The following is a 57671-nucleotide window of genomic DNA, read 5'->3' on the forward strand; positions in this document are numbered from 1 at the left end:
TGCGGCGGCTACGGAAGGTTTGTATTTGGATGCTGTGCTCGAAGCTAGTGAAAAATGGCTAGATCAACCGTCAGCAGTAGACTTACAAGATCCTGATAAAGAAGAAATTCGTAAAGGTATTCAGCTAGCCTTATTAAAAGGATTGAAGCAGTCCACACAAGCTCATCACCAAATGACTCCGGATACGATTGGCTTTTTGATGGGTTATCTAGTCAATAAATTATTGGATTCCAGACAACCTGTAACGTTACTCGATCCTGCGGCAGGAACGGGGAATCTATTGTTTACAGTATTAAATCAATACAAAGGTTCCGCTTCTGCCAATGCAGTTGAAATCGATGATGTGTTGATTCAAATCGCTGCAGCGACAGCCAATTTATTGGAGCTACCGGTATCATTTTATCTACAAGATGCGCTACGTCCGTTACCTATTGACGTAGTGGATGCGGTAGTAAGTGATTTACCTGTAGGCTATTACCCTGACGATGAAGTGGCTATGGATTATGAACTAATGGCACCGGAAGGTCATGCGTTCTCTCATTATTTGTATATTGAGCAATCTATGCGCTATGTGAAGCCGGGCGGTTACGGATTATTCATCGTTCCTTCCAAGTTGTTAACTGCTGAAGGGGCAGAACCTATTTTGAAATTTGTCAAAGAACATAAATTATTGAGGGGCTTGCTTGAACTACCTTCTTCATTATTTGCAGATCAACGCTTTGCTAAAAGTATTTTATTGTTACAACAGCCACCAAATGAGAACTTTGTCTTACCGGATGTGTTGTTAGCGAAAATACCTGAACTTGGGAACGCTACTGCTATGCAACAGTTCTTCAATAAACTAAGTGCGTGGATGCAAGAAGAGGTAAAGTGACGAATAGTCACTTTACCTCTTTTTTTAAAATAATCCATTGGCAGAAAGATAGCGCACAACTCATGAATTCAATTGCTTTTAGAATAGGTAGATACTATAATAAATTAAAACGTTCTACGACGTAATTATTATAAGGGGTGGATATTTGTGCCGAAGATCTTGTCGATCAATGCTGGAAGTTCTTCATTGAAGTTTCAATTGATTGAAATGACGAACGAAGAAGAAATTACTAAGGGGTTATTCGAACGAATTGGGATGGAGAATTCTGTATTTACAATGGCGACTGCCGAAAAAAAAATCGAGAAAGTAGTAGATATTACTAATCACTCGATGGCCGTTGAAATGCTTTTGGAACATTTACTCAGTGAGGGAGTCGTTTCGTCATATGATGAAATTGACGGAATCGGTCACCGTGTAGTTCACGGGGGAGAGCTATACAGTGATTCGGTATTAATTACTGACGAAGTAGTTGAGAAGCTTCAAGAGATTTCAAGTTTCGCGCCTTTGCATAATCCAGCAAATATTGTAGGAATTAAAGCGTTTGAGAAAGCTTTGCCAAATACACCATCTGTTGCAATCTTTGATACAGCATTCCATCAGACAATGCCCGAGAAAGCGTTTTTGTATGCGTTACCATATGAATACTATGAAAAGTATGGAATTCGTAAATACGGTTTCCATGGGACGAGCCATAAATACGTAACGGAGCGTGCTGCCAAGATCTTGAATAGACCTCTTGAAGACACACGTCTCATCTCTTGTCACTTAGGTAACGGTGCGAGTATTGCAGCTGTTAAAGGTGGTAAGTCAGTGGACACATCCATGGGCTTCACTCCGTTAGCAGGAGTAATTATGGGTACGCGTTCAGGTAATATTGACCCGGCTCTTATTCCGTATATGATGGAACATACGAACGAGTCAGCTGAAGAAGTAGTCAACACATTAAATAAAAAATCAGGACTACTTGGAATCAGTGGATTTTCAAGCGACTTGCGCGATATTACGGAAGCTGCAGAACAAGGCAATCACCGTGCGCAATTGGCACTCGATGTCTTCACAGACCGGATCCACCAGCACATCGGGCAATACGCGGCTGGAATGGGTGGAGTGGATGCAATCATCTTCACAGCAGGAATTGGAGAGAACAGTGCAATCGTTCGTGAAAAAGTAATGAACGGATTAGAATTTATGGGTGTCTACTTTGATCCAAGCCTAAACAATATTCGCGGCGAAGAAGCGTACATTAGCTTCCCACACTCACCAGTCAAAGTACTCATCATCCCGACAAACGAAGAAATCATGCTAGCTCGCGATACAGTGCGAATCGCCGGAATTTCAGTATCAGAAGAAGCAGAGAAAGTAGCAGTTGAATAAATGAAACAAAGTCCCGACCGTCAGAACGCTGATAGTCGGGACTTTTATTATTCAAGCAGCACTTCAATTCATTCTCTACGGCTTTTGCGGGGTAAAGCGTTGCGTTAGGAGTATGTGCTTCGACATAAGTGTATTCAAAAGTCTACATGGGAAAGAGTCCGCCTAGAATGTCGGTCACCGGTGCCCGCTATACTTTATCTCTAGCAATATACGCAAGAAAAAACTGCCACAAGAAATCGAATGAACGACTTCTTGGACAGCTTTTAGTTACGCATTAGCCTTGTAGATGTTCCGGAGTACGTACAACCAGTACGTCACACTTTGCAGAACGAACGATATTTTCAGAAACACTTCCGATTAAGAAACGTTCGACACGGTTTAAACCTGTAGCCCCACAGATAATTAAATCTGCATTAAGCTTCTTAGCAATATCACGTGGGATCAACGTCTTAGGAGAACCATATTCTACGTGGATTTCCACATTTGCTACGCCGGCTGCAACCGCTTCTGTACGATAGTCAGTTAACAACTCTTCAGCATATTTCTGTGCACGCTCTGCGATGGAACGATCGTACGCTTCAACTGCCGCGTAAGAACGCGTATCAATAATATTGATCAAGTGAAGAGTCGCATCGTTACGATCTGCAATTGCGATCGCTTTCTTAAAAGCCCATTTCGCCTCATCTGAACCATCCACGGCTACGATGATGTCTTTGTAAGTAAGTGCCATTTTACCACTCCATCCTTAAAATTAAAATCTATCTACAGTATTCTTATTCTCCATAGATTATGAGAGTCCTTCTTTTTTTGTCGAAATGTTTTATCAAAGTTTAGAAAATGAAGATTATATGGAAAAACGTTGAAAAAAAGAGGAAAAACCATCTATTTTCTGATAAGATTAAATAGTTATTAATCGACAAAGAGAAAATAAAAAAAGTAATTAAAAGAAATTACAATTCTAGGAGGATTTTGCATGCGTATAGGTGTTCCAAAAGAGATTAAAAATAATGAAAACCGAGTGGCAATAGCCCCTGCAAGTGTTCTAACTTTAAAAACAGCTGGTCATGAAGTATTAATTGAAAAAGGTGCTGGAATCGGTTCGAGTTTTCAGGATGAAGAATATAAAGATGCAGGTGCGATCATCGTAGACTCAGCCGCTGAAGTATGGGAAGCGGACATGGTACTGAAAGTTAAAGAACCTGCAGAATCTGAATATCAGTATTTCCGTGAAGGGTTAATTCTATTTACGTATCTTCATTTAGCGCCAGAGTTAAAATTAACACAAGCATTGCTCGACAAAAAAGTAACAGCAATTGCTTATGAAACTGTTCAATTACCTAGCGGCGGATTACCTCTACTAGCGCCTATGAGTGAAGTAGCAGGCCGTATGGCAACGCAAATCGGTGCACAGTATTTAGAAAAGACAAAAGGCGGAAAAGGGATTTTGCTTGCTGGAGTGCCAGGCGTATCGCGTGGAAAAATCACGATCATCGGCGGCGGACAAGCAGGTACAAATGCTGCGCGTGTTGCAATCGGAATCGGTGCACACGTAACCATCTTGGATTTATCGGTTGAGCGTGTACGTCAGCTGGACGAGATCTTCGGAGAGCATATTCAAACATTAGTATCCAATCCATATAACATTGCAAAAGCAGTAAAAGATGCAGACTTGGTAATCGGGTGCGTTCTGATTCCAGGTGCAAAAGCGCCAACTCTCGTAACAGAAGAAATGGTGAAATCTATGAGCCCTGGCTCTGTAGTGATTGACATTGCCATTGACCAAGGTGGAATTTTTGAAACATCTGACCGTGTCACAACACACGATGACCCGACATACACAAAACATGGTGTCATTCATTATGCGGTAGCGAACATGCCGGGAGCAGTTCCACAAACATCCACCATGGCGCTAACGAATGTAACGATTCCTTATGCTCTTCAAATTGCTAACAAAGGTGTCAAAAAAGCATGTGCAGACAACGAAGCGCTGCGCAAAGGAATCAACACACTAGCAGGGCACATTACGTACCAGGCAGTAGCAGAAGCACAAGAACTGGAATACGCATATGTTGGAGATGTACTAGAAACGATCTAAACGAAAGAAAAGACCACTACATAAAGTAGCGGTCCGAGACTGGAGACAAACTTCTAAACTAGAGTCTGTCTTCAGTTTTTCACTCTCATTTTACGCTCCGACAACAATCAAATCCTTAGAGAATTTCGTTAACACCTCGACGCCATCCTCCGTCACATACACATCATCTTCAATCCGTACGCCCGTGATAGTTGGGTCATAAATGCCCGGTTCAATTGTAAATACCATACCTTCTTGAAGTGGCATATCATTCGTAGCTGTCAAGGAGGGGAATTCATGAACAGAAATACCAAGGCCATGGCCAATCCGATGCGGGAATAACTCACCATAACCCGCTTCTTCAATAATGGAGCGAGCGGCAAGGTCCACTTCTCTAGCCAATGTACCAGGACGTACTACGTCAATTGCTGCTTGCTGTGCCTTCTTGACTGTCTCATAAATCTTACGCTTTTCCTCTGTAGGCTCACCGAATGCTACCGTACGCGTGATGTCAGAACAGTATCCTTTATACACGACTCCAAGATCAAATAAGATGAAATCCCCATTTTCAATGCGTTTTACACCCGGAATACCATGGGGAGAAGCGGTCTTCGTACCGGAAACGATAATGGTATCAAATGACATCTTCTCTGCGCCTTTTTGTTTCACCGCTTGTTCTACAGCTTGGACTATTTCTAGCTCGGTTTTACCTTCCGCGATTTCATTACAACCTACTTCTATCGCATAGTCTGCTAATTCGGCTGCTTTACGCAAGTGCTCAAGTTCCACATCATCTTTGATCAGACGATGGTTGGCTAGTTCATCATCTAACTTCGCAAACTGTAATGTCGGAAAACGCTCTTGCAAGATTTCGTAACGATCAACCGTTACATGTTCTTTTTCGATTGCGAGTAATGAGAAGGTAGAAGTCCGTTCAGTGATTGCTTGATCTAAAAATTCGAACGCATTATCTGTATCCTTATATCCGATAGCGTCATACTTCCAACCGATTGCTTTTACATCTGGAACTTCCATAGCAGGGCAAATGACAAATGGATCCGCTTCTTTGAAAACGATTACACCTAGTAACCGCTCATGGGGATCACTACGGAAATTAGTCAGATAAAATATATTGTCTGGATTGGTTATGAGTGCTGCATCAATATCATGTTTCGCTAAGAAATTTTGTACTTTTTGAATGTTCGTCAACATATTACCTCCTCTGTTATGGTTAGTATAACAAAAAAAGAGGGTTTTAAGCTATTTTGCAGAAGGTATAGAATAGAGTAGGTAATTAAAAGAGGAGTGTGATCGTAGTGAAAATCTCATACCATGGTCATTCGATCGTAAAAATTGAGACGAAAGGCAAGACGATTTTAATCGATCCTTTCATTACAGGTAATAAATTAACAGATCTACAGGCGGACGATGAAAAGCCTGATGTGATTTTACTAACACACGGACATAATGACCATGTGGGCGACACGATGGATATTGCTAAAAGAGAAAATATCTTAGTCGTCGCTCCGAATGAATTGGCCGTATACCTTGGATTCCAGGGGTTGACTACACATGGAATGAACATTGGTGGAGCAAACGAGTTTGATTTCGGTACCGTGAAATATACACAGGCATTCCATAGTTCATCCTATACAACGGCAGATAATGAAATAATTTATACAGGTATGCCTGCTGGTTTACTCTTGACGATAGAAGATAAAGTTATTTATCATGCAGGAGATACTTCGCTATTTAGTGATATGAAACTGTATGGTGAAGAGGGAATTGATGTGGCGTTCTTACCGATTGGCGATAATTTCACCATGGGTCCTAAAGATGCCGCAAAAGCAGTCGAATTGTTGAAACCCACGTTAACCGTTCCAATCCACTTCAATACATTCCCACCAATTGAAATGGATCCTGAAGACTTCAAATCACTCGTACAGAATCATGAAGTGAAAATAATGGAGCCAGGAGAAATCATCGAACTGTAAAATGTAAAATAAATAATTACGGTCTACGGCGCATTGTTCGTGTCGTAGACCGTTTTTTTGTTGAATTTATGGTATGATTATCAAAAAGCCGAAACCTTAAACTGGGTCGAAGAAAAAGGTGAAATCATGTCAACTAAACACGAGCAGATTTTGCGTTATATCGAAAGTTTGGCAGTGGGGGAAAAGATCTCCGTCCGCCAAGTCGCGAAAGCATTGGAAGTCAGTGATGGAACCGCTTACCGTGCGATAAAAGAAGCGGAAAACCAAAAATTAGTAAATACAATTGAACGTGTCGGTACAATCCGAATTGAAAAAAAGAAAAAAGAAAATATTGAACGTCTAACATTTGCAGAAGTCATCAACATTGTAGACGGCGTCGTGCTGGGTGGTCGTGATGGATTACATAAAACATTAACGAAATTTGTAGTAGGCGCCATGCAGCTCGAGGATATGATCCGATATATCGATGCGGGCAGTTTGCTGATCGTAGGAAATCGTTTGAAAGCGCATGAAATTGCGATTAAAGCGGGGGCAGCCGTCCTCGTGACGGGTGGCTTCGATGCGACTGATGAAGTGAAGCAGCTGGCAGACGAAATGAATTTGCCGGTTATTTCAACAAGTTATGACACCTTCACAGTAGCGACTATGCTGAACCGAGCGATTTATGATCAGTTGATTGAAAAAGAGATTTTATTGGTAGAGGACATTTTGACACCACTTGCCAGTACCGTGACATTATCTCCTGAAGATTCCGTCGATCAATTTTACGAAGTGAATCATCAAACATCGCACTCAGCCTACCCTGTTGTAAAATCTGACGGTACATTGGTAGGGATTATTACGTCCCGAGATGTCGTCAGCAATCCCGATGTAGAAACCGTTGGAAAAGTCATGACGCCAGGTCCCATCACGGTAAACGGTAAAGTGAGTGTTGCATCAGCGGGACACAGTATGATCTGGGAAGGCATTGATCTAATGCCTGTCGTGAATGATGCGGGCATTCTAGAAGGAATCATCAGTCGTCAAGATGTTCTAAAAGCACTGCAAATGACTCAACGTCAACCGCAACAAGGGGAAACAATTGACGACATTGTCAAGAATCAAATGAAAGCTATAGCCAATTCGCCTGAAAAAATCGAGTTTTCCGTTGTGCCACAGATGACCAATCAATTTGGTTCATTATCTTACGGAGCGATGCTAACGATCCTGACAGAAGCGGGTAGTCGTACGATTAAGCTTCAAAAACGTGGCGAAAGTGTGCCCGAGAATGTAACGATTTATTTCATCAAACAAGTTCAGCTTGGCGCCTCGGTAACAGTGGAACCAAAGATTATTCACTCGAGTCGCCGATTCATCAAACTGGAAATCGAATTGACATCGAACGATGGAATAGTTGCTAAAGCTATGGGGACTTTCCAGCTTTTTGAGAAATAAAAAAAGCTGACGTCAATTGACATCAGCTTGGTTTATTTTACTTTCTTCCGCAACAAACTGCTTATAATGTTTCTGAGCGTTAAAGTTAAATATAGCAACATATCCACCGAATAGAATGAATATAGCTGACACGATATAGGTGAGTGTGCCATCGAAAATCAGCAATTGATTGATGCCGAAGAAGATCAATAGGGCGCCAAGTGCTGTGCCTGCCAAACTCGCATACATCTTTTTACGGATGGGAAACATATGGCTCGTGCGGAATTGTCGTGTTTTAAAAACAAAATAGAATACGCCGCAAGCGACGATACCAAAAACAAAAATAAAGTTAACCATTTCCATCAAAAAAGCCCCCATTACATACAAAATAACCTGCTACCTTAGCGTTGAGGTTCATTATATATTGTAGCGGCTTTTAATAGGAAATGCGAATACTTGTACAGAAACCTGGGGGAATATAGATGAAACGACAAATCATTGACACAATTGAGAAATACGAAAAAATTATCATTCATCGTCACGTCCGACCTGATCCAGATGCATACGGGTCACAAATGGGGTTAAAAGCACTTATTGAAAAGAACTATCCGAGAAAGCAAGTACTCGCAGTTGGAACGCATGATGAACTGTTAAGTTATTTGGGTGAACCGAACACCGTGACTGAATCAGATTACGAAGGTGCCCTGGTCATCGTTACCGATACAGCGAACACGGATCGTATTGATGGATCATTTTACGACAAAGGTGCATTTTTATGGAAAATCGATCATCACCCGAACGAAGATCCATATGGTGATGAGCGATGGGTAAATACAGACGCGAGTTCTTGCTCGGAAATGATCTATACCATATATGAAGAAGGTCAAGCTTCATACAATTGGGAAATGTCCCCAGAAGCGGCACGTTTCTTATTTGCAGGAATTGTCGGGGATACGGGTCGTTTTATGTTCCCGAGCACGACTGAAAAGACATTTGAAGTAGCTAGCTCGTTAATCAAGCAACCTTTTGATCGAACGAAATTATTCGCAGGTATGTATGAGATGGATCGTAAAATCTTGCATTTGCAAGGCTACATCTACCAAAACTTTACGATCGATGAAAATGGTGCGGCTTATATTAAATTAACAAAAGAAATTTTGGAGCAGTTCGATGTAACCGTATCGGAGACGTCTCAACTCGTAGGGTCACTTGGAGAGGTTAAAGGGATTTGTGCGTGGATCATCTTTATTGAAGAGCAGAACCAAATCCGTGTCCGCCTACGTTCAAAAGGTCCTATCATCAATACATTGGCGATGCAGCACAATGGCGGTGGTCATCCACTAGCGTCAGGTGCTTCCGCGTATTCATGGACAGAAGTAGATGAAATCATCGGTAAACTGCAAGAACTTTGCAGAAACTATTAAGCAGAGCTGAGGGATTGAAATGAACCTGATGTATCCGCAAATTGTCACAGGCGCAGATTTATTGCGTGGAATCGTAAAGTTAGATGAACTGGCTCCTCTTTTGCAAAAAAGAGGGGCTTCTTCTGCTGCAATCGTCAATAGTACATTATATGGCGTGCGATCATTTAGTAAAATGCTGAGTAAATACGGCATCCGACCCATAATTGGATTGTCCGTTATGTTAGAAGTTGAAGATCATGAAGTGCTTGTATACATATATGCGCAAAACGAAACAGGCTTCTCCAATTTACTGAAAATGAGCAGTGCTATTTCGACACGTCAAGAAGAAAACTTACCGCTGAATTGGCTCCACGCCTATAGAGAAGGGTGCATCATGATATGTGCGATGACCGATTCATCCTGGGCGAATGCGCGTACTCTACATGTACTGCAGTTACTAACGGAGAATGTTTCCAGCGCTTCAACATTTATTGGAATCAGCCGGCCGGGTGGGGGGGCCCATACTGACGAAGCTGCCATTATGCAGTTGAGTGAGGAAAGTCAATTATCCATAGCGGCTTGTCACGAAACACGCTTTCTTCATAAAGAAGACTTTCAAGCTTATGAAGTCGCAACAGCCATTCGGAAAGGCTATAAATTAAATGATTCAAAAAAACCGCCTAATCGTTATAGACAAGCGTTTTTGCCTGAACTACAAGAACTTACAAATTGGTTCAGAGAGTATCCGGAATGGTTACAGACAACGGAAAACATTATGAATTCCTGTAATGTGACGATCCAGAAAGAAGATTTTTTACTTCCCAAGTTTCCTGTAGTAGAGGGCAAAAAGTCCATTGATTTGCTGGAAGAACAGTGTCGGACCGGATTGCAACAACGCTTTCCAACACTATCGCCAGAGTATGAAGAGCGATTACGCTATGAATTATCGAGTATTAAACAAATGGGCTTCACAGATTATTTCTTAATAGTAGAAGACTATGTACGTTACGCAAAAACAGAAGGAATTTTGGTAGGTCCAGGACGTGGCTCTTCGGCAGGCTCTTTAGTAGCATTTGCACTTGGCATCACAGAAGTGGATCCCATTATATACGGATTGTTATTTGAGCGCTTCTTGAATCCCGAACGTGTGACCATGCCTGATATAGATATCGATTTCGCGGATCATCGCAGAACGGAAGTTGTCAATTATGTGGCGGAAACATACGGCAAACAATATGTCGCACAGATTATCACATTCGGTACACTTTCAACGAAAGCCGTTGCCCGAAATGTTGCCAGAGTGGTGGATTTCACACCGGAAGAAGTGCGTTTCATGTCCAATGAATTGAATAGTAGACAGTCGTTTAAAGAAACGATCATGCAGTCCAAGAAATTACGTGACTGGATTCAAGTGGAGCCCCGAAGGAAAATATGGCAACAAGCTGCAGAACGTTTAGAAGATTTACCGAGAAATGCATCAACCCATGCTGCAGGTGTCGTGCTTGCCGCGAAGCCGCTCGTTCATTATGTCCCACTGCAGATTGGATCCGATGAAGTCTTCCTGACTCAATGGGCGATGAAAGATGTAGAAGAAGTCGGTTTGTTGAAAATGGACTTTCTTGGGTTGCGAAACCTCACACTACTCGATAGAATCCGTGCCATGATTCAATACAATAAAAAGCAGATCATCGACTTTGAGCAGATACCACTCACTGATCAAGCAACATACGCACTATTTAAAGCAGGAGATACAACAGGGATCTTCCAATTTGAATCGCCTGGTATGCGTCGCGCCCTTCGAACGATACAGCCCGATAACTTTAAAGATATTTACTCAGTCAACGCCTTGTACCGTCCGGGTCCTATGGAGTTTATCCCTCTTTATAGTCGTCGAAAAAATGGACAAGAACCGACCGTATATGACATACCCGAGCTCGAACCTATTCTAGCCGAAACGTACGGCATTATTATTTATCAAGAACAGATCATGAAAATCGCGGTGAATATTGCGGGCTTCACTATGGCGGAAGCCGATCTTCTAAGACGAGCGATTAGTAAGAAGAATCAGCAAGTATTGGAAGAAGAACGCCAGCACTTTACTGCCGGTGCACGTAAAAAAGGATTCGATCAAGTAAAGGCAAACGACGTGTATAATCTGATTGTTAAATTTGCGGATTACGGATTTCCGAAAAGTCATGCTGTAGCCTATTCACTAATTTCCTATCGACTGGCATTCTTTAAAGCAAATGAACCGACCTATTTTTACGCAGCATTTTTATCTTCTTTAACAGGAAGTAAAGAGAAGATGACGGAAGTAATTCGTGAAATGAAGGCAAAAGGTATTCCAATCCTACCTCCGTCAGTTACGAAAAGCCGCTATTCACATACAGTCGAAGGACATGCGGTTCGTCTAGGCCTAGGCGCTATAAAAGGGGTTACTATCGCCTTCTATCAGCAATTGGCTGCAGCGCGTGAGAAGGGGAACTGGTCTTCTATGTTTGACATGGCGATTGCACTCGGGGCTGATTACTTCACAGAAAAAACTGTCATTCCGTTAATTAAAGCAGGCGCGCTTGACGAGTTTAATCAGAAGCGTTCCGTACTCCTTGCTTCAATTGATGCCGCTCATTCCCATGCGCTGTTCATAGGCGACGATGCATTAAGCGAACAGTTCCAATTTAATTCGCAACCTAAATATACACCGGGCGGCACAATGGATCAGATGACAAAGCTTGGTTTTGAACATGATACATTAGGGTTTTATTTGTCCGAGCATCCTGTTGAACAATTGAAGCGAAATGCATCCAATCAACTAGCGACCATTACATCACTAGTTTCTTTACGTCAAGGAACTAAAGTGCACTGTATGGGAATTATTCTGTCGATTAGACGGATTCGTACCAAAAAAGGCGAAGCGATGGCATTTCTTACGTTACAAGATGAGACTGGAGAAATTTCCTGTACTTTGTTTCCGAAACAATACGCACAGATCAGCGTCCACTTAAAAGAGGGAGCGTTTGTTCAAATTTCAGGAAGCATAGATTTTCGAAATCAATCTGTTCAACTGATAGTAGAACAGTTGTTGCCGCTCCATCAATCGGGAGAATAAAACATACGAGTATAGACTCTATGGTCAATCATGACGCAATCCACGTCACGATTGACCATACTTCGACTTTTTAGTAAGTGAGCGTTCAGTCGGCAAGAAAAATGACGAAATAAAAACACTTGTAATTTCACGATATTGCTTTACGTGGTGCCGACTTTTTTGTATGCTTGTATGCAGGGTGGTCAGACCACTCTGCTGAAGGTATGAAAAAGGAGTTCTCCTCATGCAAAATTCACAATCATCATCCAAGCGTTTTTTGGATATTATCGGAGAACTACAATCACTGATTAGCGAACAAAAAATCGAATACGGCGATAGGTTACCATCTGAACGTCACCTAGCAGAAAAGCTACAAGTGAGTAGAACCGCAGTACGCGAAGCGTTGCGAAGTATGGAATTGCTAGGCCTCATTGAGACGAGGCGAGGCGAAGGAACGTTCCTATCCGATTTCAAAAAACATCAATTAGTGGAAGTTCTCTCGACGTTTATTATGCAGCAAGCACGGTCAATCCAAGATGTAGTAGATACAAGGATGATCCATGAGCGGGCAGCAATTACAACAGTCACAGAAAATGAAGAATTGCGCATGCTTCCTGTTTGGGAAGGCATGCAAAGTAGGTTGAGAGAAGGAGAGTCAGTGTTTTCACGTGAAGATATGGTACGCGAAACCATTGTCGCTACTGAAAATCGACTCTCCTTGAAAATTTGGTTTTTACTAAAACAGTATAGCGGTGTTTCTTTTGATATAGCCATTGAGGCTGATGAGGAAATAGCTATAGTGCATGAACTGCTGGATGAAATGATGGCAGGTAATAAGGAAAAAGCCTTAATTTGTTATGAAAAATGGATGGATCAAGTTGAGGGAGAAAGAAGGGAAACGGAATGAGTATCAAAGAATTATTTAAAAAGAAATCAAAAGTAGACCAACATACAATACCTTCTGCCAAAAGTAAAGCAGATGTGCCAGAAGGAATTATGACGAAATGTCCGGAGTGCAAGCATGTGATTTTGACGAAGGACTTGTTGAAGAATGGTAAGGTTTGCCCTTCTTGCCAGCATCATTATAAGATGACGGCACAAGAGCGGATCGATCACTTATTTGATGAGGGTAGCTTTGAATCAATGGATGATCATTTGAAAACAGAGAATCCGCTAGATTTCCCTTCTTATACAGAAAAAGTAGAAGCTGATGCAAAAGCAACAGGTTTGAATGAGGCCGTACTGACTGGCGTCGGAAGGATTCAAGATACACTAGTAGCCGTTGCAGTCATGGATGCACATTTCCGAATGGGGTCTATGGGATCAGTAGTTGGCGAAAAAATTACAAGAGCTGTAGAGAAAGCTACGGAATTAGGTATTCCTATGTTGATTTTTTCCGCAAGTGGTGGTGCCCGTATGCAAGAAGGTGTAATTAGTCTGATGCAGATGGCTAAAGTGAGTGTTGCTCTTGAAAGACATGCCAATAAAGGGTTATTGTACATTTCCATCATGACCTACCCAACTACAGGTGGTGTATCCGCGAGTTTTGCCTCGGTTGGTGATATTAATCTTGCAGAGCCAAAAGCTTTGATCGGGTTTGCAGGGCGTCGAGTAATTGAACAAACCGTACGTGAAAAACTGCCTGAAGATTTCCAGACATCGGAGTTCTTATTGAATCACGGGCAATTGGACGCTGTAGTCCATCGCAACGATATGCCAGAAGAAATGAATAAAATCTTGAAGCTTCACGCACGAAAGGGGGCTGTACTCGTATGAGTAAAACACTTGCATTTGAAGAACCTATCGTAAAACTGCGTGAAAAAATTAATGAACTAGAAGAGTATACCGCAGTCAATGACGTAGATCTTTCATCTGAAATCGTCAATTTGAAAAATCGTCTAGTTAAGTTGGAAACAGATATCTATGAAAGTATGGAGCCTTGGGATCGTGTACAAGTTGCCCGACACCCTGAAAGACCGACGACAATGGATTATATTACTCGTTTGTTCGAAGACTTTATCGAATTTCATGGAGATCGCAACTTTGGAGATGATGAAGCGATAATCGGTGGAATCGCCTCATTTGAGGAAATGCCCATTACAATCATTGGCCATCAGCGTGGAAAAGACACCAAAGAAAATGTTAGAAGAAACTTTGGTATGCCGCATCCCGAAGGATATCGTAAAGCGCTTCGCCTAATGAAGCAAGCGGAAAAGTTCCATCGTCCTATTATTTGTTTCATCGATACAAAAGGTGCATATCCCGGTAAAGCGGCAGAGGAACGAGGACAAAGTGAAGCAATTGCACGTAATCTAGTTGAAATGGCTGGTTTAAAAGTCCCTGTTATTTCCATCGTTATTGGAGAAGGGGGTAGTGGAGGTGCACTGGCTCTCGGTGTAGCAAACCATATCCATATGCTCGAAAACTCTACGTACTCTGTTATTTCCTCGGAAGGTGCAGCGTCTATTTTGTGGAAAGATCCATCACTGGCTAAACAAGCAGCGGAAGCGATGAAAATTACTGCACCCGATTTGAAAGAAATGAATATTATTGATGAAATCATTCCCGAAGTACTTGGCGGAGCACATCGCGATGCAAACAAACAGTCGGTAGAAATCCGTAGCACGCTACGAAGATCACTGAAAACATTATGCGAATTGACATCAGATGAATTGATTGATAATCGATATAATAAATTCCGGAGTATTGGCGTCTTTTCGGAATAAAAGATGCGGGCAACCGCGTCTTTTGCTCGTACATACAAGATATGATTAAAGGATGGGATCGACATGAAAAAAATTGCGGTCTTAACAAGTGGTGGCGACGCACCGGGAATGAATGCGGCCATTCGTTCCGTAGTCAGGAAAGCTCTCTTCGAAGGGGTGGAAGTTTCCGGTGTGTTCAATGGGTATCAAGGATTGATTGACGGTAAAATTGAGCAATTCCAGCTTGGTTCAGTCGGAGATATCATTCAGCGTGGCGGAACGATATTGCGATCTGCAAGATGTCCGGCGTTCATGACGGAAGAAGGTCGTGCCAAAGCAATGGAGCAAATCAAGCTTCATGCGATTGAAGGATTGGTCGTCATTGGTGGAGATGGGTCGTTTAAAGGAGCCAATGAACTTGTGAAATTGGGTGTTCCTTGTGCTTGTGTACCTGCTACAATTGATAACGATATTACCGGAACAGAATTTACGATCGGTTTTGATACTGCATTGAATACCGTAGTCCAAGTAATTGATAAAATCCGAGATACTGCAACATCTCATGAACGTTCTTTCATTATTGAAGTAATGGGTCGTGACGCAGGTGATCTCGCGTTATGGGCAGGGCTTGGTGGCGGTGCTGAATCGATTATACTGCCTGAGAAGCCATTTAACATACACGCTATTGTTGAACGCCTAAGGAGCAGTACGAGTCGTGGTAAAAAGCACAGTATTATCGTATTAGCTGAAGGTATGATGTCTGCCACGCAACTGGCAGAACTACTAAAAAAAGAAGCGGGTATTGAAACCCGTGTATCCATTTTAGGACATATGCAGCGAGGCGGCTCGCCATCTGCACGTGATCGGGTAATTGCTAGTCAATACGGTGCAAGAGCTGTTGAAGCATTGTTATCCGGAAAGAAAAGTTCTGCTGTTGGTATGAGAAATCATAAAGTGGTAGACTATAACTTAGAGGAAGTCTTTATCAAACGAGAAAAGTTGGATTTGTCATTAGTAGATTTAGCAGAAACATTATCTATTTAATTAGTCAGAGCCGACATGACGCAGAGGAGCGATAAGTAGTGAGAAAGACAAAAATTGTGTGTACAATCGGCCCAGCAAGTGAATCATATGAAGGACTACTAAAGCTGATTGACGCAGGGATGAACGTTGCACGTCTAAACTTCTCCCATGGCACCCAAGAAGAGCATAGAGTACGTATTGAAAGAATCCGCAAAGCAGCAGCAGAAAAAGAAAAAATGGTAGGAATTCTACTTGACACGAAAGGTCCTGAAATTCGGACGCATAAAATGAAAGATGGTCAAATTGAATTGGTGCGTGGACAAGCAGTAGATATTTCGATGCAAGAAGTACTCGGCACTGCAGAAACATTTTCCGTTACCTACGAAAAGTTAATTCATGATGTGGAACGTGGTTCATTTGTCTTACTAGATGATGGATTAATCGAACTTGAAGTAACAGGTAAGGATACGGAAAAAGGTTTGATCCACACCAAAGTGATCAACGCAGGTCCTTTAAAAGATAATAAAGGTGTTAACGTTCCGAATGTTTCCGTTCAATTGCCGGGAATTACGGATAAAGACAAAGAAGATATCTTGTTCGGTATTGAACAAGGCGTCGATTTTATCGCGGCTTCTTTTGTCCGTCGTGCATCTGACGTCATTCAAATCCGTGAACTACTGGAAAATAATAATGGTGGACATATCCATATCGTACCGAAGATTGAAAATCAGGAAGGTGTCGACAATCTTGATGCAATCCTCCAGTTATCTGATGGTCTGATGGTTGCTCGTGGAGATCTAGGAGTAGAAATTCCAGCTGAGGAAGTTCCTTTGGTACAAAAAATGATGATTCGTAAATGTAACCAATACGGTAAACCGGTTATTACAGCCACTCAAATGTTGGATTCTATGCAAAGAAACCCACGTCCTACACGCGCAGAAGCAAGCGATGTAGCCAATGCGATTTTGGATGGTTCAGATGCTGTCATGCTTTCGGGTGAGACGGCTGCTGGATTATATCCGGTCGAATCTGTAAAAGTCATGTGCAAGATCGCACTTTCTACTGAAGAATCTATGGACTTCCATTCTGTCGTTTCCACAAGAACGAGAGAAAAAGAAGGAAATCTTACAGAGGCAATTGGACAAGCAGCGTCTTATACAGCACTAAACTTGAATGTAAAAGCGATTTTAGCACCAACTGAAAGTGGTCAAACAGCGACGATGATCGCAAAATACCGTCCAGGTGTTCCAATTATAGCGGTTACACGTTCCGAAGTGGTTTCCAATAAGCTGACGCTAGTTTGGGGAGTGTATCCAATCGTTGGAAAGAAAGCACTGGACATCGACGGGATCCTTCAGGAATCAGTCGAAGAGAGTGTAAAACATCAATATGTAACGCATGGAGATGTAGTCATTATCACAGCGGGGGTACCGGTTGGTGAAGCGGGTACAACGAACTTGATGAAATTACATGTGATCGGTGATTTAATCGGTCGAGGACAAGGCATCGGCAAAAACGTTGCTTTCGGTAAAGCGAAAATCATCAAGAATTCACAAGAAGCATTGACACAAATTAAAGAAGGCGACATTATTGTTACGCATTCTACAGACCGTGATATGTTTGCAGCGCTCGAGCGATGTGCAGGTATCATTACTGAAACGGGCGGTTTGACTAGTCACGCCGCGGTAGTTGGTTTGAGTCTTGGTATACCTGTTATCGTAGGGGTGGAAAATATCACATCTGTTATTAAAAATGGCAGTGACATTACAATGGACGCAGCGAGTGGTGTGATCTACAACGGTCACGCAAAAGTATTGTAAAAACATACAGACCGCTTCTCGTTAAGAGAAAGCGGTCTTTTTGGAGGTCACTATATGAAATGGTTAATAGCATTATTTATTATCGTACCGACTACAGAACTGGCTTTATTAATGATCTCAGGCAAAACGCTCGGTATCATGCCTACGATTTTGATTATTATCATAACAGGAATTGGTGGCGCGTATCTTGCGAAGAAACAAGGGCTTCGTGCATGGCGTGATTTACAGGTCCGTATGGCCAATAGAGAAACTCCTGGTAAAGCATTAGTAGATAGCGTGTGTATTTTACTAGGTGGTTTATTATTATTAATACCTGGTTTCATCACAGACATTATGGGATTAGTATTGTTGTTTAGTGGCCCACGTAAAATACTGTACCCATTTATCGTCAAGTGGATTTACAATAAAATACGTAACGGGCAAATCCGAGTTATGTAAACGTAGGATGTTCCTTAACTTTTAACGCAATAAATAGGAAGAATGGTAAAAACATGATGCCGTATAATCCGAATAAATAAACAGCGCAAGCCGTAATAACAAATGAATGTACAGTGCGTAATTTAAAGGTGTGTGCCCATAATATGGATTCAACCATCTGCCTGCATACAAGTAAAACGATGTACAAAACGACTAAGCCAATAGCCGAATGCATGTCGTCAATATAGAAGGAAAAGGCAATCATCGGCAAAAACACGAGACCTATTCCAAGGAACGGAATACTATCGACTAATGAAATCAAAAATGCTTTAGTTACGAATGACTCGAAATCGAGAAGCCAAAAACCGGCAGCCATTAGAATAAACGTCATGATAAATAGTCTAATTTGAACGGAGAAAAAATGCCCCATCAAACGGCTTGACCTCTCAAAAATCCTGCGTGCTACCTGTCTGAAGTTTTTAGGAAAGTACACTAAAAACCAAAAACGATTGGTAGCACTTTCTCGTAAAGCGAAAAAGTACGCAATAATAAATAAAAATGTGCTGAAAATCTGCTGAAAAGTCTTTTGTAGTAAACTAATGACCCCCTCCATCGCTTCATGACTTAGTTGGATAAATTGTTCTGCAGCCGCGTGTAGGTTCCATCCTTGACTATCCATCATTTCAATAATTACGCCTAATTGATCTTCCATTGTCCAAATGACAGAAATCAATCCATTGATTGATAGGAATAGGAAGGTGTATACTAAAGAGGCAAGCATCCCCATTATGAGTAAAGCAGCTAAAAAAGCCGGCAGTTTTGTAAGGGCTATTAAAGAATTCATAAGCGGAGCGGTGAAGAAAGCGAAAACTATCGCAAATCCAACAGGTGGAATCACGATGAGAGAAATTATGATTAATATAGCCGGTAACCATTGACGGGCGTAGGTTTGGAAGCGTTTGGAGTCGATGGATATCATGGGAATTTGTCCATTCCTTTCGGGTAATAATAAATAAAAAACATCTTTACCATTCACAAAACCGTTCAAGTTGCTTATAATGGACTTTGTAAGCGTTTTAGATAAAATATAATTAGCAGATGGTCATCGTTTCTGCACTCCGCTTCAGGGAGATGACCAAACTGGGAAGAAGGAGCGAATATCATGACAGCAACAAAAGGTTTGGAAGGTATCGTGGCAGCACAAACTCAAATCAGTTCCATTATCGATGACACTCTTACATACGTAGGATATGGTATCGATGATTTAGCAGAAAATGCTAGTTTTGAAGAAGTAGTTTATCTACTTTGGCATAAACGTTTGCCAAACGAAAAGGAACTAGCTGAATTGAAACAGCAGTTGGAAGATAACGCAGCAATTCCACAAGGGGTTCTTGACCACTTTAAAACGTATCCGATCGACAAAGTGCATCCAATGGCGGCACTTCGTACAGCAATCTCGCTTCTAGGATTATACGATGAAAAAGCGGAAGATATGTCACCTGAAGAAAACTACAATAAAGCAGTTAAGCTTCAAGCTAAAGTTGCAACTGTAGTTACTGCATTCGCACGTATCAGAAAAGGACAAGAGCCAGTAGCGCCTAAAAAAGGTTTAAGCTATGCGGCAAACTTCCTTTACATGCTTTCTGGGGAAGAGCCTGCTGATATCGCTGAAGAAGCATTCAATAAAGCACTTGTACTACACGCAGACCATGAATTGAACGCATCGACATTCACAGCGCGCGTATGTGTGGCTACTCTATCTGATATGTATTCTGGCGTTACTGCTGCAATTGGCGCTCTTAAAGGCCCATTACATGGCGGTGCAAACGAAGCGGTTATGAATATGCTAATGGAGATCGGCGATGAAGATAAGGTCGAGTCATATATTCGTGAAAAACTGGCTAATAAAGAAAAAATCATGGGCTTCGGACACCGTGTATACCGTCAAGGTGATCCACGTGCGAAGCACTTACGTGAAATGTCTAAGCGATTGACTGCTCTTCGTGGTGAAGAAAAGTGGTACAATATGTCTGAAAAGATCGAAGCAATTGTCACTGGAGAAAAGAAATTGCCTCCAAATGTTGATTTCTACTCCGCTTCGGTATATCATTCATTAGACATCGATCATGATATTTTCACACCTATTTTTGCTGTTTCACGTTTTTCAGGATGGATTGCACATATCCTGGAGCAATACGAAAACAACCGCTTGATCCGCCCACGTGCAGAGTACGTTGGACCAGGCATGCAAAAGTATGTTCCAATCAATGAACGATAAAAAATAGTAAATTTGTGGGGCGGTATCTCGTATACCGGCCCACTGATTTTGAACTCAGGAGGATATCAATAATGGCTAACGAAGGAAAGATTACAGTAACTAACGGTGTTTTAAACGTCCCAGATCACGCAACGATTCCTTTCATTATAGGTGACGGCACAGGTCCGGATATTTGGCATGCAGCTTCACGTGTTATCGAAGCAGCTGTTGAAAAAGCTTATGACGGAAAAAAGAAGATTAATTGGTTAGAAGTTCTTGCAGGAGAAAAGGCATTCAACGAAACTGGTGACTGGCTTCCACAAGAAACTCTTGACACAATTAAAGAATATCTAATTGCGATTAAAGGACCACTTACTACGCCGATCGGTGGAGGATTCCGTTCATTGAACGTAGCACTACGTCAAGAACTTGATCTATACACGTGCTTGCGTCCGGTTCGTTATTTCCAAGGAGTACCTTCACCCGTGAAACGTCCTGAGGATTGTGACATGGTTATTTTCCGTGAAAACACAGAAGACATCTATGCAGGTATTGAGTACCAAGAAGGTTCTGACGAAGTGAAAAAATTAATTAACTTCCTTCAAACCGAGTTAGGTGTTAAAAATATTCGTTTCCCTGAAACTTCAGGACTTGGTATCAAACCGATTTCTGAAGAAGGCACAAAGCGTCTCGTTCGTTCAGCATTGAACTATACGATTGAAGAAGGTCGTAAATCTTTGACGATTGTACACAAAGGAAACATCATGAAGTTCACAGAAGGCGCATTCGCGAACTGGGCATACGAGTTGGCTGAAGAAGAATTCGGCGACAAAGTATTCACATGGAGAGAATATGACCGTATTAAAGATGCTGAAGGAACAGATGCTGCGAATAAAGCACAATCTGATGCAGAAGCTGCAGGCAAAATCATCGTAAAAGATGCAATTGCGGATATCTTCTTGCAACAAATCCTGACTCGTCCAAAAGAATTTGACGTAGTAGCTACAATGAACTTGAACGGTGACTACGTTTCTGATGCGCTTGCTGCACAAGTAGGCGGAATCGGAATCGCACCGGGAGCGAACATTAACTACGAGTCTGGACATGCGATCTTTGAAGCAACTCACGGAACAGCACCGAAATATGCAGGATTGGATAAAGTTAACCCTTCATCCGTATTGCTATCAGGCGTTATGATGCTTCAACATCTTGGCTGGAACGAGGCGGCTGATCTAATCACGGCTTCTATCGAAAAATCTATCGCATCTAAAGTAGTGACATACGATTTCGCACGTCTAATGGACAATGCGGAAGAAGTAAGCACTTCTGGATTTGCAGACGCACTAATCAAAAACCTATAAGCATGACGAAAGAGGGGGATGAGAATCCCCCTCTTTCTACTATCTTGTTCTGAAAAAGGAGAGTTTTACATGTCATTGAAGCGTAAAAAAGTATCGGTTATCGGATCTGGTTTTACTGGAGCAACAACTGCATTCCTTTTAGCTCAAAAAGAATTATGCGATGTCGTCATCGTGGATATTCCATCAATGGAAAATCCGACGAAAGGCAAAGCATTGGACATGTTGGAAGCTGGTCCGGTTCAGGGGTTTGATGCCAACATCATCGGTACATCCAATTACGAGGATACAAAAGATTCGGATGTAGTGGTTATTACTGCGGGTATTGCGCGTAAACCTGGAATGAGCCGTGACGACTTAGTACAGACAAATCAAAAAGTCATGAAGTCCGTGACAGCTGAAATTGTAAAGTATTCTCCTGATACGAAGATTATCGTTCTGACGAATCCAGTGGATGCCATGACGTATACTGTGTATAAAGAATCTGGATTCCCTAAAGAACGTGTGATTGGTCAGTCGGGTGTACTGGATACAGCTCGTTTCCGAACGTTTGTCGCGCAAGAATTGAATCTATCCGTGAAAGATGTAACAGGATTCGTTTTAGGTGGCCATGGAGACGATATGGTGCCTCTAGTGCGTTATTCGACTGCTGGTGGTGTGCCTCTTGAAAACTTGATCTCTGCTGGTCGTCTGGAAGAGATTGTAGAACGTACACGTAAAGGTGGAGCTGAAATCGTCAATCTGTTAGGTAATGGGTCTGCATATTATGCGCCGGCTGCTGCATTGGTTGAAATGACAGAAGCTATTTTGAAAGACCAAAAACGAGTATTACCATCAATCGCGTTTCTAGAAGGCGAATATGGTATGAACGGTATTTATTTAGGTGTTCCGACTGTATTAGGTGCGAACGGTATTGAAAAGATCATAGAACTTGAATTGACTGACGATGAGAAAATGGGGCTTCAAAAGTCCGCTGATTCTGTACGTACAGTCATGAGTGTTCTATCGTAAAATTATAGGTTGGGGATCGGACAGCTTTGTAGCCGTCCGATCTTTTTTCTCGTTAGCTCGATTTTTCTTGGGTGGATTGTTATAATTTAATTATTGAAGTAATTTTCAGCTTTTTTTCAAAGATGACTTTAGAAATATAGGAGGGGTTTGTTTGTTGAAAAGTAGACGGAAATTGATAGGGAAAGATATCACAGAGTTGGAAATCGGTGAGAGGTTACACTTAACCGAGAAAATAGAAGATAAAGATTTGATGCTATACCTGGGATTAACGAATGATGCCAATCCGCTTTATCTGCAACATGATTATGCAGCGGAGACGATATATGGACAGCCGATCGTTCCACCCATTATGTTGACGGGTATCGTAACAGCCGCCATTTCGAAACATATGCCAGGACCAGGCGCACATATAATCAATCAGCAACTGCATTTTCCTAAACCGGTCTATCATTACTCGATAGTCGAATTCGTTCTGGAAGTCACGAAACTTGAAGTTCAGTCAAACCAAGTAACGATCCAAGTAGATGCAACTGATCAGGAAGGCGAACGAATTATGAGCGGAGAAGTAGTAGTGATCGCGCCACAAAAGCTTCCTGTCAAACTGGCACAAACAAAGGAATCGTCGGATGGGAATTAAACAGCAAAAGATTTTAATTGTGGAAGATGAACAATCTATACAAAAACTACTTGAATTCACATTGCAGCAAGCGGACTATAAAACAGTACTCGCAAATGACGGCGAAGAAGCCGTGGAAAAAGTATTAGATGAACAACCCGATTTGATTATTCTAGATTTAATGTTGCCGAAAATAGACGGAATAGAAGTCTGCCGTATGTTGAGAAAAGAAAATATTGAAACGCCAATCATCATGTTGACTGCTAAAGGGGAAGAGATGGATAAAATCGTTGGGCTAGAAATGGGTGCCGATGATTATATGACCAAGCCTTTTAGTCCCCGTGAAGTGGCGGCAAGAGTACGTGCAGTTCTTAGGCGTACAGGTGAGCGCAACCATATGAAGGAAAAGAAATTGGTTGCGGGACAGCTGACAGTATATCCGGAACGCTTGGAAGTGTACTTGGACGAAAAGCCGTTAGAATTTACACCTAAAGAATTTGAGTTGCTTGTTTATTTCATGAAGCATCCAAATCGCGTGTTCTCTCGTGATCAGTTGCTACAGGCAGTCTGGAATTACGAATTTGCAGGAGATTCTAGAATTGTGGATGTACATGTGAGCCATCTGCGCGATAAAATCGAAGAAAATACGAGGAAACCGCGCTATATTAAAACGATGAGAGGCGTCGGTTACAAGTTCGGGGAGCAAAACTAGATGAAGTACTATTACACACGAATTTTAACTGCATCCGCCATCATTTTATCCATTCTATTAATTGTGCTAGGAATTATCTTAGGACAATTTTTTCATTTATTTGGAGAAAATGTGGATGCAACAATACAACAAACCTATTGGGTCTACTTACTGTTTACACTCGTTTTAGTATTTGTTGTCACGATGTTCGTTATGGCAAAAATCCTTCAGCAGTATGTCCAGCCGATTGATCACTTCACAGGTGTTATTCATCAATTGGCACGAGGCAATTATCAGGCGCGAGCGCATAATGAAGACTCGGAAATCAATCATCAACTGACGAATTCCATCAATGAAGTCGCGCAGAAATTACAAGGAAACTCTGCACTTCGCGCAATGGAACAAGAGCGCTTAAAGACATTGGTCAGTAGCATTGGTAGTAGCCTATTGATGTTTGGCAGGCAAGGTGCAATCAACTTGGTCAATCGCGTGTTTGAAGAAACCTTCCATCGCGATGGAGAAGAGCTAATGGGAAAAACGTTTAAAGATATCGGATTGCCAGCGGATATTGAAAGAGAAATTGAAACCATTTTTTTAACAGAGGAAGTACGTTCATTCCAATCTCAAGTAGTACTCAAGGAAGGCATCCGCCATTTAGAAGTATACGGCGCGCCTGTTATAGGTGAAAACGGCAACTGGCTTGGAATCGTTATTATCATGCATGATATTACAGAGTTGGTCCGCCTGGAACAAATACGTAAAGATTTCGTAGCGAATGTGTCCCATGAATTAAAAACACCTGTTACATCGATTAAAGGTTTTTCGGAAATGTTGCTTGACGGTGTGGTGGAAGATCCTGTGGTAAAGAAAGATTTCCTAGAGATTATGTATAAGGAAAGTAATCGTCTGCAATTATTGATTGAAGATTTATTGCGATTATCTAGCATGGAACGTGGAAGCTTTGAAATTACACGAGAGCCTGTGGATGTTATTGAAGTAGTCGAGCAATCCATCAAGATCGTTCAGGCAAGAGTACAGGAAAAAGATATGCAAATTGATTTGCATATGCCAGAACAATTCATAATTCCTGCAGATCATGATCGTTTAGTGCAAGTCATGGTGAACTTATTGAATAATGCCATTGCCTACTCGCAAGAGAAAACGATTGTGACGGTCTCTGTAGAAGAAATAGAAGGAAACGTGGAAATCACGGTTCGCGATCAAGGGATTGGCATCATGCCTTCAGAGTTACCGCGACTATTTGAACGTTTTTACCGCGTAGATCGTGCGAGAAGCAGGGAATCAGGTGGTACAGGATTGGGTCTAGCGATTGTGAAACACATTGCTGAAGCGCATCAAGGCACTGTCACAGTGGACAGTGAAGTGGGTGTCGGCACTGTTTTTCGTATTCATTTACCCATTGATGAACAAATGTAGTATAGAAAAATGAAACTTACTCGACTACTGTTCCGTACAGTAGTCATACATAGAAAAGGAGGAACAGATATGAGCACAAAGAGGATCCTGGTGACACTTGGCTTGTTTGTCACCGGCTTATTACTTTTATTGATCGTCTTTACTACGTGGTACACAGTAGATGAATCTGAACAAGCTGTCGTCATTTCATTCGGTCAAGCTGGCGCACCCGTGACGGACTCTGGTCTACATTTTAAATTACCTTGGCCGATTCAGAAAACAGAAATCTTATCAAAAGAAACGTACAGCATTCATTTCGGTTACAAACAAGATAAGTCGGGTGAAATCGTTGATAAGGAAACAAAGATGATAACAGGGGACGAATATATCGTGCTGACCGATCTGACAGTGCAGTGGCGTATAGTGGATCCGAAGAAGTATTTATTCAATGCAGAAGACCCCATTGAAATCTTGAGGGATGCGGCATCTGCTTCCATACGTTCTGTCATCGGTAGTTCCACAATTGATGCGGCGCTAACGGATGGGAAAGCAGAAATTGAAGCAAAGACTCGTGAGTTATTGACTAGTTTGGTAGAGAAATATGATATCGGTATAGCGGTACAAGGCGTGAAGTTGCAAGATGTTGAATTACCCAATGCAGAGGTACGTGCAGCATTTACCGCTGTAACCGATGCGCGCGAAACGAAAAACACGAAGATTAATGAAGCGAAAAAGTACGAGAATCAAAGAACGAAAGAAGCAATTGGTGAACGTGACGCAATCAAATCCCAAGCGCTAGGGAAAAAGACGGCACGTATCGAACAAGCGCGTGGTGACGTAGCGGTATTCAGTGATTTATATAATGAATATGCGAAAAGTAAAGATATCACTCGTGAGCGTTTGATCATTGAGACGCTAGAGCAAGTGTTACCTAAAGCAAATCTGTATATTATGAACGACAGCGGAGAAACGATGAAGTATTTACCACTCCAACAGCTGCAAAAAGATCAGCCGCCTGTAACGGGAGAAAAGGATAAGTCGGCTGAAAAAGGAGGGAAAGCTTCATGAGTAACGAACAAAACCCTTTCAAGAAGATAGAAGATGCCCTTAAGAAGATGGGGGAAACCGACCAAAAAAGAAATACTCAGAAACCAGATGCTGATCCCAAAGTTACGCAGATGCGACCGAAAAGAGCGTTTGATATGAAAAAGTACACAAAACTCATTATCTCGTTAACAGTCGTTTTTGCGATTCTGGTGATTCTGTTATCCAACTTATTTATCGTCAAAGAAAATGAATACCGGGTCGTCCGTCAGTTCGGTGAGATTACACGAATTATCGAAAAGTCCGGAATGCATATGAAAATACCATTTATTCAAAGTGTCAGTACGTTGCCGAAAAACCGAATGACTTCTAACGTATCAGAAGCGGAAATTAATACAAAAGACAAGAAACGGATCATCATTGATAATTATGCAATATGGCATATTACAGATCCTGCTAAAATGATTTCCAATGCACGTAATATTGTCAATGCCGAAGCTAGAATGGAAGAATTCATTTATTCTGTAGTCCGTAATGAAATGGGACGTCTAGATTATGTCAATGTTGTCAATGATGAAGACTCTTCACGCGGAAGCTTGAATGACGATGTGACGGCCAAAGTAAATAAGTTTTTGGACGATGGGAATTACGGTATTAAAGTAGTGGATGTTCGTATGAAGCGTATTGATTTACCTGAAGAAAACGAACAGTCTATCTACACACGAATGATTTCAGAGCGTGATTCGACTGCACAATCTTACCTTTCTGAAGGGGATGCAGCGAAGCAGAAGATTGAGGCAGAAACAGATCGTGTAGTTCAGGAAATGTTAGCAAAAGCGAAAAAAGAAGCAGCGATCGTTACTGCGCAAGGTGAAGCGGAAGCGGCAAGAATTTATAACGAGGCGTATGCAAAAGACCCAGAATTCTACAAACTGTATAGAACACTTCAGTCTTATACGAAAGTCGTGGATGACGAAACGATGATCATCCTACCAGCTGATTCTCCATATGCCAAGCTATTAAGCGGCAATATCGAGTAATCATAAGTACGTCATTTTCATTCGAGTTGCCAAACGTGGTAAACTAGATGAAAATGACGTTTTTTTTATAGTGACGAACATAAAGGAGTGGGATGGATTTTGACGAAAAAGAAAGTCGTCTTATTGGATGGAAATAGCTTAGCCTATCGTGCGTTTTTCGCTTTACCGTTATTAACGAATGAAAAAGGGGTTCATACAAACGCGGTATATGGTTTTACTATGATGTTAGAGACCATCTTAGCGAATGAAAAACCGACGCATGTGATCGTAGCGTGGGATGCAGGAAAAACTACATTCCGTCACAGTACGTATACAGAATACAAAGGTGGACGGCAAAAAACACCGCCTGAGCTTTCGGAACAGTTCCCGTATATTCGTAAACTAATTGAAGCATTCGGCATCACGCAGTATGAACTCGATCTATATGAAGCGGACGACATTATCGGGACATTGAGCAGAGAATGCAGTGATGCAGAAGCGGAAGTTGTCATCATTTCTGGAGATAAAGATTTAACGCAACTGGCAAATGATCAGACGACGGTATGCATAACAAGAAAAGGCATTACCGATCTTGAAAAATACACGCCTGCGCATATCGAAGAAAAATATGGTCTTGCGCCATCGCAGATCATCGATATGAAAGGATTGATGGGCGATGCGTCCGACAATATCCCAGGCGTACCTGGGATTGGCGAAAAAACTGCCATCAAATTATTGAAGGAATACGGTTCTGTAGAGGAAGTCTATGAATCGATAGAGCAAATCACTGCAAAGAAAATGAAAGAAAACCTCGTGAATAATAAAGATCAAGCGTTCATGAGTAAAGAACTCGCGACAATTGAAGTACACGCACCGATTACTGTGTCATTGAATGATATGGACTTTGTCGGACGAAACGAAGAAGAAGTAATACAACTATATAAAGAATTACAATTTAAATCATTGCTTGAAAAGATGGATGTATCTACCGAGGTTCAACCACTGGAAGAAATTAACGTTCACACCGTGGAAGAGATTACTTCTGAAATGCTGACGGATACGATGTCTCTGCATGTCGAGATTGACGGTGATAATTATTTATCTCAAGATATTTTGGGTATCGGTCTTTCAGATGACACCGATACGTATTTCATTTCTACTGAATTAGCGACTACATCGGATCTCTTTAAGAACTGGATTGCAGACCAGACAACACGTAAATTAGTTTCCGATTCCAAATCAGCTTATGCAGCGATTGCGCGCCTTGGCATGGAACTAAATGGTGCAGAATTCGATCTCATGCTGGCGGCATACATCGTCAATCCTTCATTCTCGACGAATGAAGTCTCCGAAATCGCACGTTCATTTGGCTACCATGGTGTAGAAAGTGATGAAGTGGTCTACGGTAAAGGGGCAAAACGAACTATACCGGCATCTGAACAACTTGCCAATCATACTGCGAGAAAAGCACATGCGGTGTGGGAGCTGTATCCAGTTGTCACAAAACAGTTGGAAGACAATGAACAGCAAGACTTGTTCCATGACCTCGAATTACCGTTAGCAAAGATACTCGGAAAAATGGAAGTAACCGGTGTGAAAACGGACGTGGATGTGCTAAAGACGATTGGTGAGCAGTTATCGGAACGTCTGGCGGTAATTGAAAAGACGATTTATGAAATGGCTGGCGAGAAATTCAATATTAATTCCCCTAAACAGCTCGGTGTCATTTTATTTGAGAAAATCGGATTGACTCCTATCAAGAAAACGAAGACGGGTTACTCGACAGCTGCGGACGTGCTAGAGAAGCTCGAAAGTGAACATGAAATCATTCAACATATTTTACTATACAGGCAGCTTGGTAAATTAAATTCAACCTATATTGAAGGTCTCACAAAAGAAATTCACGAAGATGGAAAGATTCATACACGATTCCAGCAGGCTTTAACACAGACGGGAAGATTGAGCTCGATCAATCCGAACTTGCAAAATATCCCAATTCGTTTGGAAGAAGGGCGCAAAATTCGTGCAGCTTTCATTCCATCTGAAACAGATTGGATTATGTTTGCGGCTGACTATTCACAAATTGAACTGCGTGTACTTGCACATATTTCGCAAGATGAAAAATTAATTGAAGCATTCCGCGAAGGTGCGGACATTCATACGAAAACTGCAATGGACGTTTTTGGTGTGAAAGAAGAGGATGTCGATAGCAATATGCGTCGCGCAGCAAAAGCTGTCAACTTTGGTATCGTCTATGGCATCAGTGATTATGGATTATCACAAAGTTTAAACATTACCCGTAAAGAAGCAGGGACGTTTATCGATACGTATCTAGCAAGCTTCCCGGGCGTCAAACAGTATATGGATGATAGTATTACCGACGCTAAGCTAAAAGGCTATGTGACGACACTATTGAAACGTAGACGTTATTTACCGGATATCACGAGTTCGAATTTCAACTTGCGAGGTTTTGCGGAGCGTACGGCGATGAATACACCAATTCAAGGAACGGCAGCAGACATCATTAAACAAGCGATGATCGATATGGATGCCAGACTTGAAAAAGAAAATATGCAAGCGCGTATGTTACTGCAAGTGCATGATGAATTGATATTTGAAGCGCCGATGGAAGAGCTAGAGAAATTAAAAGAAATCGTACCGGAAGTGATGGAACAAACCATTCAACTCGACGTTCCGTTGAAGGTCGATTGGAATTATGGCAAGTCTTGGTACGAAACAAAGTGAGTGATATACATGCCAGAACTACCGGAAGTAGAAGGAGTGGTGCGTGATCTCGCACCGCTCGTGGAAGGGCGTACGGTTAAGCAACTTTCTGTATCGGATACCGTGGTCATTTCTAAAACAGCTGGAAAAGAAACGATTATCAAAGGTAAATCTGTAGACGACTTTCTTCACGGCATGGAGCACATGCAAATTGAGAAAATTGTGCGTCGCAGTAAATATATTTATTTTTATTTAGTGAAGGAAAACCAACCATACCTACTCGTCAGCCATCTTGGCATGACGGGTGCATGGTTTGTCGTGAACTCTCTTGATGAAATTACAGAAGACAAGTTTCGGAAACATGCACATGTCTTTTTAGAAATGGAAGATGGCGGATTACTAGTCTACTCGGATATACGAAGATTCGGCGAAATGCGTCTACTGCAGACGGAAGAAGATTTCCCTCCTTTGTTAGAGATGGCACCCGAACCTTTTTCTGAAGAAGCGCTGGACCATTTTTTATCGATGGCAGAAACTCCGAAATATAAAAGAAAACCTATTAAAGAAGTGATCATGGATGGAAAAGTCATTTCGGGATGCGGCAATATTTACGCTACGGAAGCGCTGTTTCATATGAAAATTCATCCGGGTCGTACAGCGGAACGGATTAGCAGGAAGCGTAAAATCTTATTGTTTGAAGAGATTGTACGCGTTTTGCAAGAAAGTATCGACGCGGGGGGCAGTACAATATCCGATTACCGTTCAGTTAACGGCAATGCGGGAACGATGCAAGATCGACTGCATATGTACGGTAAAAAAACATGTGTAACATGCGATACACCGACAAAAAGTAAGCAGATTGCGGGCAGAACCTCTGTCTATTGTCCAGCATGCCAAAAATAAGGAGTGGTGAACGTGATTATCGGATTGACGGGAAGTATTGCAAGCGGGAAAAGTACTGTAGCCAATATGTTGCGTGAAAAAGGTTACCCTATTGTCGATGCGGATGTCATCGCGAGGGAAGTTGTTGAGCCAGGTAGCCCATTGCTTGATAAAATTCAACGGACTTTCGGTAAAGAAGTGTTACGCGAAGATGGCACATTAAATCGCGAACAGCTCGGGGCCATAATTTTTGGTAATCAAAAGAAACGGCAACAGTTAAATGAATTAATGCACCCTGCAATCAGGGGGCGAATGGTCAATCAGAAAGAAGACTATTTAACTCAAGGCTATCAAACCGTCATTATGGACATCCCGTTACTTTTTGAAAGTAGACTGCAGGATTATGTAGAAAAGATTATCGTCGTTTCGGTCACGAAGCAAATTCAAAAGCAAAGACTGATGGCTCGCAACGAATGGACAGAAGCAGAAGCGGATGCCAGAATCGCATCGCAGTTGGATATGGATAGCAAAGAACAAGGTGCTGACGCGGTTATATACAATAACGAGACACTAGATGAAACGGAAAAACAGTTGGATGCAATCCTCGAAAATTGGCAAGCTGTGCCAAGATAATGGCTGTAGGGAATTAATTTGTGAATTTAATGTGTAATAGTGTTGGCATAAGGATAAAATATGTTATACTAATGAACGATTAAAGATATAAAGTATAACATACATGCAGGAGGATCCCTTTAATGACTACAAAAATTGCAATTAACGGACTTGGCCGTATTGGACGGATGGTATTCCGCCAGATTATCAAAGAAGATGATGTTAATCTTGTTGCTGTCAATGCGACATATCCCGCTGAAACAATTGCACATCTCTTGAAATATGACTCAACACACGGAGTTTTCGATGGTGAAATCGTAGCAGAAGAAAAAGCAATAATTGTCGATGGCAAACGTGTACAATTAATTTCTGAGCGTGACCCTTCGAAATTACCTTGGAAAGAACTGGGTGTAGATATTGTTATAGAATCAACAGGCGTATTCAACTCCCGTGAGAAAGCAGCACTTCATTTGGAATCCGGAGCAAAGAAAGTAATTTTAACAGCTCCAGGTAAAAATGAAGACGTAACAGTTGTCATCGGAGTAAATGACGACAAATTAGACGTCACCAAACATAGTGTAATTTCTAATGCTAGTTGTACGACAAATTGTTTAGCGCCCGTTGCAAAAGTATTGAATGATGAATTTGGTATTGTAAACGGCTTGATGACAACAGTACATGCCTATACGAATGATCAGAAGAACCTAGACAACCCACATAAAGATTTGCGTCGCGCGCGTTCTTGCGGAGAGTCCATCATTCCTACTTCAACAGGTGCTGCAAAAGCTTTATCACTTGTACTCCCTGAACTTGAAGGGAAGATTCATGGTCTAGCATTACGTATCCCGACACCGAACGTATCCCTTGTGGACCTGGTGGTGGACGTAGAAAAAGATGTGACGGTTGAAGAAGTGAACAATGCGTTCCGTAAAGCTGCAGAAGGCCCGATGAAAGGCATTCTTCGCTTTACTACAGAACCACTTGTATCGATCGACTTCAATACGACAACAGAATCTGCAACACTTGACGGACTTTCTACTATCGTCATGGGCGATCGTAAAATCAAAGTACTTGCATGGTATGATAATGAATGGGGTTATTCAGCACGTGTTGTGCAATTGGCGAAAAAAGTCGCTTCTGCATTAACTGACAAAGTAACTTCTTAATGAATGAATCGGCACTTCATCTTACAGGATGAAGTGCTTTTCTATGTCCGTTTGTTGTTGTATGGATAGTTTCTGTTATAATGAAAAGTACTAATGAATATGCGGAGGAACTAACTATGTTATGTCCAGCTTGTCACTACAACGGAACACGTGTAATTGATTCACGGCCCGCGGAAGAAAATCGCTCCATTCGACGAAGACGTGAATGCGAAAAATGCAGTTTTCGTTTCACGACATTTGAAAAAGTGGAGCATTCTCCGTTAGTTGTCGTAAAGAAAGATAAGACGCGAGAAGAATTCAGCGGTGAGAAGTTGCTGAGAGGATTAATTCGCGCTTGTGAAAAACGCGCGGTACCGATCGAGCAATTAAAAGATATCGTGGCGTCTATCGAAAAAGAACTAAGAAGCTCAGGAAATGTCGAAATAGATTCCGAACAAGTGGGAGAAATGGTGATGGAACGATTAGTGGATGTGGATGAAGTTGCCTATGTACGATTTGCATCTGTCTACCGCCACTACAAAGACATCACAATCTTCATAGACGAGTTGCAACAATTGCAAAACAGGAAAGATGAAGAACAAGAGTAAGTTGTAATCTAGAAGGGGAGGCGATTGTTAAAATGCTTTATACAGAGTTGCAGCCTGTCGATTCCTTCGTAGTAAAGTTAGCACATCCTTTTTCTGAATATGATCGGCAGATGCTAACGCTTTTTTATCAGCCACTGATCGGTCCCGAAGCGGTCAGTCTGTTTATGACACTGTGGACAGATGCGGAAAGCAGAGAACCGCAAGAACATACCCACTATTATTTGATGAATATGTCTTCTTTCCCACTTCAAACCATTTTTGAAGCGAGGATTTCGTTAGAAGCTATTGGGTTATTACGTACGTATAAGAAAAAACAAGAAATAGATAAGCGGTCTTTCCTCTACGAACTATTACCGCCGCTCGATGCACCTTCTTTCTTCAATGATCCGCTTCTATCAACGTTTTTGTTCAGTAAAATCGGAGAGCAACCTTATCGTCAGTTGCGTGGTCGGTTTTTAGAGGAGCCTATTGCGAAAGAGGAGTATCAGGATATATCACGGACATTTTTAGATGTCTATACACCTGCAAGAGGCGATCAAGCGATGGAATTGACTGCCGGAATGCAATTTCAAGGAAAAAGTGAACCGCCTGGCATACCGTTTTACGTATTAAATTTTAATTTCGATTTATTTTATAACGGACTATCCGATCAAATGATCCCTAAAGCTTCGTTACGCACTATTTCTCAGGAAATGATTGCGATGCTGGCTTTCTTGTATTCACTCAGTCCACTTGATATGCAAAAGGTCGTAATGATTGCAATGGATGAAAACCACCAGCTGACAGAAGAAAAAGTCCGTAAGGCAGCTGCGGAATTTTATAAGATGAATACGTCCAAGCAACCACCAAAATTACAGTCGGTATTTACACAACCGATCGTCGATGAAATGCCTAAAGAGAATATGAGCCGTGACGAAGAATTGCTATTCTATTTGGAACATACACCACCAAAAGAGATGTTACGTAAAGTAAGCAAAAAAGAACCATTCCTTGTAGATATTCAACTTGCTGAACGATTAATCAATCTGCATAAATTCCCGGTAGGTGTCGTCAATGTCTTGCTACAATATGTAATGCTACGTAATGATGGAAAAATCACTAGTAGTTTTGTGGAACGCATTGCTTCACATTGGGCGAATAAACAAGTAAATGATGCGAAAACGGCTTTGAAGTTATCAAGAGAAGAACATGATCAATACATGAAATGGCTTAAAGAAGGCAAGCAATCAACGCCTAGAAGCCGAAAGCCAACCAGGGAAGAAAAAGTTCCAGAATGGTTTTCAAAGCGCGATAAAAAGAAGAAATCCGAAAAACCTGATGACTTCAATGTAGAGGAAGAACGCCAGAAGTTATTGAAAGAATTGGGGATTCAAGAATCAGAGGTGAAATAATATGGAACGAATTGGGGATGCGATGAAACGCGTAGTGAATGCTCCTTCGTTAGCTCAGAAATACGACGAGCTTCGAACAGAAGTGATGGAAGACCCGGCTGTACAAAAATTTATTAGCGATCATTCCGATGAAGTCAATACAGAAGTGGTCAACCGCAGTCTAGGTAAATTATATGAATTTACATCGGCTTCACACGCATGTGAGCGCTGTCCAAATCTTGAAGGGTGTATCAATGTCATGAAAGGCTTTGAGCCGAAACTAGTCATAGCCCAGCGCCTGATTGATATTGATTACGTAGTCTGTCCTACTAAGCAGTTGGCAGATGAACGTAGAAACATCTCGAAAATGGTGAACAGTATGTACATGCCTAAAGAAGTGATGGAAGCACGCCTATCTGACGTGAACTTTCTCTCAGAAGATAGTCGCGTGATCGTCATGCGCGCGGCTAAAGACTTCCTGAATCAAATTGAGTCTACTGGTAAGGTCCCCGAAAGAGGCTTCTATTTATTCGGTAACTTCGGTATTGGAAAATCATTTATTTTAGGCGCGCTGGCGAATGAATTGGCAACTAGACGTATACAGACTGTTGTTGTATATGTGCCAGAGTTCCTGCGTGAAATGAAGCAATCTATCCAAAACCAAACATTGGACGAAAAAATAGAGTTTGTAAAAAGGGCTCCTGTTTTGATGCTGGATGATATTGGGGCAGAAACGATGTCAACGTGGACACGCGATGAAGTGCTAGGCACGATTTTACAGTACCGTATGGCGGAAAAACTACCTGTATTCTTCACATCCAATTTTGATTATAATGAATTGGAACATCACCTTACAACGAGTCAGCGCGGGGAAAAAGAACCTATTAAAGCTGCACGAATTATGGAGAGAATTCGTATGGTTAGCCAACCATTCAAACTGGGTGGGGAAAACTGGCGGGATTAATCTTTCTTCATAAACTTGCTTTGTTGAAAGAATGAATAAATTACACTTGCAATTATGCTCAAACTTTTCTATACTATTACACAGTTCAACATTCATAACATGTTAAAATGCATCGAAGAGGACAATGATTTATTTTTCACCTTTCCAGAGAACAGGGGCATGGCTGAAACCCTTGTAGGCAGAAGATAAATTTACCACCTCCGAGCAGCATCAGTGAAATCTAGTAGCTGGTGACGGTAACGGCCCGTTAGCCGATCGAAAGCTTCGGTCTTTTCGTGTTTTTGCGAATAGAAGGAAGAAGGGTGGAACCACGAGCTCAAGCCTCGTCCCTTTAGGGATGAGGCTTTTTTGCGTTCAAAAAAAGAAAGGGAGTCATACACATGCCAGAAAATATTCATTTAACATTTCCAGATGGTGCAGTAAAAGAATTCGAGGATGGCGTAACAACAGATGAAATTGCGGGCTCCATCAGTCCCGGATTGCGTAAGAGCGCATTGGCGGGAAAAATTGGAGATCAGCTGATCGATTTGAAATCACCAATTCATACAGATGGAGATATTAGTATCATTACTCCAACGTCAGATGAAGCATTGGAAATTCTGCGCCATAGTACGGCTCACCTTTTGGCACAAGCCGTCAAACGCAAATTCCCGGATGCGAAACTAGGAATAGGACCTACTATCGAAAATGGATTCTATTATGATATCGATTCGCCTACACCGATCACTGCAGAAGACTTACCCGAATTAGAAAAGGAAATGAAACGCATCATTGGCGAAAACTTGCCGATCATTCGTCACGATGTATCCCGTGCTGAAGCCGAAAAACGTTTCAAAGAAATTGACGATGAATACAAATTGGAACTTCTTGAAGCCATTCCTGAAGATCAACAAGTATCTATCTATGAACAAGGTGAATTTTTCGACTTATGCCGTGGTATTCACGTCCCATCTACAGGTAAACTGAAAGAATTTAAACTGTTAAGCATTGCAGGCGCTTATTGGAGAGGGAACTCCGATAACAAAATGCTTCAACGTATCTACGGAACAGCTTTCTTCAAAAAAGACGAGCTGAAAGAACACTTGCGCATGCTTGAAGAAGCGAAAGAACGGGATCACCGTAAAATCGGTAAAGAACTGAATCTCTTCACGAATTCACAAAAAGTTGGACAAGGTCTTCCACTATGGTTGCCTAAAGGCGCTACTATTCGACGCGTAGTAGAACGTTATATTGTAGATAAAGAAGAAAGACTAGGCTATCAGCACGTCTATACTCCAGTACTTGGAAGTGTAGAACTCTACAAAACTTCAGGTCACTGGGATCACTATCAAGATGGCATGTTCCCAACAATGAGTATGGATAACGAAGATCTCGTTTTACGTCCAATGAACTGTCCTCACCACATGATGATTTATAAAAATGGCATTCATTCGTATCGTAACTTGCCACTTCGTTTGGCGGAACTTGGCACGATGCACCGTTATGAAATGTCCGGTGCACTTTCAGGTCTTCAACGTGTTCGCGGTATGACATTGAATGATGCACATATCTTCGTGCGTCCTGATCAGATTAAAGAAGAGTTTAAACGTGTCGTTAGGTTGATCATTGAAGTATATAAAGACTTTAATATTAAAGATTATTCATTCCGTCTATCGTATCGTGATCCTGAAGATACAACGAAATATTTTGATGACGATGAAATGTGGGAACGTGCACAAACTATGTTAAAAGAAGCGATGGATGAGTTGGAGCTTCCGTATACAGAAGAAGAAGGCGAGGCAGCATTCTACGGTCCAAAATTAGATGTACAAGTAAAAACGGCGATTGGAATGGAAGAAACTCTTTCCACTGCACAACTTGACTTCCTATTACCTGAGCGCTTTGATCTGACGTATATCGGTGAAGATGGTAAGCAACATCGTCCAGTCGTCATCCATAGAGGTGTCGTGTCAACGATGGAACGTTTTGTTGCCTTCTTAATTGAAGAATACAAAGGAGCTTTTCCAACATGGTTAGCACCGATTCAAGTAGAACTCATCCCAGTATCGCCTGACGTTCACTTTGATTATGCAGAGGAAATCAAAGAGAAATTGGCATTGGCTGGGTTCCGAGTAGACGTGGACAGCCGTGACGAAAAGATTGGTTATAAAATCCGCGAAGCACAAGTGCAAAAGGTTCCGTACATGCTTGTACTAGGCGACCGTGAAATGGAAGCTGGCGAAGTCAATGTTCGTAAATACGGCGAACAGAAATCTGAAAGCATGTCATTCGACGCATTCCTTGCGCTAATCAAAGAAGATGTGAAGAAGGATTAAGGATCAAGATGAAGTCGATAGATTGAATGAAGACAAGGCATTGCGGATTGTCGTTTCGGTAAGACGCTTTTTCTTGAGCCCGTGCCGAACAGATCCGTCGGAAGTTTACGCCTTCTGTTCAATCAACTACTTTATTGAACTGTAACTAATTACGTTAAGTATTCCCACTAACTAAACGAAGGTGTCTTACAAGCGGTTGGCGATACATGCAGGAGCCAGCCGCAGACACCGAAGTGGATGTTAAATCGTTTTTCATTCAACTTTTCTAAAACAGAAAAATAATAGTTGCAATAGTTTCCATAACGCGCTATACTTAAAAAGTTGAATTAATTCAAACATAACTTGTGCATCCGACAATAGGATATGCAGAGTTGTTGACACTAGATACTAGAGATGATATTATTAATAAGGTTAACTGAATACAGTTTGTGGTATAAGAAGAGGCTACCCGCTTCTCACCTGTTCGACGCAATGAAGTTGTTGCCAGGTTAGCACAATAAGTTTATATCTATGTGTACTAGCATAGTATACTTACGCGGGTAGACAAATCATATTTGTCTACTTTTTTTATTTTGTAAAATGGATAGACCTATGGGACTTTGCAGTCGGAATTTCCGATATACCAAAACATGTATTCACGAGACAATATTCGGAGGTGGATTACTATTAGCAAAGACATGTACGTAAATGATGGTATCAGAGCACGTGAGTTGCGATTAATCGATCACAACGGCGAACAACTCGGTATCAAAACACGTAATGAAGCTTTAGAAATTGCTGCTCAAGCAAACCTGGACTTAGTTCTTGTTGCTCCACAAGCGAAGCCCCCAGTAGCTCGTGTTATGGACCATGGAAAGTTCAAGTTCGAACAGCAAAAGAAAGAGCGTGAAGTACGTAAGAATCAAAAGATCATCAACGTAAAAGAAGTACGACTTAGCCCTACAATCGATGAGCATGATTTCCAAACGAAACTTCGTAACGGAATCAAGTTCTTGGAAAATGGGGATAAGGTGAAAGCTTCGATTCGTTTCCGCGGCCGTGCAATTACGCACAAAGAAATTGGCCAACGAGTTCTTGATCGCTTTGCAGAAGCTTGCAAAGAAGTTGCAACTGTTGAAGTTAAACCAAAAATGGAAGGTCGGAGCATGTTCTTAATACTTGCCCCACTTGCCGAAAAACAGTAACACGAACAATTTAGGAGGAACAGAACATGCCAAAAATGAAAACTCACCGCGGTTCCGCGAAACGTTTCAAAAGAACTGGAACTGGTAAATTAAAACGTGGCCGTGCTTACACAAGTCACCTATTTGCTAACAAATCTACGAAGGCTAAGCGTCACTTACGTAAGTCTTCACTAGTTTCTTCAGGCGATTACAAGCGTATTCGCGAAATGCTCACATACATGAAGTAAGACCGAACACACACTTAAAGGATAAGCAGGAGGTAATGCACTATGCCACGCGTAAAAGGTGGAACAGTAACGCGCAAGCGTCATAAAAAGGTATTGAAATTAGCAAAAGGATATTTTGGTTCAAAACATAGACTTTATAAGGTAGCAAACCAACAGGTAATGAAATCTTATAACTATGCTTACCGTGACCGTCGTAACAAAAAACGTGATTTCCGTAGACTATGGATTACACGTATCAACGCGGCTGCTCGTGTGAATGGTATTTCATACAGCACATTAATGCACGGCTTGAAAGTAGCTGGCATCGATGTTAACCGTAAGATGCTTGCAGAACTTGCAGTGACAGATGCATCAGCATTTGCACAACTTGCAGAGACAGCAAAAAAATCTGTAGCAAAATAAGATGAACCAAAATCCACTTTCGTTTTCATTCTTATATGGAAATGAAGGTGGATTTTTTTCGTATGGAGGAATGGCTGAAATGGCACAAACTCTATTGATTTATATGGTCATCCTGTCACTCTGGGCGTTTTTGGCGATGGGGTATGATAAAAGACAAGCTAAAAAGAAGAGGCAACGTGTACCAGAACGAAATCTATGGTTATTGGCACTGCTTGGTGGTGGAGTAGGTGCGTACGTTGGCATGCAATACTTTCATCACAAAACGAGAAAGACCCATTTCCGTATTGGATTTCTGCTTCTGATGATGATTGACATAGTGCTGCTACTAGCGATATATGGTGTGAAATTCCCAACAACCGTTACATTTTGATATAAAAAAGGAAATAGCTTTTCTTAGCTATTTCCATCCAATCAAGACTTCATTAATTGTTCAATTGGGTTCTTCCAATTGATTTCAGCATGGGGATAATTCGTTCGTACTTCGGATTCAAGAAAATGAAAATCCTCTTTTGTCATACCTTGCAATTTTGCTTCATTTTTTACCCAAATGAAAATGGAAACAACATCAAAAGAATCAGACGTGGTGCCTAGATATTTCTCACCTTCAAACATCGCACCTTTATACGTAATAAAGAAGTTTTTACGGATATTTTTCACATCGTCATAAAAATAATATTGTTCTTTTTCATAAGCTTCATCCAGCTTTCGCTTAGCATCTGTCAAATAGCGAATGCCGGCATAAAACAAATAAATAACCAATGCTATAATGAAGACGCGGATCAATAAAATCATGAAATCAGCTCCTGCAAACGATATAGTACTGTACTATACGGATGAGTATGGGAAAAGGTTTCATTTACTAGCGAAATGGTGGAGGGAATTTAATTGAAATTACATCAACTATTTGAAATGCAAAGAGCGCTCGATACATATATTCAAAAAAATCATCAAACGAATGAAACATTTACTGAAAGAGGTCTGGCATTATTAGTCGAACTTTCTGAGTTGGCTAACGAAACGCGTTGTTTTAAATTCTGGAGCACGAAAGGTCCTTCAACTGACAGCGTTATTTTAGAAGAGTATGTGGATTCTATTCATTTCTTATTATCTTTAGGAATTGAAAAAGGCTTTGATGGATTGGAAGAATGGCCGGCAAGTGATACGAAAGATCAAAATTTGACACAGCAGTTTATTCAAACAGGTCAATCTATTTATGCATTCTTGGATTCATTAGCATTTGAAGATTATAAAAAAATCTGGGTGAACTACGGAGCGCTTGCGAATACGCTCGGTTTTACTGAAGAACAAATTATACAAGCATACATAGATAAAAATGAAGAAAACTACGCACGTCAAAGAAGTGGATACTGAGCGATATCATTAGCTTCACTGCCATTTTAACTATAGTAAAAGTTTCATAAATAAATAAATTGACAAAAAGACTGTTTTGATAATAAAATTAATACACTATAGGTCATACAGGGGGTATTTCGTTGAACGAATGGAGTAAGGATGATTTTGGACTGCGTTTAAAGGCACTGAGAGAACGTCGAGGACTATCGATGATGGCATTTGGAGCAGCAATTGGCACATCAGCTAGTCGAATTAAAGATTGGGAGCGCGGTAAGAACGCACCATCAGCTGCATGGATCGCTAAAATTTCAGAGCGTTTTTCTGTTTCTACCGATGAATTGATTATGGGTGAGGTAACATTTACTCCGTATTTCAAAGCGACAGGTAATACAGTAGAATCACTTTATGATCGTCTTCGTGAAACGATGAATGTCGAATCCTCTGGTAAATGGCCAACAGAAATTGATGAGCTATATGCAGAAATCGATGCAGTGAATAAAGAGAAGTATCGTAGCGGAAAAGGACGTCGATCAGCTGAGAAAGAGCTGATGGAGTTGGCTATCCGTCTTCCTAAGAAAGATGTACTAGAATTGCTCGAGCTCGCTAAATATAAAAGACGCACGCTATAACACGATGTCCCTGGAAGTGATTATACTTCGAGGGACATCGTTTTTTTATTAGAAATCTTAAATTAAAATCGGAAAAGCTGGATAAGTTAGTAGAGAGTAGGAGGGGATTGAAACTCCAGCTGGCGGACGCTTCCCATGGGCCGAGCGGTGGGCTCACCAATTCGAAAGCTCCATCTGATTGTCTCACCTGTCGGGCTTGATCCCCCCTGAGTCGCCTCAACTTCCAATTTAATCCTGCCTAAATAGATGTAGATCATTTACTGGCATTAGAGTGGTTATTGTTGTAGTCTTTGAACTTATTCTTAGTTTAAGTGCAGCTTCAGTTCAGTACTATTTACTATTCAGACTTTAATGCTCAACAAAAAGTTACTACTATTTACTGTGCAGGGATTTTCGTTCCGAGCGGCGACTCCCGCGGGAATAGCAATTACTTCTGCGATTATAAGCGAAGCGTTATGAGCATGAGTCTTGAGACCCCGGATAGATGCCTTAATTTCTGCAAAGTAAACAGAAATACGGCAAAGCGAATCCTTCGCTGTTCGCTTGGCTCAAGCCATGCCCGCAGGAAAGCGTCCGCTCGGAACGGAAATCCCCTACCCTACACCATGTCAGTCACTTCTTATATTACAAAAGAATGAATAATCAAATAGCGTGAAATGTAGGAAAATAGAATGAAATACGTTATGATAGAGTCGTAGATAAACCCAAGGAGGATGAGTTGATTGAAAGCATTCGTTCATGAAAATGGTGAGCTCCACTATACAGATATCGCCGATCCCTCAGCTGGAAATGGTGAAGTAATTGTCGCATTGAAAACAGCAGGACTTAATCGACGTGATACTGCTATACCGAAACGACGTGGAGATGCTAAAGAACCATTGGTAATGGGATCAGACGGCGCAGGCACGATTGAATCAATCGGAGAAGGTGTAACCGGTTGGAACATAGGAGACGAAGTAATTATTAATCCATCCCTTCGATGGTTCGAAGAAAGCGATGCGCCTCCAGTTGAGTTTGATATTTTAGGTATGCCGGATCATGGCACGTTTGCTGAGAAGATTTGCATATCTTCAGAACAGCTAGAGAAAAAGCCATCACATCTCACATGGAATGAATCTGCAGTTATCGCCCTAGCCGGACTTACAGGTTATCGTGCACTAGTGACGAGGGGTCGTATAGAAGAAGGGCAAACCGTCTTTATTCCTGGAGCAGGAAGTGGAGTCGCGACCTATATGATTCAATTTGCAAAGAAAATGGGAGCGCGTGTCATCGTGTCCTCAAGAAGTGAAGAAAAAAGAAATCACGCAATGAAAATCGGTGCAGATATAGCGATTGATACGAATAGTGATTGGCCAACAGAACTACAAGATGAACGTGTGGATCTTGTGATTGAGAGTGTGGGAAGGGCAACATTCAATCGTTCTCTTGAAATTCTAAAAAAAGGTGGTCGGATCGTAGTATTTGGTGCAACGACAGAAGATACCGTCGAACTGAACTTACGTGAATTCTTTTACGGTCAGTATTCGTTACTTGGCACTACGATGGGAAGTCGTGAAGAATTACGCGATATGTTAGCGTTAGTTGAAGAGCATCAAATCCATCCTGTTATTGATTCAGTGATTCCTCTTGAAAATGCAAGTGAGGCATTTACTAGGCTGGATGACAGTGTACAATTCGGTAAAATCGTTTTAGCCATTTCAAAATAAACCATATACCCTGTATAGAAAGGCAGTGGAAGTAGTGACGAAAGAAGTAAAGACACTGACAGACCTGGAAATCGCTTCAAAAGCAATTATGCAACCAATTGAAGACATAGCATCCAAAGCAGGAATTCCCTTGGATGCATTGGAGCTATATGGTAAATATAAAGCAAAAATTAATGTAGATCTTATTCCCAAAAAAACTACACAAGCAAAGATCGTACTCGTAACGGCTACAAGTCCAACACCAGCTGGAGAAGGAAAATCGACAGTGACAGTGGGTCTTGGTGATGCGCTTTCTCGTTTAGGTAAGAAAACTATGATTGCATTGCGTGAACCTTCATTAGGACCCGTAATGGGTATCAAAGGTGGAGCAACGGGTGGCGGCTTCTCCCAAGTTCTGCCTATGGAAGACATCAATTTGCACTTTACTGGAGACCTTCATGCCATTACAACGGTTAATAACGCGTTGAGCGCTATGATCGATAACCATTTGCATCAAGGCAATGCGTTAAAGATCGATCCTCGTCGTATTACATGGAAACGCGTCATGGATATGAATGACCGTGCGCTCCGCCATGTAACAATTGGTTTGGGTGGACCAGCACAAGGCGTACCACGTGAAGATGGTTTTGATATTACAGTAGCATCCGAAATCATGGCTGTATTCTGTCTGGCGACTAGCTTACAAGACTTAAAAGAGCGTTTGTCCGAAATAGTCATCGGCTATACGTATGAAAAAGAAGCCGTGACTGTGCGTGATTTAGGTGTAGAAGGTGCGTTGACACTTCTGCTAAAAGATGCATTCAAACCTAACCTCGTTCAAACGATCGAAGGCACACCAGCTTTCATTCACGGTGGACCGTTTGCAAATATTGCCCATGGATGTAACTCGTTAATTGCAACGAATACAGCGCGTAATCTGGCTGACTATGTCGTGACAGAAGCAGGATTTGGATCCGATTTAGGTGCGGAGAAATTTATGGATATTAAAGCACGCATCGGTAAATTTCAGCCAAATGCAGTCGTTCTTGTAACGACAATTCGTGCGCTCAAAATGCACGGCGGAGTTGCAAAACAGGATTTAAAAGTAGAGAATAGTCAAGCTGTAGAAAATGGTTTAGTTAACTTGGAAAAGCATGTCGAAACGATTCTATCGTTCGGGGTGGAACCTATTGTCGCGCTCAATCATTTTGTTGGCGACTCTAATAGTGAACTTCAGGTAGTACTAAAGTGGTGTCAGGAGAATAATGTAAAAGTCGCTTTAACTGATGTGTGGCAAGATGGTGGAGCGGGCGGTGAAGCATTGGCGAGAGAAGTTCTGAAAGTGATGGAAGAGCCAAATAATTTCGCGCCGATTTATGAAGTAGAGCAATCTGTAGAAGAAAAACTCACAGCGATTGTTCAAATAGTATATGGTGGCGCAGGCATTATATTTACCGATCAGGCAAAGAAAGATTTAGCCGAAATCAAAAAGAATGGCTGGGATTTGTTACCGGTCTGTATGGCAAAGACGCAGTACTCGTTTTCCGATGATCCAAAAAAGTTAGGACGTCCAACAGACTTTTTGATCACAATCCGCAATATCTTACCGAAACTCGGAGCAGGTTTCTTAGTTTGTCTGACCGGCGACATCATGACTATGCCTGGTTTACCAAAAAAACCAGCAGCGCTCAATATGGATGTCGATTCGGCAGGTAATGCCAAAGGGTTAATGTAATTTCTTTCTATAGTAGTGAAATGATAAGCAAAGAGCCAGTACGGCTTTTTGCTTTTTTAGTAAAAGTAGGTAAGTAAAAGAAGTGATCAATATTCTTAATGCCCCTCGGTTGGATCATAAATAGGATGTACAGAAAGTCGTCGACATGACATTCTGTACATCCTTTTGTGTTCCTATAAAATCAAGAAATCTGATGATCAACAAGCCATTCGCCAATGAAATCCATTATCGATTCAACCGTTCCATCTTCGAACGGTGATCTTAAATGGGCCGTTGTAACGAGTTCTAAAAATGATTTACTTCCGCCCAATTGACACAGTGCCAAATAATCTGTCCATGCTTCGTCGAAATCATGTAAAGATCGTTGCCAAAATTGAAGCGCACAAATTTGCGCCAAAGCATAATCAATATAATAAAACGGCGCTTCATAGATATGACCTTGTCTTTGCCAAAAACCGCCTTGTTCTAAATAGGGATGTCCATCATAATCCCGATTAGGTAAATAAATGGTTTCGATATCTTTCCATACCGCTTTACGTTCACTTGGTGTCATGTCAGGATTGTCATAGATGCGTTGCTGAAACTCATCCACCGCAACTCCATAAGGTAAAAACAATACACTTTCAAGTAAGTGTGCATAACGATAACGGTCTGCATCGCTTCCAAAAAAGCGATCCATCCAGTACCAAGTGAAAAACTCCATACTCATGGAATGAATTTCTGCTGCTTCAGTCGTTGGCCAAATGTATTCGGGGATGCCAATTGAACGACTCGAATAGACTTGGAATGCATGGCCTGCTTCATGCGTCAAAACGTCAATATCACTTGAAGTTCCATTAAAATTAGAGAAGATGAACGGGGAATCATAATTATCTATAAATGTACAATAGCCGCCAGCTTCTTTGCCTTTTTTCGCCACCAAATCCAATAGGTTTTTACGTTTCATATAATCAAAAAAGCGTCCGGTTTCACGCGATAGCCCCTGATACATTTTTTGTCCATTTTCTAAAATCCATTCAGGAGAACCTTTAGGTTGAGGGTTTCCCTCGGGGTAATGCAAAGGTTCATCATAAAACTTCATTTGTGAGATCCCTATTCTCCGACTTTGCATACCACGAATCTTCTCAGCCAATGGTACTACATGTGTTCGAATTTGATTTCGGAAGTGTTCCATCATATATGCATCATAGCCAATCCTGTCCATACGTATATATCCTAGTTCTGTAAAAGTTTTAAATCCGAGTGTTGTAGCGATTTCATGACGCACGGCAACGAGACGATCAAAAATTCTATCGAAATGCTCTTCATTTGACGCATAGAAATCAGCAGTGGCATTCATAGCATCTTTTCTAACCGAGCGATCAAGTGACTCTTTAAATGGTCCAAGTTGTGCCAATGTCAGCGTTTTGCCGTGAAACTCGATTTGTGCTGAAGCTACGAGGTTCGAGTACTCGGAAACTAATTTGTTTTCCCGTTGTAAAAGAGGCAAGACTTCATCTGAATACGAATGAATGGCATTCTCCGCAAGCTTAAATAGCTGTGGCCCCCATTTGTCTTCTAATTGTGCTCGGAAAGGCGTAGAGATTACAGCTTGGTAATAATCGCTTTGCAAGGCTTGGAATTGTGGCCCAATCACATCAAAATACTCCCGTTCATCTTGATAAAAGCCATCATTCGTATCAATTGAAGAACGGATATACATGATATTTTCGGCCGTACTAAAATCACTCGTCAACATGTTTATATGCTCCATTATTTCAGCTTGATCATCAAATGAGTTTGCTTGCTTAAACTGTTCAAGTGCAGTCTTGAATTCTGTTTGTAGTTTTTCGATATCCGGGCGTGTATACTCATACTCTTCAAAAGTAAGCATTGCACTCCTCCTAGTTCGTATAGTGTGACTATCCCTCCATTTTCTAGCAACGAGTAAAGAAAAGCAAACTATTTATCGAAAGTGACGTTCATAAATTGCCACAATCTTATGAAATGATGTAGGATAGAGAGAGTAAACTCTAAGTGAGCGGGAAGAAGGAGAAATTGAATGCAAATAGTAAATGGTAAAGTACAAGAACTGGTGGATCCAACAGGTATAATCGATGGTCAGCGCTACGAATTTCTTTTGACAGTTAAGTTAGATGAAGAAGATGAACTGTTTAATGAAGAGGGTACTGGCTTACGTATGCTATATTCTGTGAAGGATGGCGAGCGAAAGATGCTTACGTACCAATTTTATGAATTGGCAACGGAAAGCCCATTCGACGTGGAATGGGACGAAGAAGAACAAGCATCAGCAGAGCAATACTGTAATGAACATTTTCCGGAAATCTAAATACAAATTAGATGTTATTCTCTTTAGAATAAGGGATAATAGACCAGTGAAACATAAGTGGTACACCCCAATAGCTTATCATTACAGAATTAATTATAGGAGTGTTTTAAATGAATCATGAAATAGTGGATATTACGATTATCGGCGGCGGCCCAACTGGATTGTTTTCTTCGTTCTACGCGGGTATGCGGGAGATGTCTGTCAAAATTATCGATAGTTTACCACAGCTTGGCGGCCAGTTGATCGAGCTATATCCTGATAAATACATTTATGATGTTGGCGGATTCCCTAAAGTTTTAGCAAAGGATTTAGTAGCAAACTTAGTGACGCAAGCGCATTATGCAAAACCTGAAATTTGTTTAGGGGAAGCAGCATTGTCCTTCGAAAAGAAGGATGATCACTTTGTTTTAACGACAGACAAAGGACAACATTTGACACGGACCATATTATTGACCGCAGGAATTGGGGCTTTTCAACCACGTAAAATCGGTTTGAAAGAAGAACCAACTTTTGAAGGCAAAACATTGCATTACGGTATTAAAGACTTGTCCATGTTTAAAGATCAAAATATCTGTGTGTGCGGCGGGGGAGACTCTGCACTCGATTGGGCATTGATGCTTGAAGATATCGCAAGTGAGGTAACACTAGTTCACCGTAGAGAACGTTTTACTGCGCATGAAACAAGTGTCAATCAACTACACGAATCTAGTGTGAATGTTTTAACATCACATGCTATAAGTGAGTTACATGGCGATGGAGACACATTGGATAAAGTCATTCTAAAGGAAAAAGACGGTAGCGTGAAAGAACTCACATTCGATCATGTTGTAGTCAATTACGGCAATATTTCTTCACTTGGCCCATTGAAAGACTGGGGTTTAGAAATGGATCGTAATTCTATTAAAGTGAACTCTCGCATGGAGACGAATATCGAAGGTATTTATGCTGCTGGTGACGTCACAACATACGATGGCAAAGTGAAATTGATTGCGGTAGGTATGGGTGAAGCACCAGTTGCAATCAGCCACGCGAAAGCATTCATAGATCCAAAAGCAAAAGTACAACCGTTGCACAGTACGAGCGTATTCGGTTAATAAAATAGTCTGCGCCTCGTATGGAAAGTTTTTCACTGTACAAGATGTTTTTTATGCCAGTAATATAAAAGGCTATCCTGAGAATTTCTCGGGATAGCCTTTTATCATTGCGACCTGGTTAGTGTTTCGTTGTTTTATAATCAGCGACCTTGACCAGTTGTTTACCTACATTGCTTCCATCGAATAAACCAAGAAACGCGTCTGGAATATTGTCGAAGCCTTCAACGATGGTTTCTTCATACTTCAGCTTGCCTTCTGATAGCCATTTACTTAAATCAGCTGATGCAGTAGCGAAGTCTGCTGCATAATCTCCTACGGTAAAGCCTTTCATCAAAGCGCTTGTTTTAATCATCATAGTTTGAAGACGCGGACCGATGTCTTGTTGTTCTTTATTGTAAGACGAAATAGCACCGCATAGTGCAATTCGCGCATGTTTATTTAGTAATGTAAAGACTGCATCTGTCACATCGCCACCGACATTGTCAAAATAGACATCCACACCGTCAGTTGCAGCTTTGGCCAAGTCTTCTTTAAAGCTATCCAGTTTATAATTGACTGCCTCATCAAAGCCGAGCTCATTTTTTAAGTACTCGATCTTTTCTTGTGAACCTGCAATTCCTATCACTTTGGCACCTTTCATTTTGGCGATTTGGCCTACTGCCGAACCGACTGCTCCAGCGGCACCAGAAACGACGACTGTTTCACCTGGTTGTGGTTTACCGATATCAAGTAACCCGAAGTATGCAGTGAGACCTGTCATGCCAAGGATACCTAAATGTGTAGAAATGGGGGCAATGTTGGGATCGATTTTACGAACTTCTTTCTCGGAAGCGGCCGTATATTCTGCCCAATTCAAGTTACCCACAACAACATCTCCAGCTTTAAATAAATTAGAAGTAGATTTCGTGACTTCGCCAACGACGCCACCGGCAATCACTTCATCCAACTTAAATGGGGGGATATATGATTTCGCATCTATCATTCTTCCTCGCATGTATGGGTCAACTGATACATATAGCGTACGAACCAGAACTTCATGATCTTTTAGTTGAGGCATAGGCTTTTCCGCAAAATTGAAAGTGTCCATAGTAGGCAAGCCTTTCGGTCTGTTAGCTAAATGAATTTCTCTTTGCATCTCTAGTGTCATAGTAATTCCTCCTGTTTTCATGTATATTTCAACTGTTAAACTAACTAAAAGTAAGCATAAGTTCAAGGGTACTAGGATGCGGAACTGATGTCAATTAATTGAACTAAGAAGAAAACTTCAACCTTCTATATAGCAACAGATCAAGTTTTTTCATTTGAATATATCACCAAATATATAGAACAATTATCGATTTGAGTGGACATTTTCTTGACGTCAAAGTAGAGTAGAGACGTAGACTTTCTGAAAAATTAATGAACTAGTCGTAAAGGAGCTAACCAGATGAAAAAGGTTTTGGTTGTGGAAGATGAACAATCGATAGCTACTCTTTTGCAATACAACTTGGAGCAGGCAGGATACACCGTTTGCATAGCACGAGATGGCAATACAGCAATTTCTATGACGCTTTCCGAAGAACCAGATTTATTGTTGCTCGATATTATGCTACCTGGCATGGACGGCATGGACGTATGCAAGAAACTTCGTCAGGAAAAAATTCATACACCTATTTTAATGTTGACGGCGAAGGGCGATGAATTTGATAAAGTGCTTGGGCTCGAACTTGGAGCAGATGACTACCTAACAAAACCATTTAGTCCACGAGAGGTGCTAGCGCGTGTGAAAGCCATCTTGCGCAGAATTGAGTTACAGAATTCTACACAAGAAAAAGTACTGGAAACGGAACTAAGTCATGGACGTTTACTAGTTTATCCAGATCGAATTGAAGCCTTTTTGGATGGAAGCCCTTTAGAATTGACTCCAAAAGAATTTGAACTACTTTTATACTTAATGCGACATTCAGGTAAAGTACTACACCGTGAGCAGTTGCTAAATGCGATATGGAATTATGACTACACTGGAGATTCTCGTATAGTAGATGTTCATATTAGTCACCTTAGGGAGAAAATTGAACGAGATACAAAAAGTCCGGTCTATATTAAGACTGTCAGAGGATTTGGTTATAAATTTGAAGAAGAGATAAACTGAATATTTTAGATACATACGAATGCTGAAGACGAATCCATAGAGGGTTGTGTCTTTGGCTTTTTATATTACAGAGATCCAGGGAATGATCTTTCTACACACAACCTTTACACAACCTTTACGTTTCATCCATCAGCCTTTAATATTCATTGTTTATAGTAAAGAAGCAGTAGAAAGTCACTACTAAAACGAAATATCTTAGGGGGCGCAGTGATGAGGAAACGAAACCGAATAACCGTATTGGTATTTGTTTTACTTTGTACGTGGGTGATCGCAGCTTGTAGTAGTCCGAAAGCAAGTAATAGTGAAAAGGAAGAAGCCAAACAACAAACTGAACCCATCACGGCAGTAGGGTCCAGTGCACTACAACCTTTAGTTGAAGCTGCAGCACAGCAGTTTGCGTTAAAAAATCCAGGTTCGGTTATAAACGTCCAAGGTGGAGGAAGCGGTACCGGGTTAAGTAAAATTAGCGAAGGGGCAGTAGATATTGGAAACTCAGATATATTCGCGGAAGAAAAAGAAGGCGTGGACGCGGGTAGCTTAGTCGACCATAAAGTTGCGGTTGTTGGAATGGGTCCAGTAAGTCATCCAGAAACGGGTGTAGAAGATGTGACGACTGAAGAATTGGTTGGAATCTTTACAGGGGAAATCACAAACTGGAAAGAACTTGGCGGGATGGATCAAGAAATAATGGTGATCAACCGTGCAAAAGGATCCGGAACACGCGCTACTTTTGAAGCATTAGTATTGCAAGGAAAACAACCACTCGAGGCACAAGAACAAGATTCTTCGGGTACGGTACGAAAAATTGTCAGTGAAACGCCGGGAGCAATCAGCTACTTAGCATTTTCTTACTTCGATGAAACGACTACAGCTCTACGGGTTAATGGCGTGACGCCAAACCAAGAAAATGTTGAATCAAATAAATGGGAAATTTGGGCTTACCAGCATATGTATACAAATGGAGAAGCAAAGGGTCTCGCAAAAGACTTGATCGATTATATACTTTCCGATGATGTACAGGAAACTATACTTCCCGAAATGGACTACTTACCGGTAACGGGGATGCAAGTAGAGCGAGATGCGGAAGGAACTGTTACGAAAAAATGATAGAAACGTGTAAATTCCTCCTATCTCGAAAGGAGCGTACATGATGGCGAAGACAATCAAAGAGATAGAGCATCCATTGTACAGAAAAAGTAGTAAATTGCGTACAGAGCGATTCGGAAAATCGCTTACTTTCCTCGCAGTGGCCTTGACTGCAGCCGTCACTGCAGCCATTCTATTTCTAGTTTTTTCAAAAGGTTTATCTACATTCATTATGAATGATGGTAGTGTGAAAGACTTTTTTACAGGTACAACGTGGAACCCAGCGGAAGTAAATTCCCTAGGAAAACCTATTATCGGGGCCTTGCCGTTTATAGTAGGTTCATTGGCGATTACAGGAATATCCGCTTTAATTGCTGGACCACTTGCGATTGGCGCAGCTATTTTCATGAGCGAGATTGCGCCAAATGCAGGTAAGAGAATCATGCAGCCTGTGATCGAGTTGTTAGTAGGTATTCCTTCAGTTGTTTATGGATTTATTGGATTAAGTGTCGTCGTACCTTTTTTACGCGATCTATTTCCAGGTAGCGGATTTGGTATCGCAGCGGGGACTATTGTGTTATCTGTCATGATTTTACCGACAGTCACGAGTTTAGCGCTAGACGCTATTCAGTCAGTTCCACGTTCATTGCGTGAAGCATCGCTGGCGCTAGGTTCAACCAGATGGCAAATGATTTGTAAAGTTGTATTGAAAACTGCGAAACCTGGCCTACTGATGGCTATCATTTTCGGAATGGCGCGAGCATTTGGTGAAGCTCTAGCAGTTCAGATGGTTATTGGGAATGCGTCTGTCATTCCACATTCATTATTTGAACCAGCCTCCACGATTACTAGTATTTTAACAATGGGCATGGGATATACAGTGATGGGACAAGTGGAAAATAATGCGCTCTGGTCACTCGCGCTTATACTTTTACTGATGTCGCTATTCTTCACGATTATAGTACGAATGATTGGAAAGGGGAAAAGTACGTAATGTCAGCTAAAAGTACAGATCGGCTCGCTACGGCTGGGCTATACGTCATTGTAGGCATCATCATTACAGTTTTGGCAGGCTTGCTTGGATTTGTCTTTGTAAAAGGTATTCCTCAGCTGAGCTGGCAATTCATTACGACACCTCCTCAAATTTTCAAAGAAGGTGGCGGAGTGGGACCTCAATTATTTAACTCCTTTTATTTACTCGTTTTGACACTGATGATTGCAGTGCCGATTGCGATTGGTGCAGGGATTTATTTAGCTGAGTATGCGAGGGACCACTGGATCATTCGTTGTATTCGCGTACTGATTGAAGTGCTATCTTCATTACCTTCTATAGTAGTAGGATTATTCGGATTCCTCTTTTTCGTTTTGTATATGGGCTGGGGTTTTTCGATTTTATCCGGTGCCTTTGCACTTTCACTATTCAATCTCCCTTTGCTCGTACGAGTTGTAGAACAATCTATTCGTAACATACCGAAATCACAACGCGAAGCAGGATGGGCGCTTGGTTTTTCAAAATGGGAAACGATTACGACCATCATACTTCCAGCAGCACTTCCTGGCATCGTGACGGGTGTCATATTAGCATCAGGAAGGGTATTCGGTGAGGCGGCTGCTTTGATTTACACAGCAGGAATGAGCACACCGATTATAGATTTCACCAATTGGAATCCGTTGTCCCCAACATCTCCTTTAAATCCATTTAGGCCGGCTGAAACATTGGCCGTTCACATTTGGAAAATTAACGGTGAAGGTATTATGCCAGACGCAGCAGCAATCTCTGACGGAGCAGCGGCATTATTGATCATCTCGATTTTATTCTTTAATTTCACATCACGCTTTATCGGGAACTTGATGTTTAAAAAAATGGGTGCCAATTAAAGGAGGATATGTATGCAATCGGTCGCTTTACAGCCTGTCAAAATGAAAACGAATAGAGTTAAATTAGTGGACAGTCCTGATTTCCACCGCAGTTCAGTGTTGCAAACTACCGATTTATCAGTATATTATGGTGGACATTGTGCTGTTAATGAAGTCAGTCTATCATTCCCAAAACAATCCGTTACGGCATTGATCGGTCCGTCGGGATGTGGGAAATCAACTTTCCTGCGTTCTATTAATCGCATGAATGATGACATAGACTCATGTCGTACGGAAGGAAAAATTTATTATGAAGGAGTAGACTTGCATTCACCCAATGTGAATTTACATGAAATACGCAAACAGATTGGAATGGTATTTCAAAGACCTGTTCCGTTTGCCAAATCTATTTTTAAGAATGTTGCAGCTGGACCTCTGCGCTACGGAGTGAAGGACAAGCGAGAATTACAAGGAATTGTAGAAGAAAATCTAAAAAAAGCAGCACTGTGGGAAGAAGTGAAAGATCAACTACATACATCCGCTTTACGCCTTTCAGGTGGGCAACAACAACGACTTTGTATTGCCAGAGCACTTGCAATGCAACCGAGCGTTTTATTACTAGATGAACCTGCATCTGCACTTGATCCCGTGTCGACCGCAAAAATCGAAGAACTGATATCACAATTAAAAAGAAATTATACGATCGTGATCGTCACACATAATATGCAACAAGCGGCACGTGTTTCGGATGAAGTAGCGTATTTTTATATGGGGCGTGTCATTGAGCATGGATCCACTGAACAGATTTTTACTAATCCAATTCATGAACAAACGGCACATTATATAAATGGACACATTGGATAGGGGAGATTGAAATGAATGTAGTGGAAACTATCGAACGATCAGTCATCCAAACAGAAAATCTACAATTTTATTATGGTACTCACCATGCATTAAAAAATATCAATCTGAAGTTTGAAGAGAAGAAAATTACGGCACTTATCGGACCATCGGGATGTGGAAAATCAACTTTTTTGCGGACAATGAACCGTATGAATGATCTGATTCCCGGAGTGAGGACAGAAGGGGCAATTTGGATTGGTAATGAAAATATAACGGAACCATCTATTGATCCAGTGGAATTGCGAAAAAAAGTAGGAATGGTATTTCAACATGCGTCGGTCTTTCCGTTCTCAATTTATGAAAACATTGCATATGGACCCCGTACTCATGGAGAAAGGAATAAAAAAGTATTGGATGAGATCGTAGAAGAGAATCTGCGCGCCGCTGCTTTATGGGATGAAGTAAAAGATCACTTGGATCATCCCGCTACAGGTCTTTCGGGCGGACAACAGCAACGGTTAACGATTGCACGAACATTAGCGACCAAGCCAGAGATTTTATTAATGGATGAACCTACTTCAGCTCTTGATCCAATCTCTACCGCCAAAGTAGAAGACTTGATCCGAACATTAAAAGAGCGCTATACGATCATTATCGTAACGCATAATATGCAACAAGCTGCGCGAATATCCGATTTCACAGCTTTCTTCCTAAATGGAGAAGTAAAAGAGTATGGACAGACAGCCACATTATTTAGCAACCCTTTATTTTCCGAAACGAAAGATTATATAGCAGGAAAGTTTGGTTGAATTCAGGAAGAAAATACATGAATGTAGGTAACTCATTACATATTAAAGCAAACAGCCAGCTTCCTATAAAAGGATGCTGGCTGTTCGTGTATTAAGAAATGGTTTCATGAGCACGTGATGCTGTAATTTTGGCCATTCGTGCGTCGTATTCATCCACTGTCATATCGTGTTCAACAAAATAACGGTTACGAGGGTGTGTGCGGCAGTCGTCTGAACAACTGCGCATATAGAAATGTTCATTCTCTTCTGAGCATAGAATTTTTGCATTACACTCAGGATTTGCACAGTTTACATAGCGTTCACAAGGTGTGCCGTCAAAATGGTCGCGTCCTACGATGACGTGCTCTACTTGGTTGATCGGAACTGCGATACGCTCATCGAATACGTAGCATTGACCGTCCCATAACTGTCCTTTTGCTTTAGGGTCTTTACCGTAAGAAACGATACCGCCGTGCAAATGTGCTACATCTTCAAATCCTTCACGTTTCAACCAGCCAGTGAACTTCTCACAACGAATCCCGCCCGTACAATATGCAAGAATTTTCTTGCCTTCAAGCTGTTCTTTGTTTTCCATTACCCATTCAGGAAGATCACGGAAGTTTTCGACATCCGGGCGTATTGCACCACGGAAATGACCTAGGTCATACTCATAATCATTACGAGCATCCAAAACAACAGTGTTCTCATCTTGCATTTGTTTTAAGAACTCTTCAGGCTCCAAATATTCACCTGTAAGTTCTAAGGGATTGACATCTTCAGGTAAGCTGAGATTGACAATCTCTGGACGGAAGCGAACGTGCATTTTTTTGAATGCGTGACCGTCTGTTTCATCAATTTTAAACCACACATCAGCAAAACGTGGATCAGCTTTCATATGCTCCATATACGCATCCGTTTGTTCGATTGTTCCTGAACAAGTACCGTTGATGCCTTCTGCACCGACAAGAATACGTCCTTTTAATCCAGTTTGTTTACAGAATTCCAAATGTGAAGCCGCAAACTCTTCAGGCTCCTCGATTGTTACATACTTATAAAACAATAATACCCGATAGTCTTTCTCTTCCATGTAAATTACCGCCTTCTGTTTGATCTTTGCAATAGACAACAGCCGAGATCGGTGTGTACAAAGGGATAGTGTGTCCCTTGAACCCGAATTTGCAAGAATCGGGCCCAGAATAGTATAGCATAATTTCATTTTCGAGAAAAGGATTCAAAAAGCTATTTCACATAAAAATCTTTTTGAAAGGCAACACACCACTACACACAATTTTGTATCATCATGGATTTGTTGTATACTAGGAGATGGAAAAACCTTCATATAATTCAATTGAAATTAAAGGTAGCAGATTGTAAAATATTAAGGTGGAATACAGAATACTTTTGGAACGTAAAGGGTATAGTAATCCTATTGCTAGTAAACTGTAATTTATCATCCATGCTGGCGAATGTGTAGTAAAGGAGTCCTTTCATGAAAGATACAAATAAAAGACGTCGATCATCATGGATCGATAGTGCATTGATCATCACGATCATCACTTTACTATCTATTACGCTACTATTAATAGTGAATGTAATGAAGACTAAAGATACCACCTCTCCTAAACACGTAACAAATGAAATTATACCTGCGCCAAAACAAGAAGTGTCGGTTGAGTCGATTATATCGCCGTATCCAGGTATTAAAATGTTTACGGAGATACCTAAAGACTCACAGTATCCCTTTACCATTCGTTATCCTCAAACAGAATACGATGGCTTTAATAAGCAAGTGTTAGACTATGTAGATCAATTGAAAACAACCTATGCCAATGAACAACAAGAGGAAAATAGAGTGTCCAAGTTAGATGTATCTTTTGAAACGCTTCAGCACCTTTCGGGAAACTATTCTTTTGTTATGCGTGCTGTTACGTACTTTGCTGATCAAGATAGTCAAATGAAGATACAAACATTTCATATCAATCCTGAAACAGGAGATGAACTCAAGATTGAAGATATTGTGGATCATAATCTGGAAAAGCTAAAACGAATGGCGAGTGTAGTGCGTGATGAAATCCATCATAGTCCTTTGCTAGAAGGCGATGTGATTAAGG

The 57671-nt window shown here is 41.3% G+C and carries 54 protein-coding genes and 2 other annotated features (2 of these 56 cut by a window edge); of the genes, 46 read left to right on the forward strand and 8 right to left on the reverse strand.

Annotated elements, in window-relative coordinates:
* Both CSV60_RS06735 and CSV60_RS06740 read left to right on the forward strand, forming a co-directional pair.
* Positions 1-874, forward strand: the 3' portion of a protein-coding gene (locus CSV60_RS06735; RefSeq protein ID WP_099630000.1) for a class I SAM-dependent methyltransferase. Its footprint begins 41 nt before the window's first position; only the last 874 of its 915 coding nucleotides appear in the window; its start codon lies beyond the left edge, outside the window; its stop codon occupies positions 872-874.
* A 147-nt stretch (positions 875-1021) separates the two neighbouring features.
* A complete protein-coding gene (locus CSV60_RS06740; protein ID WP_099636435.1) occupies positions 1022-2248 on the forward strand; it encodes an acetate kinase in 1227 nt (408 codons plus the stop codon).
* 274 nt (positions 2249-2522) lie between these two features.
* Here the strand turns inward: CSV60_RS06740 and CSV60_RS06745 are convergent, their stop codons facing one another.
* Positions 2523-2978: a universal stress protein gene (locus tag CSV60_RS06745; RefSeq protein WP_099629644.1), complete on the reverse strand. Its 456-nt coding sequence runs from the start codon at positions 2976-2978 to the stop codon at positions 2523-2525.
* Between the two features lie 243 nt (positions 2979-3221).
* Here CSV60_RS06745 and ald point away from each other — a divergent pair, with 243 nt between their 5' ends.
* Positions 3222-4343 carry an alanine dehydrogenase gene (gene ald / locus CSV60_RS06750; RefSeq protein WP_099636436.1) on the forward strand — a complete coding sequence of 374 codons (1122 nt, stop codon included), beginning with the start codon at positions 3222-3224 and terminating at the stop codon, positions 4341-4343.
* Between the two features lie 90 nt (positions 4344-4433).
* On the opposite strand, the gene CSV60_RS06755 is transcribed toward ald, so the two are convergent.
* Positions 4434-5531, reverse strand: coding sequence for a M24 family metallopeptidase (locus tag CSV60_RS06755; RefSeq protein ID WP_099636437.1), 1098 nt, complete (start codon positions 5529-5531; stop codon positions 4434-4436).
* A gap of 107 nt (positions 5532-5638) precedes the next feature.
* Between CSV60_RS06755 and CSV60_RS06760 the strand changes: the two genes are divergently transcribed.
* On the forward strand, positions 5639-6316 hold the full coding sequence (locus tag CSV60_RS06760) for a metal-dependent hydrolase (protein WP_099636438.1): 678 nt from the start codon (positions 5639-5641) through the stop codon (positions 6314-6316).
* A gap of 126 nt (positions 6317-6442) precedes the next feature.
* Positions 6443-7750, forward strand: a complete 1308-nt coding sequence (locus CSV60_RS06765) for a DRTGG domain-containing protein (protein WP_099630002.1) — start codon at positions 6443-6445, stop codon at positions 7748-7750.
* Positions 7751-7762: 12 nt separating this feature from the next.
* On the opposite strand, the gene CSV60_RS06770 is transcribed toward CSV60_RS06765, so the two are convergent.
* On the reverse strand, positions 7763-8092 hold the full coding sequence (locus tag CSV60_RS06770; protein WP_099636439.1) for a YtpI family protein: 330 nt from the start codon (positions 8090-8092) through the stop codon (positions 7763-7765).
* Between the two features lie 119 nt (positions 8093-8211).
* Here CSV60_RS06770 and CSV60_RS06775 point away from each other — a divergent pair, with 119 nt between their 5' ends.
* The 8 genes from CSV60_RS06775 to CSV60_RS06810 all read left to right on the forward strand — a co-directional run bounded on the left by CSV60_RS06775 (position 8212) and on the right by CSV60_RS06810 (position 18206).
* Positions 8212-9153 (forward strand): DHH family phosphoesterase, encoded by a 942-nt coding sequence (locus CSV60_RS06775; RefSeq protein WP_099636440.1) that lies wholly within the window; start codon positions 8212-8214, stop codon positions 9151-9153.
* Positions 9154-9172: 19 nt separating this feature from the next.
* Positions 9173-12241, forward strand: a complete 3069-nt coding sequence (locus CSV60_RS06780; protein ID WP_099636441.1) for a DNA polymerase III subunit alpha — start codon at positions 9173-9175, stop codon at positions 12239-12241.
* A gap of 223 nt (positions 12242-12464) precedes the next feature.
* On the forward strand, positions 12465-13127 hold the full coding sequence (locus tag CSV60_RS06785) for a FadR/GntR family transcriptional regulator (RefSeq protein ID WP_099636442.1): 663 nt from the start codon (positions 12465-12467) through the stop codon (positions 13125-13127).
* The gene (accD, locus tag CSV60_RS06790; protein WP_099636443.1) at positions 13124-13996 is read left to right on the forward strand and encodes an acetyl-CoA carboxylase, carboxyltransferase subunit beta; all 873 of its coding nucleotides are present in this window, start codon (positions 13124-13126) and stop codon (positions 13994-13996) included. The genes CSV60_RS06785 and accD overlap by 4 nt, the downstream gene beginning before the upstream one ends.
* Positions 13993-14946, forward strand: coding sequence for an acetyl-CoA carboxylase carboxyl transferase subunit alpha (gene accA, locus CSV60_RS06795; RefSeq protein WP_099636444.1), 954 nt, complete (start codon positions 13993-13995; stop codon positions 14944-14946). Before accD ends, accA begins: the two co-directional genes overlap by 4 nt.
* Before the next feature lie 63 nt (positions 14947-15009).
* On the forward strand, positions 15010-15969 hold the full coding sequence (gene pfkA, locus CSV60_RS06800) for a 6-phosphofructokinase (protein WP_099636445.1): 960 nt from the start codon (positions 15010-15012) through the stop codon (positions 15967-15969).
* A 38-nt stretch (positions 15970-16007) separates the two neighbouring features.
* On the forward strand, positions 16008-17768 hold the full coding sequence (gene pyk, locus CSV60_RS06805) for a pyruvate kinase (RefSeq protein WP_099629654.1): 1761 nt from the start codon (positions 16008-16010) through the stop codon (positions 17766-17768).
* A gap of 54 nt (positions 17769-17822) precedes the next feature.
* Positions 17823-18206 (forward strand): FxsA family protein, encoded by a 384-nt coding sequence (locus tag CSV60_RS06810; RefSeq protein ID WP_099629655.1) that lies wholly within the window; start codon positions 17823-17825, stop codon positions 18204-18206.
* On the opposite strand, the gene CSV60_RS06815 is transcribed toward CSV60_RS06810, so the two are convergent.
* Complete coding sequence (locus tag CSV60_RS06815; RefSeq protein WP_099636446.1) at positions 18199-19164, reverse strand: AI-2E family transporter; 966 nt, start codon at positions 19162-19164, stop codon at positions 18199-18201. The two genes, CSV60_RS06810 and CSV60_RS06815, sit on opposite strands and share 8 nt — an antisense overlap.
* Before the next feature lie 183 nt (positions 19165-19347).
* Here CSV60_RS06815 and citZ point away from each other — a divergent pair, with 183 nt between their 5' ends.
* The 20 genes from citZ to CSV60_RS06915 all read left to right on the forward strand — a co-directional run bounded on the left by citZ (position 19348) and on the right by CSV60_RS06915 (position 40400).
* Positions 19348-20463: a citrate synthase gene (gene citZ, locus CSV60_RS06820; protein ID WP_099629657.1), complete on the forward strand. Its 1116-nt coding sequence runs from the start codon at positions 19348-19350 to the stop codon at positions 20461-20463.
* A 71-nt stretch (positions 20464-20534) separates the two neighbouring features.
* The gene (gene icd / locus CSV60_RS06825) at positions 20535-21803 is read left to right on the forward strand and encodes an NADP-dependent isocitrate dehydrogenase (RefSeq protein ID WP_099629658.1); all 1269 of its coding nucleotides are present in this window, start codon (positions 20535-20537) and stop codon (positions 21801-21803) included.
* A 69-nt stretch (positions 21804-21872) separates the two neighbouring features.
* Entirely contained in the window at positions 21873-22811 is a 939-nt protein-coding gene (gene mdh / locus CSV60_RS06830) for a malate dehydrogenase (RefSeq protein WP_099629659.1), read from the forward strand.
* Between the two features lie 151 nt (positions 22812-22962).
* Complete coding sequence (locus tag CSV60_RS06835; RefSeq protein WP_099629660.1) at positions 22963-23448, forward strand: MaoC/PaaZ C-terminal domain-containing protein; 486 nt, start codon at positions 22963-22965, stop codon at positions 23446-23448.
* A complete protein-coding gene (locus CSV60_RS06840; RefSeq protein WP_099629661.1) occupies positions 23438-24139 on the forward strand; it encodes a response regulator transcription factor in 702 nt (233 codons plus the stop codon). Before CSV60_RS06835 ends, CSV60_RS06840 begins: the two co-directional genes overlap by 11 nt.
* On the forward strand, positions 24140-25555 hold the full coding sequence (gene pnpS, locus CSV60_RS06845) for a two-component system histidine kinase PnpS (protein ID WP_099629662.1): 1416 nt from the start codon (positions 24140-24142) through the stop codon (positions 25553-25555).
* Positions 25556-25624: 69 nt separating this feature from the next.
* On the forward strand, positions 25625-26602 hold the full coding sequence (gene hflK, locus CSV60_RS06850) for an FtsH protease activity modulator HflK (protein WP_099636447.1): 978 nt from the start codon (positions 25625-25627) through the stop codon (positions 26600-26602).
* Positions 26599-27618 (forward strand): protease modulator HflC, encoded by a 1020-nt coding sequence (gene hflC, locus CSV60_RS06855; protein WP_099636448.1) that lies wholly within the window; start codon positions 26599-26601, stop codon positions 27616-27618. The genes hflK and hflC overlap by 4 nt, the downstream gene beginning before the upstream one ends.
* 99 nt (positions 27619-27717) lie before the next feature.
* A complete protein-coding gene (gene polA, locus CSV60_RS06860; protein ID WP_099636449.1) occupies positions 27718-30342 on the forward strand; it encodes a DNA polymerase I in 2625 nt (874 codons plus the stop codon).
* Between the two features lie 9 nt (positions 30343-30351).
* Positions 30352-31224 (forward strand): bifunctional DNA-formamidopyrimidine glycosylase/DNA-(apurinic or apyrimidinic site) lyase, encoded by an 873-nt coding sequence (gene mutM / locus CSV60_RS06865; RefSeq protein ID WP_099629666.1) that lies wholly within the window; start codon positions 30352-30354, stop codon positions 31222-31224.
* A gap of 12 nt (positions 31225-31236) precedes the next feature.
* Entirely contained in the window at positions 31237-31836 is a 600-nt protein-coding gene (gene coaE, locus CSV60_RS06870) for a dephospho-CoA kinase (RefSeq protein WP_099629667.1), read from the forward strand.
* Between the two features lie 122 nt (positions 31837-31958).
* Positions 31959-32981 (forward strand): glyceraldehyde-3-phosphate dehydrogenase, encoded by a 1023-nt coding sequence (locus CSV60_RS06875; protein ID WP_099636450.1) that lies wholly within the window; start codon positions 31959-31961, stop codon positions 32979-32981.
* 116 nt (positions 32982-33097) lie between these two features.
* Entirely contained in the window at positions 33098-33568 is a 471-nt protein-coding gene (gene nrdR / locus CSV60_RS06880; protein ID WP_099629669.1) for a transcriptional regulator NrdR, read from the forward strand.
* Between the two features lie 32 nt (positions 33569-33600).
* Positions 33601-34959 (forward strand): replication initiation and membrane attachment family protein, encoded by a 1359-nt coding sequence (locus tag CSV60_RS06885; protein ID WP_099636451.1) that lies wholly within the window; start codon positions 33601-33603, stop codon positions 34957-34959.
* Position 34960: 1 nt separating this feature from the next.
* Entirely contained in the window at positions 34961-35902 is a 942-nt protein-coding gene (gene dnaI, locus CSV60_RS06890; RefSeq protein WP_099629671.1) for a primosomal protein DnaI, read from the forward strand.
* Positions 35903-36005: 103 nt separating this feature from the next.
* Positions 36006-36236: a binding site (T-box leader), on the forward strand.
* Positions 36237-36282: 46 nt separating this feature from the next.
* The gene (thrS, locus tag CSV60_RS06895; protein ID WP_099629672.1) at positions 36283-38217 is read left to right on the forward strand and encodes a threonine--tRNA ligase; all 1935 of its coding nucleotides are present in this window, start codon (positions 36283-36285) and stop codon (positions 38215-38217) included.
* 429 nt (positions 38218-38646) lie between these two features.
* Positions 38647-38793 (forward strand) — a sequence feature (ribosomal protein L20 leader region).
* A 53-nt stretch (positions 38794-38846) separates the two neighbouring features.
* Positions 38847-39401, forward strand: coding sequence for a translation initiation factor IF-3 (gene infC, locus CSV60_RS06900; protein WP_099629673.1), 555 nt, complete (start codon positions 38847-38849; stop codon positions 39399-39401).
* 26 nt (positions 39402-39427) lie between these two features.
* The gene (gene rpmI, locus CSV60_RS06905; protein WP_099629674.1) at positions 39428-39628 is read left to right on the forward strand and encodes a 50S ribosomal protein L35; all 201 of its coding nucleotides are present in this window, start codon (positions 39428-39430) and stop codon (positions 39626-39628) included.
* Positions 39629-39670: 42 nt separating this feature from the next.
* The gene (gene rplT / locus CSV60_RS06910) at positions 39671-40030 is read left to right on the forward strand and encodes a 50S ribosomal protein L20 (protein WP_085131190.1); all 360 of its coding nucleotides are present in this window, start codon (positions 39671-39673) and stop codon (positions 40028-40030) included.
* 79 nt (positions 40031-40109) lie between these two features.
* On the forward strand, positions 40110-40400 hold the full coding sequence (locus CSV60_RS06915; protein ID WP_099636452.1) for a DUF1294 domain-containing protein: 291 nt from the start codon (positions 40110-40112) through the stop codon (positions 40398-40400).
* A gap of 41 nt (positions 40401-40441) precedes the next feature.
* Here CSV60_RS06915 and CSV60_RS06920 read toward each other — a convergent pair whose 3' ends face one another.
* Positions 40442-40822, reverse strand: a complete 381-nt coding sequence (locus CSV60_RS06920; RefSeq protein ID WP_099629676.1) for a sigma-w pathway protein ysdB — start codon at positions 40820-40822, stop codon at positions 40442-40444.
* Between the two features lie 93 nt (positions 40823-40915).
* Between CSV60_RS06920 and CSV60_RS06925 the strand changes: the two genes are divergently transcribed.
* The 4 genes from CSV60_RS06925 (at position 40916) to CSV60_RS06940 (ending at position 45432) form a co-directional block, all read left to right on the forward strand.
* On the forward strand, positions 40916-41401 hold the full coding sequence (locus CSV60_RS06925) for a dUTP diphosphatase (RefSeq protein ID WP_099636453.1): 486 nt from the start codon (positions 40916-40918) through the stop codon (positions 41399-41401).
* Positions 41402-41523: 122 nt separating this feature from the next.
* A complete protein-coding gene (locus CSV60_RS06930; protein WP_051210452.1) occupies positions 41524-42012 on the forward strand; it encodes a helix-turn-helix domain-containing protein in 489 nt (162 codons plus the stop codon).
* Between the two features lie 722 nt (positions 42013-42734).
* Complete coding sequence (locus CSV60_RS06935) at positions 42735-43718, forward strand: zinc-binding dehydrogenase (protein WP_099636454.1); 984 nt, start codon at positions 42735-42737, stop codon at positions 43716-43718.
* A 34-nt stretch (positions 43719-43752) separates the two neighbouring features.
* The gene (locus CSV60_RS06940) at positions 43753-45432 is read left to right on the forward strand and encodes a formate--tetrahydrofolate ligase (protein ID WP_099636455.1); all 1680 of its coding nucleotides are present in this window, start codon (positions 43753-43755) and stop codon (positions 45430-45432) included.
* Between the two features lie 181 nt (positions 45433-45613).
* On the opposite strand, the gene CSV60_RS06945 is transcribed toward CSV60_RS06940, so the two are convergent.
* Positions 45614-47305 (reverse strand): M3 family oligoendopeptidase, encoded by a 1692-nt coding sequence (locus CSV60_RS06945; RefSeq protein WP_099636456.1) that lies wholly within the window; start codon positions 47303-47305, stop codon positions 45614-45616.
* Between the two features lie 168 nt (positions 47306-47473).
* On the opposite strand from CSV60_RS06945, the gene CSV60_RS06950 reads away from it, so the two are divergent.
* Both CSV60_RS06950 and CSV60_RS06955 read left to right on the forward strand, forming a co-directional pair.
* Positions 47474-47761: a DUF6509 family protein gene (locus CSV60_RS06950; RefSeq protein ID WP_099636457.1), complete on the forward strand. Its 288-nt coding sequence runs from the start codon at positions 47474-47476 to the stop codon at positions 47759-47761.
* Between the two features lie 110 nt (positions 47762-47871).
* Entirely contained in the window at positions 47872-48855 is a 984-nt protein-coding gene (locus CSV60_RS06955) for an NAD(P)/FAD-dependent oxidoreductase (protein ID WP_099636458.1), read from the forward strand.
* A gap of 118 nt (positions 48856-48973) precedes the next feature.
* Here CSV60_RS06955 and CSV60_RS06960 read toward each other — a convergent pair whose 3' ends face one another.
* Positions 48974-50002, reverse strand: a complete 1029-nt coding sequence (locus CSV60_RS06960) for an NADP-dependent oxidoreductase (protein WP_233189560.1) — start codon at positions 50000-50002, stop codon at positions 48974-48976.
* Positions 50003-50281: 279 nt separating this feature from the next.
* Between CSV60_RS06960 and CSV60_RS06965 the strand changes: the two genes are divergently transcribed.
* From CSV60_RS06965 to pstB (CSV60_RS06990), 6 genes are all read left to right on the forward strand, one after another.
* Positions 50282-50986 carry a response regulator transcription factor gene (locus CSV60_RS06965; protein ID WP_099636459.1) on the forward strand — a complete coding sequence of 235 codons (705 nt, stop codon included), beginning with the start codon at positions 50282-50284 and terminating at the stop codon, positions 50984-50986.
* Between the two features lie 210 nt (positions 50987-51196).
* Positions 51197-52093 (forward strand): phosphate ABC transporter substrate-binding protein PstS family protein, encoded by an 897-nt coding sequence (locus CSV60_RS06970; RefSeq protein ID WP_099636460.1) that lies wholly within the window; start codon positions 51197-51199, stop codon positions 52091-52093.
* A gap of 43 nt (positions 52094-52136) precedes the next feature.
* Entirely contained in the window at positions 52137-53066 is a 930-nt protein-coding gene (pstC, locus tag CSV60_RS06975; protein ID WP_099636461.1) for a phosphate ABC transporter permease subunit PstC, read from the forward strand.
* Entirely contained in the window at positions 53066-53950 is an 885-nt protein-coding gene (pstA, locus tag CSV60_RS06980) for a phosphate ABC transporter permease PstA (protein WP_099629687.1), read from the forward strand. The genes pstC and pstA overlap by 1 nt, the downstream gene beginning before the upstream one ends.
* Positions 53951-53992: 42 nt before the next feature.
* Complete coding sequence (gene pstB / locus CSV60_RS06985) at positions 53993-54793, forward strand: phosphate ABC transporter ATP-binding protein PstB (protein WP_099636496.1); 801 nt, start codon at positions 53993-53995, stop codon at positions 54791-54793.
* 11 nt (positions 54794-54804) lie between these two features.
* Positions 54805-55581 (forward strand): phosphate ABC transporter ATP-binding protein PstB, encoded by a 777-nt coding sequence (gene pstB, locus CSV60_RS06990; protein ID WP_099629688.1) that lies wholly within the window; start codon positions 54805-54807, stop codon positions 55579-55581.
* 91 nt (positions 55582-55672) lie between these two features.
* Here the strand turns inward: pstB (CSV60_RS06990) and trhO are convergent, their stop codons facing one another.
* Complete coding sequence (gene trhO / locus CSV60_RS06995) at positions 55673-56647, reverse strand: oxygen-dependent tRNA uridine(34) hydroxylase TrhO (RefSeq protein WP_099636462.1); 975 nt, start codon at positions 56645-56647, stop codon at positions 55673-55675.
* Between the two features lie 402 nt (positions 56648-57049).
* On the opposite strand from trhO, the gene CSV60_RS07000 reads away from it, so the two are divergent.
* Positions 57050-57671, forward strand: the start of a protein-coding gene (locus CSV60_RS07000; RefSeq protein WP_099636463.1) for a polysaccharide deacetylase family protein. 755 nt of this gene lie beyond the right edge of the window; only the first 622 of its 1377 coding nucleotides appear in the window; the start codon lies at positions 57050-57052; its stop codon lies off the right edge, out of view.

The organism is Sporosarcina sp. P7 (assembly GCF_002743425.1).
In the GTDB taxonomy this organism is placed as follows: Bacteria; Bacillota; Bacilli; order Bacillales_A; family Planococcaceae; genus Sporosarcina.

What these genes read in the sequence shown, in the direction of transcription:
- CSV60_RS06745 (WP_099629644.1), bottom strand. Translation starts at nt 2,978, where the DNA reads ATGGCACTTACTTACAAAGACATCATCGTAGCCGTGGATGGTTCAGAT.
- ald (WP_099636436.1), top strand. Translation starts at nt 3,222, where the DNA reads ATGCGTATAGGTGTTCCAAAAGAGATTAAAAATAATGAAAACCGAGTG.
- CSV60_RS06765 (WP_099630002.1), top strand. Translation starts at nt 6,443, where the DNA reads ATGTCAACTAAACACGAGCAGATTTTGCGTTATATCGAAAGTTTGGCA.
- CSV60_RS06770 (WP_099636439.1), bottom strand. Translation starts at nt 8,092, where the DNA reads ATGGAAATGGTTAACTTTATTTTTGTTTTTGGTATCGTCGCTTGCGGC.
- CSV60_RS06775 (WP_099636440.1), top strand. Translation starts at nt 8,212, where the DNA reads ATGAAACGACAAATCATTGACACAATTGAGAAATACGAAAAAATTATC.
- CSV60_RS06780 (WP_099636441.1), top strand. Translation starts at nt 9,173, where the DNA reads ATGAACCTGATGTATCCGCAAATTGTCACAGGCGCAGATTTATTGCGT.
- CSV60_RS06785 (WP_099636442.1), top strand. Translation starts at nt 12,465, where the DNA reads ATGCAAAATTCACAATCATCATCCAAGCGTTTTTTGGATATTATCGGA.
- accD (WP_099636443.1), top strand. Translation starts at nt 13,124, where the DNA reads ATGAGTATCAAAGAATTATTTAAAAAGAAATCAAAAGTAGACCAACAT.
- accA (WP_099636444.1), top strand. Translation starts at nt 13,993, where the DNA reads ATGAGTAAAACACTTGCATTTGAAGAACCTATCGTAAAACTGCGTGAA.
- pfkA (WP_099636445.1), top strand. Translation starts at nt 15,010, where the DNA reads ATGAAAAAAATTGCGGTCTTAACAAGTGGTGGCGACGCACCGGGAATG.
- CSV60_RS06810 (WP_099629655.1), top strand. Translation starts at nt 17,823, where the DNA reads ATGAAATGGTTAATAGCATTATTTATTATCGTACCGACTACAGAACTG.
- CSV60_RS06815 (WP_099636446.1), bottom strand. Translation starts at nt 19,164, where the DNA reads ATGATATCCATCGACTCCAAACGCTTCCAAACCTACGCCCGTCAATGG.
- citZ (WP_099629657.1), top strand. Translation starts at nt 19,348, where the DNA reads ATGACAGCAACAAAAGGTTTGGAAGGTATCGTGGCAGCACAAACTCAA.
- icd (WP_099629658.1), top strand. Translation starts at nt 20,535, where the DNA reads ATGGCTAACGAAGGAAAGATTACAGTAACTAACGGTGTTTTAAACGTC.
- mdh (WP_099629659.1), top strand. Translation starts at nt 21,873, where the DNA reads ATGTCATTGAAGCGTAAAAAAGTATCGGTTATCGGATCTGGTTTTACT.
- CSV60_RS06840 (WP_099629661.1), top strand. Translation starts at nt 23,438, where the DNA reads ATGGGAATTAAACAGCAAAAGATTTTAATTGTGGAAGATGAACAATCT.
- pnpS (WP_099629662.1), top strand. Translation starts at nt 24,140, where the DNA reads ATGAAGTACTATTACACACGAATTTTAACTGCATCCGCCATCATTTTA.
- hflK (WP_099636447.1), top strand. Translation starts at nt 25,625, where the DNA reads ATGAGCACAAAGAGGATCCTGGTGACACTTGGCTTGTTTGTCACCGGC.
- hflC (WP_099636448.1), top strand. Translation starts at nt 26,599, where the DNA reads ATGAGTAACGAACAAAACCCTTTCAAGAAGATAGAAGATGCCCTTAAG.
- mutM (WP_099629666.1), top strand. Translation starts at nt 30,352, where the DNA reads ATGCCAGAACTACCGGAAGTAGAAGGAGTGGTGCGTGATCTCGCACCG.
- CSV60_RS06875 (WP_099636450.1), top strand. Translation starts at nt 31,959, where the DNA reads ATGACTACAAAAATTGCAATTAACGGACTTGGCCGTATTGGACGGATG.
- nrdR (WP_099629669.1), top strand. Translation starts at nt 33,098, where the DNA reads ATGTTATGTCCAGCTTGTCACTACAACGGAACACGTGTAATTGATTCA.
- CSV60_RS06885 (WP_099636451.1), top strand. Translation starts at nt 33,601, where the DNA reads ATGCTTTATACAGAGTTGCAGCCTGTCGATTCCTTCGTAGTAAAGTTA.
- dnaI (WP_099629671.1), top strand. Translation starts at nt 34,961, where the DNA reads ATGGAACGAATTGGGGATGCGATGAAACGCGTAGTGAATGCTCCTTCG.
- thrS (WP_099629672.1), top strand. Translation starts at nt 36,283, where the DNA reads ATGCCAGAAAATATTCATTTAACATTTCCAGATGGTGCAGTAAAAGAA.
- infC (WP_099629673.1), top strand. Translation starts at nt 38,847, where the DNA reads ATGTATTCACGAGACAATATTCGGAGGTGGATTACTATTAGCAAAGAC.
- rpmI (WP_099629674.1), top strand. Translation starts at nt 39,428, where the DNA reads ATGCCAAAAATGAAAACTCACCGCGGTTCCGCGAAACGTTTCAAAAGA.
- rplT (WP_085131190.1), top strand. Translation starts at nt 39,671, where the DNA reads ATGCCACGCGTAAAAGGTGGAACAGTAACGCGCAAGCGTCATAAAAAG.
- CSV60_RS06915 (WP_099636452.1), top strand. Translation starts at nt 40,110, where the DNA reads ATGGCACAAACTCTATTGATTTATATGGTCATCCTGTCACTCTGGGCG.
- CSV60_RS06920 (WP_099629676.1), bottom strand. Translation starts at nt 40,822, where the DNA reads ATGATTTTATTGATCCGCGTCTTCATTATAGCATTGGTTATTTATTTG.
- CSV60_RS06945 (WP_099636456.1), bottom strand. Translation starts at nt 47,305, where the DNA reads ATGCTTACTTTTGAAGAGTATGAGTATACACGCCCGGATATCGAAAAA.
- CSV60_RS06950 (WP_099636457.1), top strand. Translation starts at nt 47,474, where the DNA reads ATGCAAATAGTAAATGGTAAAGTACAAGAACTGGTGGATCCAACAGGT.
- CSV60_RS06955 (WP_099636458.1), top strand. Translation starts at nt 47,872, where the DNA reads ATGAATCATGAAATAGTGGATATTACGATTATCGGCGGCGGCCCAACT.
- CSV60_RS06960 (WP_233189560.1), bottom strand. Translation starts at nt 50,002, where the DNA reads ATGACACTAGAGATGCAAAGAGAAATTCATTTAGCTAACAGACCGAAA.
- CSV60_RS06965 (WP_099636459.1), top strand. Translation starts at nt 50,282, where the DNA reads ATGAAAAAGGTTTTGGTTGTGGAAGATGAACAATCGATAGCTACTCTT.
- CSV60_RS06970 (WP_099636460.1), top strand. Translation starts at nt 51,197, where the DNA reads ATGAGGAAACGAAACCGAATAACCGTATTGGTATTTGTTTTACTTTGT.
- pstC (WP_099636461.1), top strand. Translation starts at nt 52,137, where the DNA reads ATGGCGAAGACAATCAAAGAGATAGAGCATCCATTGTACAGAAAAAGT.
- pstA (WP_099629687.1), top strand. Translation starts at nt 53,066, where the DNA reads ATGTCAGCTAAAAGTACAGATCGGCTCGCTACGGCTGGGCTATACGTC.
- pstB (WP_099636496.1), top strand. Translation starts at nt 53,993, where the DNA reads ATGAAAACGAATAGAGTTAAATTAGTGGACAGTCCTGATTTCCACCGC.
- pstB (WP_099629688.1), top strand. Translation starts at nt 54,805, where the DNA reads ATGAATGTAGTGGAAACTATCGAACGATCAGTCATCCAAACAGAAAAT.
- trhO (WP_099636462.1), bottom strand. Translation starts at nt 56,647, where the DNA reads ATGGAAGAGAAAGACTATCGGGTATTATTGTTTTATAAGTATGTAACA.